Below are 50,714 nucleotides of genomic sequence, written 5' to 3' on the forward strand. Positions count from 1 at the left end.
CGGAGCCTTCGATGGTGATCATGTATTTTTCGTAATTTTTCAGGTCTATTTTGTTGTTGATGACGTCGTTGGCACGGATGATTTCGAATCCGGCCTGATTCATGGCGTCTACCGTGTAGTTGTTGCGGGCGTAACCGATCACTTTTCCGGGGGCTACACAGAAGAAGTTCGCCCCGCTATGCCATTGCTCGCGTTCTTGATTCCAGGTGTCGTCTTCTCCTCCGCAATATACCGGTTCCAGGTCCATGCCCAATTTTTTTAAGGCATGCAGCAAGTTCTTTTCCCGGCGTATGGAGATCAGTTTGCCGTGTTGGATTTTGATGTGTACGGTCTGGTAGTTGCCCGGGCTCATGATGAGGGGCTCGTACGCCATGCATTTATCCCGATCCAGGAAGGTGAATACCATATCGAGATGAATGAAGGATTCCGGGGTGTGCGGGAGTTCCTGCACGAGAATGTGTTGTACCCGTTCTTCCTTGCGGTTGATGAATTCGTTCATCAGCATGTCGATGGCGTGAGTGTTGGTACGGCATCCGTTTCCGATGACTAAGATGTCGTCCCGCGCGATCAGTACGTCGCCACCCTCGATCGTGCATTTGCGACTGGCCGCGTTGCAGGCCGGATCGAGGTTCAGGGTTTTGGTTTTGAATTCCGGGGTGAAGTCGAAAATCGACTGCATGATCACGGATTCGCGATCGCGTACGGCATTGGCCATTTTACCGATCAGTACCTCGTTATACATGCTCATGGAGGCATCTCTCGTGAAAAAGAAGTTGTGTAGCGGACGCAGGTCGTACCAATCCTTGTTCAGGAATTTGGTCAACGTGTCGCGTGTCATCTCCACTCCCTCGATGAGCAGACGGGCCAGGTCTTCCGCATTTTCATCCAATAACCGCTCTTTGATGGAGCCTTTCGGGGTAACATCGGCGATAAAGGGTTCGATTTTTTCGATCCGATCGAGCACGGTTTGCTTGATCTTGTCGTCTTTCAAAATGTTTGTCAACAAGTCTCTTACCTGATAGGTTTTGGTCAGTTTCCCCAAAACCTCACTGAGCTGTTTGTATTCTTTTTTGGCAATGGATAGGTTTAAAATGTCGCTGTAGAGTGCTCTGCCAGCGTTTTCAGGAGTCATGTTTTCCACCTCTTCTCCCGGCGTGTGGAGTATCACTCCGTTTAGTTTACCGATTTCGGATTGAACATTTACCTCAACAATCTTAGACATAATGTATTTTTTTGATTTACACCACAAAAATAGTATATAATGGAGGATAAATCGTATAAATCACCACTATAATTATGCAAAAAGGGAAAATAATTATGCATAAAAAGAGAGAAGGGGTACCTCCGTACCCCCTCTCCTGCTCGGGAGTTTGCACTCGCTCCCGAACGGTTGCATTGGTCTGAAATTTAAAGCTATATCTTCATAACTTTTTTATCCTTTAAGGTGCAGGCACTTCACTTGCCGGTTTGATCGTTACCGGGATCGTGATCGTGCGGTCACCGTATTTCGTCGAGTAGGTCACTACTACATCTACGGTGATTTCAGTGAATCGTGCTTCTTCAACTACCGTCCAGGTCAACAATCCGTTTGCATCGACTGCCACGTTGATTGCAGGGGTTGAAGTACCCTGATTGAAAACCTCGATTTCGGTTGTTCCTTCGAATACGGAAGGAGAGGTCGCATCAATTTTGCCGTTTCCGGCAACAAGTTCGAAACCGTCGATTGCCTTTAAGGACAATTGTTTGGTGATTTCTACCGTGTTGTTTCCGGCTGCATTGTAAGCAATAAATTCGGCACCTGCTATTTTCGTGAAGTTTCCTAACGGATTCACGTATTTTACAACGATATTTTCCTCGTAAATTGCTGCATCCGCGCTGTTCTTAACGATTACCTTCACTTGTACTCCCTGAATGGCACTAAGGTCTCCCTCGTCAAATGCTGTTGATTTCAATTGCAATGTCTTACCGTCCCCGTTCATTTCAGCGTAAGGATTACTCGGGTCAACCATTTCGAAGGCCAACGTCTGAGTACCTGTTACGGTCATGGCTTTCGTCAGGTCGAAACTCATGTCCCAGTTTTGAGGATCACCTCCGGCGGCTTGTTTGCCTTTGATATTCAACGTGGTATTTCCTTCCGTCCAGAATCCGGGTACTTTTTGCAAGGTAGAAGCCTCTTCCGTTACGGTCAGGTTCACTTTAGCCTGTACTTTCGTGTCGGCATCTTTTTGGTAGGTGATCGTGATGGTGTAATCCTCTACTGCTGCCGTTCCCGGGATTGTGATCGTGGGAACACCGTCTACGTTGGTTACACTCCAGTTACTATTAGTTATAGTTCCTGCAGATTCTCCTTCGATCTCCACGGTATATTTTCCGTCTCCGGCCGAGGTATTATAGGTATATCCCTCTAAGGTCGTGGCGGAGATAACCAACTCGTTGGCGATGGCATTGAAATTCCATCCCGTTGCCGTGTTCAGGTTAATAGCATCACCTGTGTTTCTTTGCGCAGACAAGGTCGCCGTGAAGGCCGTCGGGATCGTACCCGGGGTCGGCGGTGTCGTTTCGTCCTGCTCTTTCAGGATGTAAGGGATTTCGACGCTGGAGGTGATGTAGTTCGCACCGTTTTTAGCGTAGAAAATAACGTTACATGTTTTTTCGAGAGCTTCTGCCGGGGTATTGGTTGCTTTGGCTTTAACGGTCAGCGTGGCTTGATCCAACTCGAAATAGGCGTTGCTCGGATCGGACGGATCGGCAAATGCCAATTCGATACCGGTTGTGAAACCTAAATTATTCAATAAAACATCGTCTGCGTCTCTTACAACAGCTAACTGGTAACTGATACCGGTAGTGTTGTTGTATTTCAATTGTCTTTGGGTATTGGCAAGTATGCTACCGACAACACCTTCTCCGTTGATTGTTTTGATATTCACGTCTGCTTTTGCCAGGGGAGCCGCGTTTTCGATCTTGATAAAAGAAGAGGCGATCTCGTCGTTTACCACGACGGAAACGGGATATACCTTACCTTCTTGTAAACCGTTTACGGCAACTGTTACTTTGAACTTACCGGGAGTACCCGTAACGGCTTCGATAACCGGGGTTCCGAAAGCCGGGCCGGCAGCTCTTGCGATAGGAGCTTCGGTATTGAACTTCAATGTTGCTTGTGTCAGGTCGAAGGTGGTCGGATATACCTGGAATAACATTTCCACGTTTTTGTTACCTGCCAAAATCTCTCCGCCGGAAGCAGCTGTCATTTCAGCAATAGTCGCATAGGTATTCAGTGTATTGATCTCCACGTCCGTGTCGCCCAACTTGGTCGGGATAAAAGCGATGCTTCTCAGGGCGGCACCCAGCATTTCCACAGTCGGAAGAGTTACCTGCTCGTACACGATGGTTTCGTTTTCTTGTTTCGGCATGTTGATCGTGATGCTTCCGTTGGCGTTTTTGATCATGTAGATGTTGCTGTTCATCCGGATCTCCGGCTCGATAGCTACTCCGTTTAAGTGAAGCACGTCGTTCACCACGGTCAATTTCACGCTTTGTGCGATTTGACCGACAACGGTTCCGTTCACGGTCCAGTTGCCGTTTCCGTCGGCTCCGAATTGGAACATACCGCTAAGGTCACCTGCTTCAGCAGGTAGTGCCTGCGGGTTGTTGAGGTCTTTGACCATCAGTTTGCCGTCCACGATGGAGAATTCGAATTTCGGGGCTTGTACTTCCGGGGTCGTACCGTCGTTGCCTTTTACCTGGCCAAGGTCGGCTTTATTGCCGTCGGTATAGGTACACCACAGGTGTCCGTCGATGATTTCGAATTTTACCACACCTTTTCCGGCTGGTCCTTCTGGTCCTTGTGGTAAGGTTGCCACTGGGTTACCGTTCAGTAATAATTGGTTGGTCTCTTCGTCGTAGGTGAAAACAAAATCGTCTACGGTTATATTGGGAAGCGTAGCTCCTTCGATTTTTACAGGTTCTTCACCTTCGTATTGATAAGCTAAAGTTCCGTCGATTACGGAGAAGGTCGGTGTTTTACCGTTTGTTCCCGTTGCTCCCGGAAGACCTTGCGGTCCTTCGGCTCCGTCTTCCCCCTTATCACCTTTGGTGATGTGGTGTTTCGTTCCATCGGATAAAGTTAAGAAGATACCTCCTTCATTATCGGTCTCTACTTTCGTCACGACAGCTCCTTTGTCAATCAAGTCTTTGATTTTAGCGAGAGCCTCTTTATTGGCGTCGATTTGTGTTTGCAGGTTTTTGATATCGTCGTCATAGTCTTTACAACCGACGAATGTAGGTCCTGCAAGTCCATAAAGCAGTGCACATAACAATGCGGTTTTTGCAAAATTCCCTTTTTTATTCATACGTATTAAAATTATATTAGTAAATAAAATTTGAAGTCACGCGATAGAAACTTCTTTCATAGTTTCGGATTTAGGTTCTATTCTTTTTCAATGTCTTTTTTATTTTCTACCTCCTTTTTTATGGGTTAATGCCGTTAAAAAATCGTCTCCGGTATATTGTCCTGTTTTTTTTATCGTTTTATCCGTGAAAACCTTATCATAATTTTGTGTGAATATTTCCACATGTTTCATTAAAATGTGATTTTATTTCACAAAAGTATGTTTTGAAATTCACATGTGCAAATATTTTTCAACAAAAATGTAGGATAATATCACAAACATTAAATCTTTTCTCCCGATAAATCTTGTAATTTTGCTTATTATGGAATTGGATATAGGAGAAATAATTAAGAGGGAATTTGAAAAGAGTGGCTTATCAGCCAGCCAATTTGCCCGGATGATCAATAAGGAGAGGAGTCTGGTATATCATCTTTTTAAGCGTCAATCGATAGACACGGATTTGTTGTATAAAATCAGCATGGCCTTGAATATCGATTTGTTCCGTTTGTTTTCGGAGAAGTTGAGAGAGGAGAATGTTGTGGTTGAGGCGTGTAGTCGCAGATCGGAGAATCTTTCTTCCAAAAGGAAGGTTATGGTAGAGATGGAGGTCGAGGACGATGTTTATCGGAAATTAATCACTAAGTTTTTAGAGGAAAAAAAATAGGACAAGCGGGATTTTGATCTCGCTTGTTTTTTTTGAGCTCATGATTCTGTTCGTCTGACAGAAATGGCTGAATTAATTTTGTTTTGAAACTGAATTTGGCCGTATGATCGCTTGAATTCGGCTGTATAACCCAGCTTGTACAAGAAGCGGGTACGACAATCAATGGATACATTAAAGCGGCTTTGGGTGATCGGATAAGGCTAAGTCATTCTTACGGTTTTAACTAATTATAAGTCCAATTTGATTACCGTGATTCCGGCTCCGCCGAGTTGTATTTGCTCGTCGGCAAAATGTCCGACCACAGGGTTGGTCTTTAAGTAATCCCGGATGATTTGCCGGAGAGCCCCAGTACCCGTGCCGTGCAATATTCGTAAATCTTTCATGTTCAGCATGACGGCCTCGTCGATAAATGCGACTACCTTTTGCAGGGCTTCGTCTCCCCGGAGGCCTCGGACGTCTATATCGGGTTTAAAGCTCATCCGTTTTTGACTGATGTTTTCCAAATAGTTGGAATAACCGGTTTGAGGTTTATTTTGTTTTAATTTTTTAGCCTGACTGCCGGAGAGTTTTGTCAAGCGTTCCAGTTTTACCGTGGTCAGCAGAGCTCCTAAGGCGACGACCGCGGTTTTCTCGTTTACTTCGATGATCTCTCCCACGGTATTGTCGTTGATTTTTACCGGATCGCCTTTTTTAAAGACGACGGTTTTTTCCTTTTCGTCTTCTTGGCTCGTTTCTATTTGTCCGGGTTGTTGTTGCCCTTTTGTTCGTCTGTTTTTTTCCCGGTTTTTCAATTTCTCGATCTTTCGTTTCAGGCGTTCTTCCTCTTCCGTATTTTCGTCAAAAAGACGCTCTTTTTCCTGTTCGAAGGCAGTTCTTGCCGTTTTCGTTCGTTCTTTTTCCGCTTGGCTTTCTTTGATTTCCCGGATCGTGTTTTCTATGGTTTTGTTTGCCCCGGCTATAATCTGCCGGGCTTTTTCTTTGGCTTCTTTCAATACTTCTTTCCTGAGTTTGGAGGCTTCATCCAATTCTTTTTGGTATTTGGCGAGAATTTCTTCTAACCGTTTTTCGTTTTGGTGTATCCGTTTACGTTTCTCTTCCCAGTGGCGTTTGTCCCGGATAATCTCTTTCAGGTGTTTGTCGAAGTTGACATGTTCTTCCCCGATCTTCCCGGCAGCCTCATCTAAAATTTCTTTCGGCAATCCGATCTTTTTCGCTATTTCGAAAGCGAAAGAAGAACCTGGTTTGCCGATCTCCAATTCGAACAGGGGAAGCATGTGATGGGTGTCGTAAAGCATAGCCCCGTTTTCTATTCCGGCAACGGAGGAGGCAAAGTGTTTCAGGTTGGTGTAGTGGGTGGTGATCACCCCCCGGACCTGCCGGTCGTTTAAGGCGTTCAGGATCGCTTCGGCAATGGCACCCCCCAGCATGGGTTCCGTTCCGGTACCGAATTCATCGATCAGGATAAGGGTATCGGAAGAGGCGTAGCGCACGAAATTTTTCATGTTCAGGAGGTGTGAACTATAAGTACTCAGGTCGTTATCGATGGATTGTTCGTCGCCGATGTCGATTAATATCTTGTGAAAAATACCGAATTTACTGTTCTCTTCTACCGGGACGGGGAGGCCGCATTGGAACATGTACTGGAGGAGGCCGGCGGTCTGCAAACAGACAGATTTTCCTCCGGCATTGGGACCGGATATCAGAATGATACGTTGTTTTTCGTCGATCTCTAAGTTCAACGGAACAACCTCTTTTCCGCTTGTTTTATAGTTCAGGTAAAGTAAGGGGTGCTTGGCTTTGTACCATAACATGGAAGGGGTGTTCTCGAAAACCGGAACGATAGCGTTCAGGTTTAAGGCGAAGAGCGCTTTTGCCCGGACAAAATCGACAAAAGCCATGAAACCGTAAGCCGGGAGCAGGTCGTCGATATAGGGACGCAGGTCATCGGCGAACCGCTTTAAAATACGGGTGATTTCCCGTTTTTCTTCCAATTGCAATTCCCGTATCTCGTTGTTTGTTTCGATAATCTCCGTCGGTTCGATATAGGAAGTCTTTCCGGTAGCCGACTCGTCATGTACGATACCGTTCAGTTTACGTTTGAATGCCGAGGGAACGGGAATGACCATGCGGCCGTCGCGGATGGATACGGCACTTTCTTTGTCGGCCCAACCCTCTTCCTGGGCTTTTTGTAAGAGTGTCTGCATCCGCCGGGAGATACCCGATTGCTTTTTCATGATGGCGTGTCGGATGGTATTCAGTTCCGGAGAGGCTGAATCTTTGACGGTTCCGTATTTGGAGATTATGTTGTCGAGACGTTGCAGAATGTAGGGAAACATTTGCAGGTTACCTGCCTGTGCCGTTAGGCGGGGGTATTTTTCCTCTTTTCCCCGGAAAAAGCGAATGATGGCGTTTAGTGCTTCTAATGAATTTTTCAGTATCACCAATTCATGAACCTCTAAAAAAAGTCCTTCTACCCGGATTCGAGTCAGAAACGGTCGCGCATCATGATAAAAGGAGACCGGAAAATGGTCTTCTTCCTGACAGATGCGCATCAGTTCCCCGGTCTCTTCCAGGGCGGCCTGAATGGCCGTCGGATCGGTCATAAACGATAGAGCGTCGACCAGTTCTTTGCCCATATCGCTGAGGCAGTAGGCAGAGATCAACTGACGTATTTTGTCGAATTTTATTTTAGATTCAAAGTTTTCGGGATAAATCATAAATGATTAAGTGATTAAATGATTAAATGATTAAGTGATTAAATGATTAAGTGATTAAATGATTAAGTGATTAAGTGATTGGGTGATTAAAAAGATTGAGGATCGTAGATTTAAGGATTGAGCGATTAGGTGATTTAGTGATTAGGTGATTCAAATTTATCTCGTAATCACGAAAGTATTGCATGGCAGAATTCCCCTAAAATACAATCTGAAATTTACAATAAGCGGTGGTGGATTGGTGAATCTGTGATTGAGGGATTCGGTGATACTTTTGACTTTGTATGTTTTATTGATCATTTCGGGATTATTTTTCTATTTTGATAATGAATTTTCCTTGTACTCCTTCACTGGTCGTGATAATAAGCGTGTCGGAAGGGGAAACGTTTCTCATCATATCGTTTTTTAATGTAATGATAATATCTCCTTTTTGTTGTTTTTGAATGATTAAGGGAGAGTAGTCCAATTCGAGATAGGTCGGTTTCTGTATCCGATCTAACGAGATTCTTTTCTTCTCATTTTGAAACATACCGATGATTTGTTTCGGGTGGTGCGCGTCCAAACGGATGGTATCGGTCGTGAAACGCAGAGATCCTATGGCGAAAGGATACTCCTTTTGAATATCGATAGGCTCCTCGACAACTTTCCCGGTAATTTTCAGGAGATGGTTCGGGGGAGTGGCATTCGTGTAGACGACAATCTTTTTTAAAAGATTACCGGGACGTGAGCGGGGATTGAAGGTCACGGTAATCGATCCGGTACCTCCGGGCGGTATGGGACGTTTGTCCCATTTGGGAACGGTGCATCCGCAACTGGCTTCCACGTGACGAATGATAAGAGGAGAATCTCCTTCGTTTTTAAAGGTAAATTCAAAGGATACTTTCCCCCCTTTTTCCTGTATTCGGCCAAAATTATGCTCCTTGGAGTCAAAGGCTATTTTTGCTTTCTGGGCGAACAGCAACGTCGGAAAAAGCAGAAATATGAATATAATGTAGTTTCTGATCATTACTTATTTTATTTGCAAAGATATAAATAATTGATGATTGTAGATTGACGATTTTAAATTGTAAATTAAAAAGGTTGAGCATTTATGTGATTGTGGTAATTGAAATTGTAATCTCTCAATTACTAACTCTTTGTATTCTACAATCGTCAATTTGCAATCTACAATTAAAATGTCTTGTTTTGTATCGTAATAAAGTATATCTTTGCGGCGTTAAAATAAACTTTAAAATTAAAAGACTGAACATCATGTATTTGACATCAGAAAAGAAAGAAGAACTTTTTTCAACGTACGGGAAGTCTAATAAGGATACCGGCTCTGTTGAGTCACAAGTAGCTTTATTTTCCTACCGTATTGCTCATTTGACTGAGCACATGAAAGCAAATCATAAAGATTTTGCAACGCAAAGATCATTGATCAAATTAGTAGGAAAGCGTAGAGCACTGCTTGATTACATGAAGAGAGAAGATATCGAAAGATATCGTACACTTATTAAAGCATTGAATATACGTAAGTAGTTACATAGAGGCAATCCGAGGTACTCCTCGGATTTGCTTTATTTACCCTCCCTCCCTCCTCCTTGTCTAAAAGAATTCCGTTAAAATTATTGATATTTTAACTGTATTATTTATTACTATGAATGTGATTGAAAAGAGTATTACCCTGAAAGATGGTCGGGTAATTACGCTGGAAACCGGGAAGTTGGCCAAGCAGGCTGACGGTGCCGTCATGTTAAAGATGGGCAACACGATGATTCTGGCAACTGTTGTTTCAGCTCAGGAAGCTGGGCCGGACGTGGATTTTATGCCGTTGTCCGTGGATTATAAAGAGAAATTTTCCGCTGTCGGTCGTTTCCCGGGAGGATTTACGCGGAGAGAGGGAAGGGCGTCCGATTACGAGATTTTGGTTTCTCGTTTGATCGACCGGGCTTTGCGTCCGTTGTTTCCGGATGATTATCATGCGGAGACTTTCGTACAGGTGACCTTGTATTCAGCCGACGAAGAGTCAATGCCGGATTCTTTAGCCGGATTAGCCGCTTCGGCTGCTATTGCCGTGAGCGATATCCCTTTTCACGGACCGATTTCAGAGGTGCGCGTGGCCCGTATCAACGGGGAGTTCGTGATTAACCCGACGAAGAGCCAGATGGCAGAGGTCGATTTGGATATTATGGTAGCCGCCACGATGGATAATATCATGATGGTGGAGGGTGAAATGAAAGAGGTATCTGAAAAAGAGATGTTGGATGCCATTAAGTTCGCCCACGAGGCTATCAAGGAACAATGTCAGATCCAGATGGAACTGGCTGCTGCCGTGAACAAGGAGAAGAGAACGTATTGCCACGAGGTGAACGACGAGGAGTTGCGTAAGGATGTATGGGAAAAGTGTTATGACAAAGCCTATGCGGTCGCTCGTCAATGTAATGCCGACAAGCATTTGCGCGAGAAGTTGTTTGCCGAAGTGAGAGAAGGATACCTGGAGACGATTCCGGAAGAGGAGAGGGAAGAGAAAAAAATGATGGTAGGACGTTATTACCACGACGTGGAGAAGGAGGCCGTTCGCCGGATGATTTTGGACGAGGGACTTCGTCTGGACGGTCGTACGACAGAACAAATTCGTCCGATATGGTGTGAAGTGGGTTATTTGCCGGGTCCTCACGGGTCTGCAGTCTTTACCCGGGGCGAAACACAGGCTTTGGCAACGGTAACCTTGGGAACGAAGTTAGACGAGAAGATCGTGGACGAAGCTACCGAACAGGGAAAAGAAAAATTCTTATTGCACTATAATTTCCCGCCCTTCTCTACCGGTGAGGCGAAGCCTTCGAGGGGAGTGGGACGCCGGGAAGTAGGTCACGGGAATTTGGCTCATCGCGCCTTGAAAGTGATGTTGCCTGATAATTATCCGTATACCGTACGTGTGGTTTCCGATATATTGGAATCCAACGGTTCCTCTTCTATGGCTACGGTCTGTGCCGGAACACTGGCGATTATGGATGCCGGAATTCCGATGAAGAAGCCGGTAACGGGTATTGCCATGGGGTTGATTACCGATAAAGGATGCGCCAAGTATGCCGTGTTGTCGGATATCTTAGGTGATGAGGATCATTTGGGCGATATGGACTTTAAGGTGACCGGAACGGTGGATGGTATTACGGCTACCCAGATGGATATAAAAGTGGACGGGCTTCCCTATGAAATTTTGGAGAAAGCCCTGGATCAGGCCAGAAGGGGACGTTTGCATATTATGAATATTATTAAGGAGACTTTACCGGAACCGCGTCCGGATCTGAAACCGCATGCTCCCCGTATGGTTACTTTGACGGTCGATAAGGATCAGATCGGTGCGATCATTGGCCCCGGCGGTAAGATCATACAAGATATTCAGGAGAAATCCGGGGCTGTCGTGGTTATCGAAGAGGTCGGCAATCAAGGTATAGTAGATATTTCCGCCTCTAATGCCGAGTCTATCGCTATTGCCGTGGCACGGATTAAAGCGATTGCCAGCAAGCCGGAGATCGGCGAGGTATACGAGGGTGTGGTAAAGAATATCACGACTTTCGGTGCTTTCGTGGAATTCCTGCCGGGAAAAGACGGATTGCTTCATATTTCCGAAATTGACCACAAGCGCTTGGAGAAAGTAGAAGATGCTTTGAAGGAGGGAGATAAGATCCAAGTGAAATTGATCGATATCGATCCGAAAACCGGTAAGTTTAAACTTTCCAGAAAAGTTTTGCTTCCGAAACCGGAACGTCCGGAGGGAGAGGAGAGAGGAGAACGTCCGAATCGCGGACCTCGCCCCCAAAGACCGGAACGGAAAGAAAATAAACCGGAATAAGATTCGGTAATTAAAAATGGGGTAATTCAGGGATTGGGTGATTATCGAGATTCTGAGATTTCGAGATTCCGTGATTAAGGGACTCCGTGATAGGATGTGATTGGGGGAGAGAGTCACGATTACGGATTGACGATATAGAGTTGAATTATCCGTATTTTTGAAAATATTCAGAAATGGAAGAAACGAGGCGGCCTGCTTTCTTTTTGGGCCGCCTCGTTCTTTTTTAACTGTTTTTTCTTACCTTTGCGAAAATGAAATAATCAGTATTATGGAAAACAGATTAAAAGTAGGGATTACGCAAGGGGATGTGAACGGTATATCTTATGAGTTGATCATAAAATTATTGGCCGAGAATAGAATTTGTGAATTATGTACTCCCGTTCTTTACGGTTCACCCAAGGTTGCTGCTTATTACCGGAAGGCGTTGAATGTGGAGAATTTTAGTCTGAATACGATTCGGGAAGCTTCGGAAGCCAATCCGAAAAGAGGAAATGTAGTTAACTGCGTTGACGATAACGTGAAGGTGGATATCGGTCAGGAGACCTCCGAATCGGATGCCGCATCTATGACAGCTCTCGCTTACGCGTTAGGACAATTGGACAAGGAGGCTGTCGATGTGCTGGTCGTTACTCCGCAGGGAAATTCAAGTTTCGCTTTGGAGGAGGTAGGTTCTTTGACCGAATACCTGTCGAAACGGTACAATAAGCCGGAGGCTATGTCTATTTTGGTGAACGATAATATAAAGATAGGGTTTGTGACGGAGTACGTGAAATTTCGTGATGTTCCCCATCAAATTACGGTAAAAAATATCGAGAGGAAGTTGAATCTGTTGAACGATGCGTTGAAGTTGGATTTTACGATTCAGAAACCTAAAATCGCCGTGTTGGGGTTAAATCCCCAAGTGGATTGCAAACAGTTGACGGAAGAGGAAATTAACGTGATCCATCCGGCTATTGAACGTGCCCGGGAGAAAGGTGTCATTGCCATAGGGCCTTTCGCGGCAGACCGTTTCTTTGCGGAACAGATGTACAAGAAGTTCGATGCGGTTTTGGCCATGTATCATGACCAGGGAGCTGTTCCTTTCAGTACGATCCAGGAAGATAACGGGGCTTTTTATGTGGCGGGAGTACCTGTCGTTTGCACCTCTTCTTTAGACGATGCGGGGTACGATATCGCCGGGCAGGGAGTAGCTGACGAACAGGGATTGAGGAATGCCGTCTATTTGGCTATGGATGTTTTTAATAATCGTCAACAGAATTTATTCCTTCAGGAAAACCCACTGCCTCATTATGATATTGCATCCGGCAGTAACGAAACCGATCTGAACGTGGAGCAGATCGAAGGAGTGAGGGAGGAAATAGACGATTGAAAACGAACAAGCGGTCTAAATTGTAAGGATAAGTGATTGAGGGATTCGGAGATTATGTGATTGAGGGGGAGCGAATAGTTTCGGATGTAATTTTGTAGATTGGAAGATACGGTTAATAAGTGATTAAGTTCTTAATCACTTATTTTTTTATTTAAGATCGTCCCTCTCCAATTGCCGATTATTAATTGTCGGCCACGACTTCCGCTATGTCTTTTACCGGAATGTTCTGGGACGTTTTCATGAGGGTCTTTTTGCAAAGGGGACAGGCAGTAACGATCACATCGGGTTGATAGGCGGCATAGGCTTTCACGGTATCTGTACTGATTTTTGTCTTTTGGTTCGAATCGATGGCCGTGTTGGCTAAGCTGCCCCCGCAACAAAGCGATTTTTTCCCGTCGTAGGCTGTGGCTATTTTACGACTCACCTGTTTTAAGACATTTTCAGGAGCTTCCACGACTCCGCATCCTCTACCCAATTCGCAAGGATTATGGAACACGGTCTTCAGATCGTTGGAGCGGACTTGAAGCTGACCGTTTTCGATCAGAAGGTCGAGGTATTCCGTGTGATGCATAATTTGTAACTTCAGCGTATAATCTTCTTTGAAAGTTTTATAACAGATCGGACAGGAGGTTACTAAAATCTGTGCCCCGGAAGCCTCGATCGCTTCCTGGTTGTGATCCATGATGATTTTTGCGGCATTCCAGTTACCGCTGAGGGCAGACGGACGTCCGCAACAAATACCGGCTTCTTTGTCGATGAAAGTGTAGTCTACGTGGGCCCGTTCGAAAATTTGTCGCATGGATTTTATAATACCCGGAGTCAGGTGGCTCATGCAACCGGCAAAATAAGCTACTTTGGCCGGTTGGATATCCGGTTGGGGGATGTACGCGTAAGTCTCCTTCGTGACTCTGTTTATATCCGGGCGTTTACTGAGCCGAATGGCATTCAGGTTGATGCCGACAGGACAGGATTGTTCGCATCTGCCGCACATCAGACAGTTTTCGGCCTGTTTGTCATACTCTTTTTTATCTCTTAGCCGGCGTAAGAAATAGACCGGTTGTACATCGTTTATTTCACAGGAAGAATTTAGCTGACAAGCATTGATACATATTCCGCATCGGGAACAGGCGTTGACTTGTATTTCACTGAAACCGTTGTATTTCTTCCCTTGTTTTATTCCCCAGTTTTTCAGGAAAATATAGACCATTTCCGTGGGAATGTGCATGTATCTCGAGAACGGGAGAAGCAGAAAAAATAGCCCGAGCAAGGAGGAGTAGGTCCACCACGCCGCATAGGAGAGATGTTCCACCGGAAGATACTGGGCGAAGAAGTTTCCAGCGTTATAAGTAAGGTAACTACCGGCCCCGTTTGTCCCGCTGGTAAAACTTTCCGCTAAAAAGCGAACCGGGAAAATAAGCCATAATACGGTCAGGATGAGCAGGTCGTAAGGTTTCTGATTGGTCGTTTTTTTCATTCCGAATAAGGCGGAATAGAAGCGTTTGGTTACGGCCAGTAGGATTCCGATCAATAAAAACAACAAAATCGTATCCATCAGGAAGGCAAAGGTTTCACTATACGGGAAGGTTTCCTTTGCCGGATGGAAGTAACGGAAAAAGATGGCGAAATAGGGCGGATTGAACGCACTCGTGTGGTAGACCATGGATTCGATCTTTCCGATGACGATCAACAGAAACCAACCGAAAGCAAAGGTCATATGCATATATCCCAACATAGGATTGGTTCTGAATATATTGCGATGTATTAAACTTTCTTGAAAAATTTCTTTCGCGGAACGGATTGTCCGGGTTGAAAACAATCCTTTTCGTATTTTTATCCGGTCTGCTTTCGGAAAACTTTTGATCCATCTGTAGTATTTGAAACACAAATAGATTAGTAATATATTGAGCCCGATAGTAAAGGGTAAAACAAAATGATCGTAATACATAAGCTCTTTATTTCGAGTTGTTTTTAATATAGTTTTCCATTACTAAAATCATTTTCCGGGTTTCCACCCCGCGGGGACATACCAACATGCATTTTCCGCATAACATACATTTATGTAGTTGTTCTCTCGCTTCTTTGTATTCTCCCCGTTTCATCAGCATCTGAATTTTCCGGATATTAAAATCAGTCAGATTGCCCGCCGTACAGCCGGCTGTACAGCCTCCGCATCCGATACAAAGTTTACTGCTGGGCACCTCTTTTGCTACATATTCCATCATGCCCTTGTCGTTTGTATCGTAGTTGATACTTCTGGTCTCCGATATGTTAAATCCCCAAAAATTCATGACAGTCTGCTTTCTTTTATTGTTTCACGTATTCCGAAATATGGGTTGCGGCAGAACGGGCATCGGCTAAGGTGTCGGTTAGGTTCATCGGGGCCCCGCTGCATCCCGCTATAAAAATGCCTTCCTTGTTGGTCAGGTTGTTCCGATAGTGAGGATCTTGCGATTTGATAAAACCGTTCGGAGCCAGCTCCAGTCCCAGTGCTTGCGCCATATAACGATTGCCTTCGGAAGATTCCATGCCGATCAATAAAACCATCATGTCGAGAGTCATTCGCAACGGTTTACCGACTAATGTGTCTTCCACTTTAATGATGATTTGCTTTTCCATGTTTTCAGCGGCTTCCGAAAGTCGTCCCCGAACAAATTTAATGTTATATTTTTCCTGTGCTTCCCGGTACATCTCTTCATACCCCGGTCCGAACATGCGCATATCCATGTAGAAACAGAAAATTTCGGCTTCCGGAAGCAATTCCCGTAACTCAATGGCTTGCTTTACCCCGGTAATACAACATAGTTTGGAGCAATGGTAATTGCATACCTTTTCGTCACGGGAACCGACACAATGAATGACTCCTATCCTTTGGGGTATTTTGCCTTTACGGGTTCGGATGGAGTGATTATAGAACATGTTTTCCAATTCGACGGAGGTGATCACGTTTTCGTATATACCGTAACCGTACTCTTCTTTTCGTCTGGCGTCGAATAATCTGAAACCCGTCGTTATCAACATGGCTTTTCCTTCTATCAGGCTGCCGTCACTCAGTAATACCGAATAGTTTCCTTCTTTCGATTTTTCTGTTTTCCGGGGTTCCATTCCCACGTGTAGGTTGATGTTAGGATGATTCAGGTGCTTTTTCAGTTGGTCGTTAAGGGTTTGGGCATATTTCCGGTCTGGAAATAGCTGGTACCAGTTATTCAGGTTACCTCCCGTTTCATTGTTTTTTTCCACTAATTCCACGCGGATATTTTGGTTGGCCAATTGATAGGCGGCTTCACATCCTGCCGGTCCTGCTCCTATGATGATAACGGTTTCCATCTATCTTGTTTTAATTTGTGATGTTTATTCTCTGATTTTTAGATATGTAGGGCACTTCGGGCGGCCGATATCCTCCCCTTTTTTATTTTTATATTTGGCTTCGGGATCGTAGCGGACCCCCATTTTATCGAGGAGAGGTTCGACGGATACCTGATGCATTTGCAGCCCTATTTCCCAGGGATCGTATCCTAACACCAACGCGGCTAACTCCTCGTAAGTCAGTACGGGGATTCCATAGCCGTCGGGACCGTACGTGATGCCTTCCATTTCGCTGATCGTGTATTGCCATTTATCTAAAAACATGGCACATCCCGGGCAGTTGGCCACGATGAAATCCGGTTCGTAAGGTTGCATGGACTCGAATTTTTTCTTGGAGTTTGCCACGGAATATCCCCGGTTCGCCATGACTAAGTATTGCCGGAATCCGAATCCGCAACAGTGGCGTCGTTCCGGATAGTCGATAACGTCCCCTCCCCAAGCATAGATCATGCCTGAAAGTACTGCCGGAAATTCCGCTCCACCGATGCCTTTGGTGGGAAACATTTTAGAATAGTGACAACCGATATGATCCACTCCCCGGAGCGGTTTGCCGGTGTGTACATCGACGAGTTTGTATTGAGCTTGTTGAAAGATCTCATTCCGGAATTTATACATCACGTCGGAGGTATGAGCTAAGTTCTTCGGTTTGTTGAATTCCCGTTTTGTGGCTTTCCAAAGGTATTCGCGTATTTTTTCCTCTATTTCGGGATGGTGTTCCCAAGTCTCTAAGATTTCCGTATATATACCGAAAGAGGTGATGCAAGAGGGCGTCATATTCTCGTATCCTGCTTCTGTCATTAACGCGAAATGGCGGGCGACGACCGTCATAATGGTTTCGGCAGGGACGATGTCGGAATGGTAGCCTATTCCGGTACACGTTGTATGGCGGGGATCATCCAACAGGTCTTTTCCCAGTTTGTTTTTCATGATATCCACATAAGCCCACTCCGATCCGGGAAAGAAAGTCTGACGGATACAACTCCTCGCGTAGTAGTATTTATCATCGGCAATCTCTTTTTGATAGTCTTTCCATATTTGTTGTTTTCCCTCGAGATTCATACTATGCTATTTACGGTTTATGATTTACGATTTTGAATGACCTTACTGGTGGTTGTTGCTGTTCTCCATATAAGTTTTCAGGAAATAGGATTCTTCCAGGTCGGTACCGGTCTCTTTCGCTTTGTCTCGCGAGCATTGTTCGATGTGGTTCATAAATTCGGTCCCGCCGGTAACGTTGAATATCTCCCGGAGTTCCTGCATGCTTTCCGCGTTGATTTCCCTCATGGCTCCTGCTCCCGGTTTCCGGTAATTGGAATGTAAACGGTCATACACGTCGTCGAGGTGTTCGTATATCCATTCCCATACCGGTCCCTGTTCGGGGTGCATTTCCGGTTTGACCAGGTCGGGAGTCACGCAATATCCCCGTTTTAGTACCGATTCTCCGATGACATGCTTGAGGGCATATTGCTGGCGTCCCTTTTCGGAATAAACGAAATAACCTAATTCCTGGGAGGCCCGACGCAACGCCATGATGATAAGTCCCGGGGTATTACAGCGAGGACAGCGGGTCTTGCAAGACATACATTCTCCGCAATACCAGATGGTATCGCTTTTCAGTAAATTTTCAATTTCTTTTTCGTCACCCCGTTGAACGGTCTCCACGATCATGCGCGGGTCGTAGTTGTAGAATTCGGCAGCAGGACAGATTGCCGTACATACCCCGCAATTCATGCAGCTGTTCATTCCCTCGATGAAATGGATGTCTTCGCGTAATTTTTTTAATATCTCGGACATGTCTTTCGATTTTACCGTTTTATAAAAAATTTCCCATACGATGAGATTTTGCAAAATTAAACCTTATGATCGGTATATTAAAGGAGGCAAATACCTATTACGAATGTGTATTTATACCACCCCTTTACCATCCGTTTGAAACTTAGATTTTTGCTTTCCGTATACAAAAGATATGAATCACTTTAAACAATTATTTTATGGAACAGAAGATTAAAGGGACTTTAACGGAAGCCAATCTTTTAAAATCATTTGCCGGAGAATCACAGGCAAAGAATCGGTATACGTTCTTTTCCGAAGTGGCTAAAAAAGAAGGGTACGAGCAAATTGCGGGGATATTTTACGAGACGGCTCTTCAGGAAGAGATACACGCGAAGCGTTTTTTCAGCGAGTTGCCGGGAGGTATGTTGGAGATAACAGCTTCTTATCCTAACGGAATTATTTCGGATACGGCCAATAATTTGCGAGAGGCGGCAGAGGGGGAATACGATGAATGGCATCATCTTTATCCTGAATTTGCCCGGGTTGCAGAGGAAGAGGGATTTAAAAAAATTGCCACGATGTACCGGATGATTATTGAAGCCGAAAAAAATCACGAGGCCCGTTACCTGAAACTTTTGTCGAATTTAGATGAGGATATCGTATTTAGACGTTCTCAACCGACGAGGTGGTATTGTCGGAGGTGCGGTTATATCCATGAGGGACCGGAAGCTCCTAAAGTTTGTCCGGCTTGTTTGCATCCGCAAGCTTATTTCGAATTATTTAAGGAGAACTACTGATGTGGGTATTCGGTTGAAGCAGGTCTTCTGTTTTAGACGATTTCGGGAAATGTAAAAGATGCTGTCTTTTTTGGGGACGGCATCTTTTGTTTTTGAATTTATGAGGAAGATTCGACTATTCTTGTTATTTTTGCTTGGTTAAAGACAATGGGTATGCAGGAATATCGATTAAGTGGATTCCGAATTCTCGAGTATGACGAATTGGAGTCTACCAATAGTGAAGCCGCTCGTTTGAGGTGGAATGAGTTGGAGGATAGAATGGTGATTCTGACTTACCGGCAGACGCACGGTAAGGGGCAGGTGGGGAACCGTTGGGAGAGCGAACCGGGTAAAAATATCTCCATGACCGTTGTTTTTAAACCGGAGGCTTTACTTGCGGGGGAGCAATTTGCCATGTCGATGGTGATCGCTTTGGGGGCAAGAGATTTCCTTTCCCGTTATGTGGAAGATGTATCCGTGAAGTGGCCGAATGATGTCTACGCGGGCGAACGAAAGATCGCAGGAATATTGATCGAACATACGGTTGTGGGGAAGAAGGTCGCTTTTTCTTTTTGCGGCATCGGGTTGAATGTAAACCAATCCCGTTTTTTATCGGATGCTCCTAATCCGGTCTCCCTCGTGCAATTGACTGGAAAAGAGAAGGATCTGACCGAAGCGTTAGCCGAGTTGTTGTCTGCAATAGGTCGAAGATACGAGCAAGTTTATGATTACGATAAATTAGAAAAGGATTTCGTATCCGGACTTTATCGTCGGGAAGGTATGTTTCGCTGGAGAGACGGGCAAGGGACTTTCGAAGCCTCTGTTCTGGGTATAAATGAATACGGACAGCTCCTGTTGAGAGATACGGAGGGAAAAGAGCGGATTTACGGTTTTAAAGAGGTGGCGTATCTTTAGACGATTTCGGGTAGTGATAGGCGGAAGTATCTGATTTCCGGATAGAATAAACGTCGGACTACGGATTTTCTAATTTTTTCTTATTGATAAATAAAAAGATAAGGCTAAAAAATGCCGGGAAGTGAAGTGCAGGAGAAGGATTGAAAAAAGATATTTATTATTTTTGTGCAAAACGAACATAAAATATGGTAGAGAATTATTCGGAAGAATCTATTCGAACGTTGGACTGGCGGGAACACATACGGCTACGGCCGGGTATGTATATCGGGAAGTTAGGCGACGGGGCGGCAATGGATGACGGAATTTATATTTTGGTGAAAGAGGTGATCGATAACTCCATTGATGAGTTTGCCATGGGGGCGGGGAGTGAGATTGTCATAAAAGTAGAGGAACGGACCGTGTCCGTGCGGGATTTCGGACGAGGCATTCCGTTGGGAAAATTGGTGGATGTCTCCTCTAAGATGAATACCGGGGCGAAATATGATTCCGAAGCCTTTAAAAAATCCGTAGGGTTGAACGGAGTTGGTATTAAGGCTGTCAATGCTCTTTCTGAAAATTTTACCATTCAGTCTTTTCGGGACGGCGAGACAAAATACGTACGTTACAGTAAGGCTGTCGTCGTGGAGGAGAAGGGGATCGAGCCGACGAAAGAGCCTAACGGTACGTTAGTCACCTTTGTTGCAGATAAGGAGTTGTTCGGGAATTATCATTTTATCATGGAGTATTTGGAATCCATGTTTAAGAATTATGTTTTTTTGAATTCCGGGTTAACCATTATTTTTAACGGACAGAAATTTTACTCGAAACGGGGGCTATATGACCTTCTTACGGAGAACATGAACGGGGAGGGACTTTACCCGATTATTCATTTGAAAGGTTGCGATATAGAGATGGCCATGACGCACGGACGTCAATACGGGGAGGAGTATTACTCGTTCGTGAACGGACAGAATACCACGCAAGGAGGAACGCATCTGGTTGCTTTCCGGGAGGCTGTGGTAAAGACAATCCGTGATTTTTACAAAAAGGATTTCGAATTGTCCGATATCCGTACATCGATTATCGCTGCCATCAGCATAAAAGTACAAGAGCCGGTATTCGAGTCGCAGACGAAGACCAAATTGGGTTCTAAAGATATAGCTCCGGGAGGGCCTTCGGTTCGTAATTTTATCATGGATTTCGTGACAAAAGAGTTGGATAATTACCTGCACCGGAATCCGGATACGGCCGAGTTGTTATTGCGTAAGATCATAGAGGCGGAGAAGGAGCGTAAGGCTATGTCCGGAATCCAGAAGATTGCCAGGGAGCGAGCTAAACAGGTAAGTTTACATAACCGGAAGTTACGGGATTGCCGGGTCCACTTTAATTCGAATCACGAGAGAAAGACGGAATCTTCGATCTTTATTACCGAGGGGGATTCTGCCAGCGGTTCTATTACGAAGTCGCGGGATGTGAATACCCAGGCTGTATTCAGTTTGCGCGGTAAACCTTTGAATTCTTACGGATTGACGAAAAAAGTCGTTTACGAGAACGAGGAGTTCAATCTTTTGCAGGCTGCCTTAAACATTGAAAACGGTTTGGAGGATTTACGGTATAATAATGTTATTATCGCCACGGATGCCGATGTGGACGGTATGCATATTCGTTTGCTGCTGTTGACTTTCTTTTTACAATTTTTCCCTGACTTGGTCAGGGCGGGTCATTTGTATATTTTACAGACGCCTCTATTCCGCGTGCGAAACAAGAAAGAGACCCGGTATTGTTATTCTGACGTGGACCGGGAAAAGGCGGTTAAAAGTCTGGGGCCGAAACCCGAGATTACCCGATTCAAGGGTTTAGGCGAGATCTCTCCCGATGAGTTCCGGTATTTTATCGGGAAGGATATTCGTTTGGAACCCGTACGAATGACAAGGCAAGATTCGATAGATGATATACTGGCTTATTATATGGGGAAAAATACCAATGATCGTCAGGATTTCATTATTGAGAATCTTTACGTGGAAAAAGATGAGATTTGAGGTCCGGATGTAAAATCGGACATAATCATAAGTTTTAAATTTGGATTAATACTATGGCGGAAGAAGATCAGGATAAGACGGAAGAAAACGAGCTAAAGAATGATACCGAAAATGCGGAAGTTCAGAAGCGACAGGATGAGAATGGAAAGATCCGTTCCATACGTCATTTGTCGGGAATGTTCGAGACGTGGTTTTTGGATTACGCTTCTTACGTTATACTGGAACGGGCCGTTCCCTACGTGAATGACGGGTTAAAACCCGTACAGCGTCGTATTTTGCACGCAATGAAGCAAATGGATGACGGACGTTACAATAAGGTTGCCAATATTATCGGTAGTACGATGCAGTATCATCCCCACGGAGACGCTTCTATCGGGGATGCTTTGGTACAACTGGGACAGAAAAATTTGTTGGTCGATTGTCAAGGAAACTGGGGAAATATATTGACGGGGGATTCGGCGGCGGCACCCCGTTATATCGAGGCTCGATTATCTAAATTTGCTTTGGAGGTGGCTTTTAATCCCAAAACCACGAACTGGAAATTATCCTATGACGGACGGAATAAGGAGCCTATTACTCTGCCGGTGAAATTTCCCTTGTTGTTGGCTCAGGGAGTTGAAGGTATTGCCGTGGGCTTGGCTTCTAAAATATTGCCGCATAATTTTAACGAGTTATTGGATGCTTGTATCGCGTATTTGAAACGCGAGGATTTTGTTTTGTACCCGGACTTTCCGACCGGAGGCATGGTCGATGTTTCGAAATACAACGACGGTATTCGGGGGGGAAGTGTGAAAATTCGGGCGAAGATCGAGAAGGAGGCAAGTAATAAAATCTTAAAGATCACGGAGATTCCTTACGGTCGTACCACTTCTTCTTTGATAGACAGTATACTTAAAGCGAACGAAAAGGGAAAGATCAAAATCAAGAAAATCGATGATAATACGGCGGCCGACGTGGAAATCTTGGTTCATTTGGCTCCGGGAGTATCTTCGGATAAAACCATCGATGCCTTATACGCCTGTACGGATTGTGAACTTTCTGTTTCTCCCAATTCCTGTGTGATCGAGAACGATAAGCCCGTGTTTATGCCGATAACCGACATATTGAAAAAGTCGGTAGACGATACGGTCGCTTTGCTTTTATTAGAGTTGAAAATCCGTTTGGGAGAGTTGGAGGCGGACTGGCAATATTCCACGTTGGAAAAGATTTTCATCGAAGAACGGATTTATAAAGATAAGGAGTTTGAAGAGAGTGCCACGATAGAGGCGGTTATCGGTCATGTGCGTAAACGTTTAGAGCCTTTCTTGCCGCGATTGTTACGCCCCGTTACGGATGAGGATATAAAACTGTTGTTGGAAATTAAGATGAAGCGCATTCTTAAATTCAACTCGGAACAAGCAGAAAATTATATCAAAGGGTTGGAAGAGGAGATTACGCGGGTGAAATACAACATAGAACATATTATTCCTTACACGATAAAATACTATAAAAACATCAAGGACAAGTACGGAAAAGGGCGGGAACGGCTTACCGAAATCCGGAATTTTGAGAATATCGAAGCGACGAAGGTCGTTGTCGCTAACGAGAAACTTTATATCAACCGGGAGGAAGGTTTTATCGGTACCGCGTTGAAAAAAGATGAGTTCGTGTGTGAGTGTTCCGATATCGATGATGTGATCGTCTTCCGTAAGGACGGTACGTATTACGTGACTAAGGTGGCCGATAAGTTGTTTGTCGGAAAGGATGTATTATACGTGAGCGTATTTAAGAAGAGTGATAAACGGACGATCTATAATGTAGCTTACCGGGATGGAAAAGTCGGGGCTTCGTACGTGAAACGTTTTTTTGTGACGGGAACGACAAGAGATAAGCAATATAATCTGACGAAAGGCACTGCCGGTTCCAGGGTGCTTTATTTTAGTGCTAATCCTAACGGGGAGGCAGAGGTGATTAAGGTTTGTCTGAAACCGAAGCCGGGAATGAAAAAGTTGGTTTTCGAGTATGATTTTGCCAATCTGGCGATCAAAGGTCGCGATTCGCAGGGAAATGTCTTGAGTAAGAACGATATTCACAAAATATCGTTGGTGCAGAAAGGAATCTCGACCTTAGGCGGACGGAAGATCTGGTTTGACGAGGACATCTTGCGGTTGAGCACGGACGAGCGGGGACGCTATTTAGGAGAGTTTCAGGGAGACGATAGAATATTGGTGGTAAATAAAAATGGGACTTATTATACTTCCGACTTTGATTTAAGCAACCATTATGAAGAGGGTTTTCTGAAATTAGAAAAATTTGAACCCGATAAAATATGGTCGGTTGTCTTCTTTGATGCCGAGCAACAATTTTATTATCTGAAGCGGTTCCGTTTTGAAGATAGTGCGAAGTTGTTGTCGTTTATAGGGGATACGGAAGGCTCTCGTTTAGTATGTTTAAGCGGAGAAACCAGACCCCGGTTCGAGATTCTGTTCGGCGGACGCTACGAGAAACGGCCGGGCGAGATCATTGTTGCCGACGAGTTTATTGCCGAAAAGTCTTATAAGGCCCGTGGAAAACGGATGACAACTTATGAGGTGAAGGAAATCCGGGAAATAGAACCTTTGGAGGCGGGAGAGAAGGAGACAACGTCGGAAGAGGAAGAGGGAACCGTCGACTTTGAAATTACCAATCCGGATATGTTGAGCGGTGAATCTCAGATGACCATAGATTTTGAATGATAACGAATGAATAAACTCCAAAAGTTTGATTTATTTTACTTTTGGAGTTTACGCTATAAATTCAGCGGATCAGGGAACGGATGTTTTCGATCAGTAAGCCGAGAGCGACGGAATTGAAACCGCCTTCGGGAATGATGAGATCGGCATATCTTTTGGAGGGTTCGACAAATTCGTCGTGCATAGGTTTTACGGTTCCGAAATATTGGGCCAAAACGGAATCCATACTTCTACCCCGTTCTTGGACGTCCCGGAGCAAGCGGCGTCCTAAGCGGACATCGGCATCGGTATCCACGTATACTTTAACGTCCATGAGATTCCTGAGTTCTTTGTTTTCCAGAATCAGGATACCGTCGAGAATAATTACTTTTGCCGGATAGATTTTAACGGTCTCCGGCAACCGGTTGTGCTCCACGAAAGAGTAGACCGGGCGTTCGACGGGAACACCGGCTTTTAGGGTAAGGATGTGTTCTATCATCATGTCGGTATCGAAGGAGGCCGGGTGGTCGTAATTCAATTTCGTACGTTCCTCGTAGCATAATTCGTCATGTGCCTTATAGTAGTAGTCGTGACATAAGGTAAGTACGTCTTCGCCGATGAAAGCTTCCTGTAATTTTTGCACCAGGGTTGATTTGCCGGAGGCTGTTCCGCCTGCTACTCCTATGATGGTTGTATCTATCATGACCGTCTTGATTGTTTTATGCAAAAATAGTGATTTTTATTATAAGGTCTAAATGAATTTTTTGATTTACGATTCAATTCTGACCTTGCCGTTTTTTATCGTTCATCTGCAATTGCAAAGGGGATAACTCTTCCGTGACTCGCCGTGCTCGGACAGTCCGTCGTCCGGTCGCTTCTAAAAGCTAACACGACGCTCGCCGTCCACTATGTGTGCCCCTCCGTTTTTATCCCCGCTTCTTCAATCCGCAATCGGCAATCACCTAATCACTTAATCTCTGAATCTACAATCTTTTTATTTCCGTTTGCAGATTTCATTGTAGGGGCAATGTTTGCATTTTTCACGTATCGGGGTTTGTTCGAACGGATGATCGGCAGAAAAAAGTTCTTCCAGCAGCCGGACGAGTAAACGGTTGAATTCCGGTTCGTAAGGTTTAAACCGGTAGATCGGTTCGTTGTTGTATTTCAGCAAATAGTCGTAATTGGGGGTAAACAGTAGTTTAGTACTGTATATCCCCGGTTGTATCGGGTCTGCATCGGGATTTCCGTACTCGTACATCATGCAGTAGAGTAAGGTTTGAAAAGCCGCTTTATTCCTTTGTTTATTCGTCATGTCGAATATGGAGGCAAGATCTTTGAATTCGGTTTTGTCCGTTCCCGTTTTATAGTCGATCACCCGAATTCCCCGGGAGGTCTTGTCTACCCGGTCGATATCTCCTTCCACGTAGACGGTTTTAGCACCCTCGGAGGATTGAATACGAACGGAGCTCCGGTAATTTTTTTCCATGGAGATGATCTGAAAAGGACAGAGCGTTTTATCGTATTCCAAGACCTTTTTGATGTATTTTTTTACTACACTTAATACCAAATCGTTGGTCCCGCTTTCCATCATTTGGGATACCGCGGTATCGTACAATTCGGAATAGGCTTGCCGGATGTGTTCTTCGATTAAGGTATCGTTTTGAGAAAGTATTTCTAATTTTTCGAGGGTTATCTCTTCCCGCGAGAGCGTTTGATACAGGGTTTGGGTTGCCTGATGAAAAATAGTACCCAGGAGGCGTTGATCCAATTCTTCGGCTATCTCCTCCTTTTCTTTGATGCGGGCTATGTATTTGAAATAAAACCTCAGATGGCATTCCATATAGGTATTCAACGCCGAAGGTGAGATCCCCTTTTCACCCTGTCGTGTATAACGCTCCAATTGTTGTAGTATGCTTTTGTTTTTAGGAATGGTTAGCGAGGGAATGTTTTGGACGGAGATATCGTTTTGGAAGTTCGTTTCCCGGATCTGTAATCCCGACTCGTATTTTATTTGATAAAGGAAACGACTCATTTCCCCGCCGGAGGTTCCTTTGGTGGTGTTCGCGTATAATAATTCAACTTGTTCCGCTCTTTGAAGCAGCCGATAAAAATAGTAAGCGAACAGTGCATCCTGATGTTCCGGGGTGGGTAAATTGAAACCTATTCGAAGATTATACGGTATGAAAGAGGAACTGTAACTGTTTTGGGGAATAATACCTTCATTGACGGATAGAAGTATCAGTTTTTTGAAGTCCAGCATACGGGTCTCCATCAATCCCATGATCTGCATACCTTCCAAAGGCTCACCCGAGAAGGGGATGGAAAGTTCTTGAAGAATCTTGCCGATCATTCGAATGTAGAAAGGGTCATCCGGGGTAATTTCTTCCTCGTGGAACGTATTTTCGATGCTCTGTATGATCGTGTACAGGGTAAAGATAAATTCTTTTTCAATAGCGGCGTTAGCCTGACTCTCCGTCGGTAGGGATGCGAGTAGTTTTTTTAACACGTTCAACAGATAAGTCGGTAAGCTCTCTTCTTGAGAAGAGAAGATAGTCCGGGTTATTTCGTTGAACTGTAAACTTTTTTCTTTCACGTATACGATATTTCGCGTATTTATATAATCGGTTATTCGGTGGACCTCCCCGGGGCAAGTAGGCTGAATCAGTTCGTGATTCAGCAGGGCGATGACGGGTTTGTAATAGTAATAGGTCATCGTACTTTCTTTCTTGGCATAGTGTTTCAGATCTCCCAACATGGAGATCAGGGCGGCAATGGCCGTATTCCTGGCCGGATACCCCATCGTGATATTGATTTTTTTGACAAAATCCGGAATGGAATGTAAAACCGGCGTCAGTAGCTTTTCGTCACATAAAACAATAGCCGTATCGATAGGGGAAATATTCGAATCCAGGTGGAAAGATTCCAGCAAAGAAGGAATTAATTTGGCCTGTCCGATAACCGAGGGAACCGAGATGTATTCGATGTGTTTATTGTTATAACGGAAATTGTTGAAATGTTCCAAGCCTAAAGCATTGGGGAATAGCTTCATGTTTTCCCGGATGTATCTCCCGGCTTCATGATTTTCGTTTGTCAGGTAATAGAGGTCGTAATCCCAGTAGAATAAAGCTTTTCCATTGTCTCTAAAATGAGAGAATATTTTTTTCTCGCAAAAGTTCAACGCGTTAAATCCGGCGAAGATGATGGATTTATCCGTATGAACGGTATGTATGCTTTCACAGAAAAGCCGTTGTCCCATACCCTCGTAACACAGTTTTTCGGAGAGTAGTTTTTCTTTGAAGCATCGGTAGGTCGGGTATAGTTTTTCCCACACGTGGATAAATTCCAGTTGTTCCTGGCTAAATTTGTCCGGATGGAAACTGCTCCAGAAACTTTGTATGATTTCGGCTTGTTCCGGGGAGAGATAGGGAAAGGATCGTTCTATTTCTTTCAGGGCCGTCAGGTTTGAAAAAAGATCTTTCGCGTTAACGAGGTATTTATCTATGTCGTCAAAATCCCCGAGTAGCATATTGCCCCAATAATAGAAATCATCGAAGCGTTCCGTTGTTCCGGAGACGGATTGGTAGGCTTTATAGAGTTTGATAATGAGGGGAAGGTCGTCTGCTTTTTTTAGTCCGGTATGTTGTTCTATAAATTCGCCCAGCGTAATAATTTCCGGCATCCAGACTGGTTTGTCGATAAAAGTGGCTAATTCTTTTGCAAAAAACAGACCGGCGCGTTTATTGGGAAAAATGATTGACAGGTCATCGAAATGATCACCCTGTCTTTGTATCAGGTCCTTTGCCAATAGATGCAGAAATGAACTCATCGTTTTATTTATTATGGATTGCAAACTGTCGTGCTTGTTACCGATAGCCTGTATATCCGTGGGATTTCGAATTATTATTATTAATTTTGCTTCGAAGCAAATTTACGATTTAAATTTACAATCTAAAATCAGATTTATGTTGAAAGAGTTGTTGTTGAGAAATAGAAGTTATCGTCGCTTTTATCAGGAGGTGAGGATAACGTCCGAAGGGCTGACGGATCTCGTGGGGTTAACCCGTTATTGTGCTTCCGGTAGGAATGCGCAACCCTTGAAATACAGAATGGTTACGGGAGAAGAGGAGTGCGACCGGGTTTTTCATACCTTGTCTTGGGCCGGTTATTTGACTGATTGGGCCGGACCGGATGAGGGAGAACGCCCTTCCGCTTATTTGATACAGTTATTGGACACGGGTATCGTGGAGAATTGTTTGTGTGACGACGGGATACAGGCGCAGACGATTTTGCTCGGGGCAGTAGAAAAAGGGTATGGGGGATGTATTGTAAAGGCTTTTAAAAACGAGTCGTTGAGGACTATCCTGCAATTGCCGGATCATTTGAAGATCACGTACGTGATTGCTTTGGGAAAGCCGAAAGAGACCGTCGTATTGGAAGAGATGCGGGGGAAAGATTATAAATATTGGAGGGAAAACGACGGTTCTCACCATGTTCCTAAACGTCCGGTGCAGGATTTGTTGGTTTAGACGAAAGACGCGTTATTTTATTCATAAATACTGGTGAAATGAAATTGTTGTGTACGGAGTATAATGTTTTCGGAGAACGGACAGGGGTGACTCTCGGAGATAATGCTTTGTTACGGAATAATGAAGACTTTTATCTTCCGGCTTTTGCAACGGAATTGAGTTGTGTCCCGCAATTGGTATTGCGTATTTGCAAGATTGGTAAGTGTGTATCCGAACGCTTTGCTTCCCGGTATTACGAGGAGGTAGGAATAGGTATTCGTTTTTACGCGGATAACCGGGAGAGGGAGTTATTGGAGAAGGGATTATCTCCGGCCGTGGCTTATTCGTTTGACGGGGCGGCTGCCATTTCTTCCTTGTGCAGCCGGGATAAGATAAGGGGAGAGTATATTTTGGAGTTGAACGGGAAAGAGATCTTTCGAGGGAATGTGACGGACTCTTCCGTGACGCCGGAGCAGGTTATAGCCGCAATGTCCGAGTACTATATGTTGAAAATCGGAGATTATATATACTGTGGAAATCCTTTTCGCTATCGCGGGCTTCAGATTGGAGATCATCTTAAAGGATACCTCGACGGGAAGTTACTGTTGGATTTTTGTATTCGTTAAAAAAGTCGAGTGAGAACTCGACCTTTTTAATTTACTTGTTATATAAGAATCTTTTTATCTTATGGGTAGGGGTTTTTTCGAAAGGTTCGTGTTGAGTCATGACCAACTGTAATTTGGAGAAGTTATTGACCCGGGCGTTTACATATTCGCGTAACTCTTTCTTCTGTTCTTCGATATAGTCGCTGATCATTGTCTTGTAATTATCAGCTTGGCTTTTGAGGTTCTTGTAATGCTTTTCTAACTCTTCCATGTTGAAATGAACCATAGCGACTAACTTACCGCTGTTTTCCACGACTAAGGATTCGTTAACAAAACGGAAATTGTTGATGATGGATTCGATCTCTTCCGGATAGATATTTTCTCCCGATGCTCCCAGGATCATGGTTTTAATCCTGCCTCGGATAGATAAGCGATTCTTTTTGTCGAAAGAGCCTAAATCTCCCGTTTTAAACCACCCGTCTTTCGTGAAGACTTCGGCATTTAGTTCGGGGCGTTTGTAATAACCTTTCATCACGTTAGGACCTTTGATCCAGATTTCTCCTTCTCCTTTTTCGTCCGGTTCGTTGATTTTTATAGAAACACCTTCCATCATCGGTCCCACGCCTTGCAAGAATGTTCCTGAAGGGTTGGAGCCGGCGGCCATGGGGGCTGTTTCGGTCAGTCCGTAACCTATGGCGTAAGGGAAGCGTGCTTCTTTCAAAAATTTTTCTACTGTTCCGTCAAGTTTAGAGCCTCCGACACCGAAAAATTTTAATTTTCCCCCGAATGTTTCCATTAATTTCTTACCTGCCATCCGGTGGAAGAATTTACGTGCTACGGAAAAACCGTATAAGGCTCGAATGATTCTGTTACTGTTGAATTTGGGAACGATTTGAGTCTTGTATATCTTCTCGATAATAAGCGGTACGGATAGGATAACCGTAGGATGAATCTTTTGCATGGCCGGAACCAAAAGTTTGGGGGTCGGCACCCGGTCCAGATAGAAAACCTGGGATCCGAACATAAGCGGTAAGAGCAAGCCCAAAGTATTTTCATAGGTATGAGCCATAGGGAGGATACTTAAGAAACGGTCCGATTCGTCTACATGCTGTATCGTACGGCATTGACGGGCATCCCATACTAAATTTTTATGTGTCAATTCTACTCCTTTGGAGAATCCTGTCGTGCCGGAAGTATAAATAATGGATGCCGTATCTTCCTCTTCTACCGTAATATCGGGTAGCGGAGTATAGTCGTTGAGGTCGATATCGGGAGTCAACTTATCTAATTCTTCGGGGGCATAACAGCCTTCCGGGATGGTTGCAAAATTATTGATTAGAATCTTATGTTTTAAGAACGGGGTCTTAACATCTTCTAAACATTTGGCCAAAAGGCGGGATACGAAAATTACTTTTACTTCAGCATGTTCCAGTATATTTTGAAGTTCCGTGGAGCAGAACCCGGGTAAAATCGGAACGGCAATGGCTCCCGTACTTGCTATTGCAAATTGAGTGATTCCCCAGTTGGGCATATTAGCGCTTAAGATGGCTACTTTATCTCCTTTTTTTATATTTAAGCGAATCAGATGATTGGCAACAGCAATGACGTCATTATATAAATCTTGGTAAGTTCTTTTTCCGTTTGCGACAAAATTTAACGAGAGGTTTTTTGCGAACTTAGAACAGCTGTGTTTCAGCAGTTCGGGTAACGTCAATTTTTTTAAAGTCATAGTTAAACATTTGAATTTTCCCAACAAAGATAATACAGAAAATCGTCCCTTATGGTTAAAATAATAAAAAAAAGAGAGGGGATGTTGTTAAATGAAAGGCGGATGCGGGGCGGTTTCGTAAAAGATGCTAACGTTTGCGTTTGGAGATGTCGCGTTCGTGAAAAAGACAGATTTATTTTTTATGTTTTGAATAGCATTCAAAAGACGAAAAATAAATCTGTCTTCAAAGATGTATTATTTTTCAGGAATAGCCTGTAAGGTAGCCTTCAGAAAATCCCAGAATTTAACGATGGATGCGATGTTTACCTTTTCATCCGGAGAGTGCGGAGAGCTGATGGTCGGTCCGAACGAAATCATATCCCAGTTCGGGTACGTGGATCCGAGAATACCGCATTCCAATCCGGCATGGATGGCCATAATAGCCGGTTTTCTACCGTATAATTTCTCGTATACGTTTTCCATCGTTTTACGGATTGCCGAGTCTGGATTGGGTTTCCAGCCCGGGTATTCTCCCACGAAATTGATCTGGTCCGCTTTGGCCAGTTCGAACACAGCCTGAACGGATTGAGCTAATGCCATTTTTGCCGTTTCAACAGAAGAGCGCATCAACATATAAACTTCTACTTTGCCTTCTCCTCCTTTGACGATGGCAAGGTTATTGGATGTCTCCACCGTGTCGGGCATAGAATCGATCATTCTCATGGCTCCATTCGGACAAGCCACGATCGCGTTGATGATATTAGCTTGAATTTGAGCATTCATCACGTTTCCGGGCATGGAAACTTCCTCTGCGAATAGTTGCAATGTCGGTTCTTTTGCACTGAGTTCCGCCTTAAAGATGGTTTCGTATTCTTTGATTCTGTTTTGGAATTTATCAACATGGATCGCGGGAAGGGTTACAATGGCAAATGCCTCGCGCGGAATGGCATTTCTCATGTTTCCTCCTTCTATGGAAGCGATTCTTATATCGAGTTCCTGCGCTACGGCTTTTAAAAAGCGGAAAAATAACTTGTTCGCGTTTCCTCTTCCCAGGTTGATGTCCATACCCGAATGGCCGCCTTTCAATCCTTTTAAGGCCAATTTATAGGCTTTATTTCCGGCCGGCACGGCTTCCGGAGTATAAGTAAATTGAATTTCTCCGTCAATACCACCTGCACATCCGACATATAATTCGCCTTCCGTTTCCGAGTCCAAATTCAAAAGGATATCACCTTTTAACCAATTCGGACGAATGCCGTTGGCTCCGTCCATTCCTGTTTCTTCAGTGGCGGTGATCAACACTTCTAACGGCCCGTGAGGAATATCTTTGGACAGCAGTAAAGCCATGCCGGTGGCGACGCCGATCCCATTATCAGCTCCCAGGGTCGTGCCGTCTGCTGTTACCCATTCTCCGTCGATATAAGCATCGATCGGATCTTTGGTAAAGTCATGTTTTTTATCTTCGTTTTTTTGAGGAACCATATCCAGATGTCCTTGTAAAATAACTCCTTTACGGTTCTCCATTCCCGGTGTTGCGGGTTTGCTCAATAGTATATTATTGGCTTCGTCCATCTCGGCTTTTATTCCGTTTTCTTTTGCCCAATTCATAACGAATTCTCTTGCTTTTTCTTCGTGATTGGAAGGACGGGGAACTTGCGTGAGTTTATAAAAGTTTTCCCAGATAGCCTGAGGTTCCAGCGTGCATATGCATTTGCTCATAATCTTTATTTTTTAAGTTAAACGATTTCTCTTTTGTCGGCATCAAGTGGTATTTGCGAAAAAAAAATTACATACCAATTACTCTCACTTACATTTTCGACCCCTAAAGTTATAAAAAATTAAATTGTTTCGTCAATGAAATTGATTCTAATTATGCAATTTTGTCATTCTCTGTCATAAAACGCATGTAATCAAAAGATATCGAACCGAGATGGAGGTGTCATTTTCTAATGTGTGAAAACCATTTTTCATATTGCTTGTTACAAGATAATTTTTGGGGGATAAAATAAATTCTTTTAAAAAATGTATTTGTGATAATTATTTAATTTTCCAAAGAATCGGTTCTTACCCATTTTACGGCATCTGCAACAATAAACTGTTCCGCTTCTCCTTGGTCGCTGAGCGTCGTGCGGACTTTACCTTTATGAAAATGGTATTTTCCGAGAGAAACCCATGCTGATGTTTTTTTAGGTGTGATTTCTATGGTTTTTTCTTCTTTTCCTGTATAGACAGTATAGTGGTAGGTTAGATTTTTCTTTTCTGGTTGTTGTGTTCCGCCTGAAATAAATGAAGCGGTAACGGGGGAACGATCGTGAACCATAACCATGACTTCATATTCCCCCGGAGTGTTAATGTATGTTTCCCAGATTATTTTGGCAGTACCGTCTCCGCCTGATTTGTACAGATAATTTTTAATATATTTGCCGTAAGCATTTTCTGAAAACGTAGGAGTCCATGATTTTGTCCGTTTATGAAGAGGGTTTAAATCACGATATTTCTTTTTTCGACTTTCCCAAAGTTTTTGAATCAGGTTTTGTTTAAGATCAATTTTAAAACAGGTTGAGTCTTCGTTATCCACGATGATTTCATTTTTAGGAGTATCAAATTCGGATAGGGGAAGATCCAATACATACCATCCCTTTCCCGGTATTGGATCAAGTTTGATAGGTGTTTTATTTGCCATTGTCCATGGATTGGAAATGAGAAAGAGGTTTCCTGGAATATTCTTGGAAAGTGTGTTTATTTTGAAAAAACCAAAAATATCGATTATTCTTACTTCTTTAGCTTCGTTCGGTTGGAGATAAAAATTGTGATTTACAATTGAGTCGCCTCGTGATATTTGACAAGAAATGAGTTCTTCTGCTTTATCGTTATTCGAGATTTTTATTTTCCCCATTCTTAAATCCGAGTTGAATATAGGCAATATTTCTCCGTCTTTTATTTGCACGAGACCATCGTGTTTGCAAGTAGCCCATTTATATACGATTTCTTTTAGGTTAATTCGTAATGAGTCTTCCATAATGTTTGTAAATTGATTAAATGTTATTTGATGCGGATATTGGGTATATATTGAATGGATTAGTCTGAACAGTTTTTGTCTGGAAGTATGTGTTGTCAGGTAATCTAACAAGTGTTCGCTTTTCAATTTTAGAATTTCCCGTAAAAAGAATGAAGGGAGATTTTGTTCTAAAACTTCTTCGATTGTTTTTCCTTGCAAGAAACTGCGGGCTTCCCGTTCGTAAGGAGAAGGAGTTATTGTGACGAATTGGCATAAATTTGATTCTTCTTGTAGAAGAAGTTTGATGATTAGGTCCAAATAGGGATATTTTTCGGAATATAAGGTTGTGTGCGTATCATGTAGCATTGGGAGAATGTTATAGGGATTCGGTTTGTTTTGAAAGTTCTGTTTTTTCCCGAATATTTGATGAATGGCGGTACTGTTTTGTTTACTATCGGACGTAAGAAAGGAGCTGGCCCAAGTTATAAATAAATTTGCTTCCGCTTCGGTCTCGCTCATCCCGTTCCGGAGCATATTTTTGAGAGAAAGGGTATTTCGAAAATGATTTATATCCATGTCGATACCCAATTCCGATAAGAACACGAGACCGGGTTGGATTCTGTTATTGCATTCTATGCTGAACTGCTCTTTTTTTTGAAAGATTGCCGGTATTTCAAGTAATAGTAATTGTTGGTCATATTGTTTGATTCCCTGTAGAAACTCATCAATCCGGTGGGCCGATAACAAATTCTGCTGAATTTCAAATTGTAAATCCTTTCCCGTCGTGTGTCGGAAATAGGTAGAAAAGAAATCATGATTTTTAAAATAGAATAATTCTATTCGTGAGTTTCGGATTTCCATGTATTTTGATTCGTAAGGTCCGCCGCATAAAGAGAGTCCCTTTATTGGGTGTGAGGGATGGAATGATATGGTATCTTTACCGGAATAACTTTTTTTACCCTGAGATATTATGCGTGTTTGTCGAGGATGTAAGACGTAGAGATGAAAGCTTGTGAAGTCGTTATAACTGAAATATGAAACTCCCGGAAGGACTGGAGGAATGCTTGTCGGGTACCATATGCAGTAGGGAGTTAACAAAAGAAAATCGTCGCTGATGAAAGAATTTTTCTGTCCGAAACGGAAAATGAAATAATCAAGAGGAGACTCGTGTATTTTTTGTTTCGGTTGATCTATATTGCAAAAATTTTCGTCAATATATCCTTCATACTCGATTTGTAGATGTACAGAATCTCCTTTATGGAGAAAACGTTGTATGCTTAATGTTTGATTATCCCGTGTGTATATTAAGGGGTGATCTCCTTCCCTTAAACTCGTTATTTTCAATCCCGGGTTCAAAAATAGTATAATTCGAGTGAGAGGTTCCGGATTCAGATTCTTCGCAACTATATCGCTTTTCAAAAATATTTTTTCTTTTTTTTGTTCAAAAATTATCGAGTGTTCTTTTATATGGGCTGAAGCAGTAGCCTCGTAGAAGGAGTAATTCTTTCGGAATTTTTCTCGTGCTTGTTCGTTTTTGCTATAGTTAAATTCTATAATAAAGCCCGAGATTATTCCGATGAATATAAACAGGCAACCCCCGGATGATTGCAAACGGATATGTTTGGGGTTGTTCGGTTTGCGATGTAATAGAACGACGGCCGTGATAATTAATCCGATTCCTATTAGAAGATAGATAGATCGTTGTAGTAAATAAGAGGATAAATTCGGATGGCCGCTTATATCCGAAAACATGTTCGGTAAAGAATGACCCAGAAAGTCGAGTGTCCCGTATGTATTCGGGGTAAAAAATGCCGTCACAATCCATAAGACAAGTAGTATCGTTTGTGCAAAGAAACGTGATCCGGTTATACCTGATAACCATAACCCTAAACCTGTCAAAAAACAGAGTGAGGGTAAAGTCAAGGTGAATAAATAGAATAAGTAATATGGAAAGTAAAAAGGAGCATCGCTTACCAAAAGGTTCAACAAGCAGCAAGTCACAATAGAAAAAATATTTATGATGACGTACAAACAGAGAATTCCCATGACTTTTCCACACAGGTATATATTATTTTCGATAGGGCGAGTATAAATGCAGGCATTCCAAGCTTCTCGTTTTTCTCGCTGGAAAAAATCGGTGATAAAGAAAATGATTAGTAGTGATTGAGCAATATTGAAAAGGTATGCATTTAGGTAAGGCATGTGTGCTGCAGAGGCAATCATTCCCCAGTCGGTATTTGCCCCGATACATTGAAACACCACTTGCAGAGAGACAATTCCACTTAAAGCAATAAAAACAAATACTTGCCATGTCCCGTTACGGGATATTAGCTTTATCTCTTGACGTGCTGTCAATAAAAAATGAGACCATTTCATGTGGTATTGTTAATTCTTTGACTCGGGTTTTATTGTCGTGACATTCTGGGGATTAATTTGCACGATCTTCTTACGTGCAATACAGGATTTTCCCGACTTCTCTTTTTCCGTTAAATGTATTGTTAGAAATATTGCCGTGGATAATGCTTCTTTCTTTTTCTTTTGAACAATTAGTTTCAACCGGAAAGTTTTAAAATTCTCTTTGTGAATTTCTATAATCGAATCATTTTGTGAAACGCATATTTGAAATGAATTTGATTTCGAAAGAGGGCTTTTCTCTTTATTATATTCAAAAATAATATCTTTTAATGCGTTTCCGGCAGAGTCGGACACATTAAAATGAAGTATATTTTGCTCGAATAGAATAATGGTATAGCGTATTTGTCCCCCGTTTCCTTTTTTCTCCTTGTCTTTTTTTTCTTCAGGAATAAACATAAAACTCGTCATGATAATAGTTGAAAGCAGTAAAATAGCTTTAAAGTAGATTTTATCTTTTCCCATGATGATTGTGTGTAATATGTTATTTTTTTCTTTCGGAATAGAATCTTATAGATTTAATGTTTACAACTGATTCATGTCTCGTATCTGTAGATGATTTTGTAATGGGGATAGTCGGTTGTATGACTGCAAGTTCAAAAGCGTATATATTTCCTTTCCCATCGTTCAGTATTACAATTCCTTCGTATTCCGGCCTGACGTTAAAAATCCATGCCGTAGGTCCATTTGCATAAAAATCAAAAACTCGTCGTTCATGGTAGATATGTATATTTCTGGGATTAGGACCAAATAAATATTCGAGGTCTATGCGAAGGTCACTTCCTATAGGAACGCTGTAAGATGGAACATTTCCTTGTGCATGGAGGAAATTTAAGGATATGTTGCTTGATGTGAAAGCAAAGATTAAAAAGAGGCAGCAGATTTTTTTTCCATAATAGTATATCTTTAGATGCTATGGGGTTGTTTTTGTGGCAATATAATATTATTTTTCCAAATAAACTAATTTTTATTCGGAAAAATAAAAAAAAGAGGATAGAAAAATCCCGCTTTTCGAAGTTATGAATAGAAAAGCGGGATTATTTTAAAAGAAAAAATTTATTTCAAATGCTGATTCAGGTAATCCATGAATTTGCCGTACAAATGCAGACGTGTCATGCCTCCGAATATACTGTGGTTGCGGTTGGTATAAATTTGCATGTCGAATGGTTTATTGGCTTGTACCAAAGCTTCCGATAATTCATAAGCATTCTGGATGTGAACATTGTCGTCTGCCGTTCCGTGACAAATTAATAAATGTCCTTTCAGTTTATCTGCCCAGTTGATCGGAGAGTTGTCATCGTAGCCGTTCGGGTTGTCCTGGGGACGACGCATGAAACGTTCAGTGTACACGGAGTCATAGAACCTCCAGTTGGTAACCGGGGCTACCGCTATGGCCGTGGAGAATACATCGTTTCCTTTCATCAGGCAAAGAGAGGACATGAATCCTCCGTAGCTCCACCCCCAGATTCCGACCTTTGCCGGGTCGATATACGGTTTTTCAGCCAACCATTTGGCCGCGGCAATCATATCGTCACTTTCGATTTTACCTAACTGCATGTAAGTACATTTTCGGAATTCTTCTCCTCTTGCACCGGTTCCCCGGGGATCGATACAAGCTACGATATAACCTTCTTGTGCCAAGTATTGCGTCCAGTCGATGGCCCAGGAATTATGTACCTGTTGAGAATTCGGTCCGCTGTATTGAATGATCAATAACGGGTAAGTTTGTTCAGGATCGAAATCGACGGGTTTCATGATCCACGCGTTGAGTTGTGTCGTCCCGTCTGCGGCCGGTATTTGAATGTATTCCCGTTGAGCCACGGAGTAATCTTTTAAGGTCTCCTTTAACGCCGCGTTGTCTTCCAGTATACGGATGTCTTTTCCATTCGCCCCGTAAAGAGTGATGACAGGAGGAGTGTCGGCATTGGAAACCGTGTTTACATAGTATTTGAAAGATTTGCTAAACTCCGCATTATTCCAACCTTGCGTGGGAGTTAGTAATTTTTTTCGTCCTTTTAGATCGATGGAATAGACGTATTTCTCGATAGGAGATACTTCGTGAGAAGAGTAGTAGAATAATCTTTTTTCGGGATCGTAACCGTAAAAATCGACCACGTCGAAATGACCGGAGGTAATGGCTTGTTTTTCCTTTCCGGCCATGTCGAAGAGATAAAGATGGAGATAACCGTCTTTTTCACTGCTGAGTACGAAATGTTGTCCGTCTTCCAGGAAAATAAGGTTATCGAAGTTATTCTCGTCTATGTAGTATTTATTCTCTTCCCTGTACAGCATTGTCGTATTGCCTACCCGGGCGTTTGCCAGCAAAATTTCCAGCTTGTTTTGAAATCTGTTTAATTTCAGTATGGCTAATTTTTTAGGATCGGTGGTCCATTTGATACGCGGGATATAGATGTCGGTTTCGTCCCCGATGTTCATGGAAGTTGTGACGCGATCTTTTATATCGTACACGTGTACGCTGACTTTGGAGTTCGCTTCACCGGCTTTCGGGTATTTATAAGAATAGTTGGAAGGATAGACGGCATTTTCTTTCAGTTCCGGTCTCTCTCCCTTGAACATGTTCATATGGTATATCTTTACATCCGATTCGTCAAATTTCATGAAAGCAATGGCGGATCCGTCGGGGGCCCACTCGAATGCTTTATTGAATTCAAATTCTTCCTCGTAGACCCAATCCGGAGCCCCGTTAATAATTTGATTGAATTTTCCGTCGAAGGTGATCTGTAATTCGGATCCGAAGCGTAAATCCGCGATAAAGAGATTGTTGTCCCGTACGAATGCTATTTTGGTTCCTTCCGGGGAGAAGGTTGCCAAACGTTGAGGTCCACCTGTGGATAACGGTTTCAGTTCCCTGTTTTTAAAATCGAAAACGTAATAGTCAGCCGTGAAAGAACGACGGTAAATCGGTTTTACGTTCGTGCATATCAAAATACGGCTTTCATCGGGACTGAACTCGTAGTCTTGTATCGTTTTTACCTCTTTATATTTGGGATCACTGAGATCTAACAGGGTGTTTACGGCCTTTCCGGTTTTGTAGCTATACATGACTAATTTTTGTCCGTTGGATTCCAAAACCGTATAATGTTCTCCGTCGTTCAGTGAACGAAGTCCCCGAACCCCCGTGGGCATAAATGTATAATTGAGACAGAAATCGGCCAGACTAAATTTTTTATTTTCGCTTTGTGCATATCCGGGTAAAACCAACCCCACCATAAAAAGGAATACAATTAACTTGTAAAACATTCTCATAACCTATAATTTTTTAGCATTTTGAATCAAGTTCCAAAGATTCTATTTTTTTCTTTTATTTGAAAATGATTTGCTGATTTTAAGTTTAAAATAACGATTTAATGGCTTGGATTTTAAATTTTCGGCCTGATTTGAGAGGGAAGGGTACGTTTTTGCGATATTTAGGGGAAAGAGAGACGATTTTAATCTAAAATAATCACTATCTTTGCCGATTCAAAAATGAAAGCGAATGAATTACACCCTTTTAGCGAAAGATAAGCATAGCGAAGCAAGATGTGGCCTGTTAACGACAGACCACGGAACTATTGAAACTCCCATTTTCATGCCGGTGGGGACAGTAGGGACCGTAAAAGCTGTGCATGCCCGGGAGTTGAAAGAGGATATTCAGGCTCAAATTATTTTAGGAAACACGTATCATCTCTACTTGCGACCGGGTACGGATGTGTTGCAAGCCGCGGGAGGTTTACATAAATTTAACGCGTGGGATAGACCGATATTGACCGATAGCGGCGGTTTTCAGGTATTTTCTTTGACCGATAGCCGGAAGATCACGGAAGAAGGGGTTACCTTCCGTTCTCATATTGACGGGTCGAAACATCTTTTTACACCGGAAAACGTAATGGATGTCCAGCGTAGGATAGGGGCCGATATCGTGATGGCTTTCGACGAATGTCCTCCCGGTCAAAGCGATTACGCCTATGCTAAAAAATCTTTGGAGTTGACTCAAAGGTGGTTGGAACGTTGTGTAAAACGTTTTGATGCAACGGAGCCGTTATACGGTTACCGTCAGTCTTTATTTCCGATCGTTCAGGGATGTGTGTATGAAGATCTTCGGGAACGTGCTGCTGAGCATGCGGTGTCATTGGAGCGGGAAGGATATGCTATCGGAGGCTTGGCGGTAGGAGAGCCCGCGGAGTCGATGTACGCGATGATTGAGGTGGTGAACCGGATTTTACCGAAAGATAAACCCCGCTACCTGATGGGTGTCGGTACGCCCGAGAATATTTTAGAGGCCATTGCTTTAGGCGTCGATATGTTCGATTGTGTTATGCCTACCCGGAACGGAAGAAACGGAATGTTGTTTACGACGGAGGGGGTAATTAATATTAAGAACAAAAAGTGGGAAAAGGATTTTTCCCCCATTGATCCTTTAGCTCTCTCTTTCGTGGATAAAGATTATTCAAAAGCCTATTTGCGCCATTTGATTAAGGCAGATGAAATTTTAGGGTTGCAAATTTGTTCGATCCATAATTTGTCCTTTTATTTGTGGTTGGTAAAAGAGGCGCGGAAACATATATTGGAAGGTGATTTCCTTGCATGGAAAGCGAAAACAGTAAAAAAAGTGACAACTCGGCTGTAGATGAAAAAACTGGATATATATATTATACGAAAGTTTCTGGGTACCTTCTTTTTCTCAATGGTACTCATTCTCAGTATCGTTATCGTTTTCGACCTTTCGGAGCGTTTGGAGAAGTTTATAGAGAACAGTGCTCCGGTCAACGCCATTGTTTTTGACTATTACCTCAACTTCGTTCCTTATTTCGCGAATGTGTTTTCTTCTCTGTTTACATTTATTTCTGTTATTTTCTTTACTTCCAAGATGGCTTACAATAGTGAAATCATAGCCATTTTGAGTACGGGAACCAGTTTTCGCCGGATGGTACGTCCCTATATGATTTCGGCGGGTGTTATCGCGACGTTGTCCCTGTTGTTGACTGCTTTTATCATCCCTAATGCCAATAAGAAACGGATAGAGTTTTCGGAGAAATACATTTGGAAAACTTTTCAAAATCGAGAGAAGAATATTCATCGTCAAGTGGCTCCCGGTTCTTATATATATATGTCCTCTTTTTCCGTGGGTCCTAAAATAGGATATGATTTTTCATATGAGAATTTCCGGGGAGATACGTTAATAAATAAATTGAACGCCCGGTTGATCGAATGGGACGAGAAGAAAGGAAAATGGACGATTAAGGATTGGACTTACAGGGAGTTCGACGGAATGAAAGAGACGTATACGACGGGTAGACAGATCGATACCTTATTAAATTTTACTCCGGCGGAATTTTCAGAAGATCCCAAGAAGATAAAGGAACGTTTGACTTTGCCGGAATTAAATGAATACATTGACAGACAAAAGCTGAGGGGAAGTAGTAATGTTGTTGAGTTTCAGATTGAGAAATATAGAATTTTCTCCAATGCTTTTGCCACCTTTATACTGACATTGATAGGGGTGAGTATTGCTTCCCGAAAAATTCGGGGAGGTATGGGATTTCATTTAGGATTAGGGTTGTTGATCAGTTTTTCTTATATTCTATTCATGCAATTTTCGACGGTATTTGCAACCAATGGAAATATGAATCCGTTATTAGCGGTATGGATACCTAATATCTTGTATGCTTTCGTGGCATTTTTTGTTTATCGAACGGCTCCGAAGTAAGTTGAGTCGGGAGTACAATTGAATTAAAAAATAGAGATCAGTTGTCTGAAAATCGAAGAGCATTTAATATACTGTTGATTTATAGTATGCTCAGTTATAATTAATATTTAATTTATTAGAAGTCTGTTATGTACAATCGGGAAGAGAAAAGACCAAGGATTAGTCGAAATGCCGGGCATCGTGACGAGAATCGGCAAAGGAAGCCTGACACCCGTGAGGGAGATGAGAGGGCAAATCGTTTTAACAGGGAGCGGAGAGATGATTTTTTTTCCGGAGAGGGAGAGTCGGATCGTCCGGTCAGAAGGTTTAAACGGGTTGAGATTCGGGATTTGAATCAAGAACGAGAAGGTAAATTTGTTCGTCAAAATCGTTTTGACAGAGGGGAACGTAACGATGAGGGGGAGAGATTCCGTAGAGATCGTTACGAGGGAGATCGTGACGGGGAAAGAAAAGAACGTTCATTCCGTCGCCGGGACGAAAATTATCAGAAACGGGAAGAACAAGGAGAACGGAGGGAAAACCGTTTTCCGAGAAGAGAAAGCCGGGAAGATAGAAACGAAAGGTATACTTCCGACAGGGAGAACCGGAGCGAGGGGGGAGAACGGCGTTTCCAGCAGAGGAATTACCGGGAAGAGTCGGGAAAAAGAAATGAATTCAGGAGAGGAGCACGTTCTGAGCGGGAAGAGTATAACCGGGGAGAACGTGAAGAAAGAAACGACCGTTTCAACCGAGTAGATCGTCCCAATCGTGAACGTAGAAATTTTCCGGAAGCAAGAGAGAGAAAGAGAAGTGTCTATTCTCAGAAGAAACAGTTGGCTCATCGGTTGGAGAACGAAGGCGATGAAACGGAATTGCGGTTGAATCGATATATTGCCAAAGGGGGAATTTGTTCCCGCCGGGATGCAGATGAATTGATTTTAGCCGGACGGGTAAAAGTAAACGGAGAGGTGATACAACAAGTAGGTGTGAAGGTTAAACGGGAAGATAGGGTAGAAGTGGACGATCGTGTTGTTGTGCCGGAACGTAAAGTGTATTTGGTATTGAATAAGCCTAAAGATTACGTGACTACCGTAGATGATCCCATGGAGCGCAAGACGGTTATGTCTCTGATCGAGGGGGCTTGTAAGGAGCGGGTTTATCCGGTCGGACGTTTGGATCGCCAGACGACGGGAGTGCTTTTATTCACGAATGACGGCGATTTGGCTAAAAAATTGACGCATCCGAAGTACAATCAGAAAAAAATATATCACGTTTTTTTGGATAAGGTTGTAAGTATGGGAGATCTTCAGTCCATCCGGGACGGAATTGAGTTGGAAGACGGTTTCGTTCAGGCCGACGATATTCAAATAGCTGCTGATGATCGTACGCAAGTCGGCATCGAAATTCATTCCGGAAAGAATCGTATCGTTCGTCGTATATTCGAACATTTCGGCTATCAGATTCTTCGATTGGATAGGGTTTATTTTGCCGGAATCACGAAAAAGAACTTGCCTCGCGGAAGATGGAGATTCTTGACACCTGAAGAGGTGACTGTGTTAAAAGTTTATTAAATAGGTAGATCTTTGTAGATACTATTGTGTTTTTTTATACTTTAACAACATCTTTCATGGGTCGGTTGCATAGACCCATGAGAGATGTAATATAACGGGAATTTATGGTTGCATTTGTTACAAATGGATTGAATAGGATGAAAGCGCTGCACTCTTTCTCCTATACGCCAAGATGGATCGTTTTTATAATCGACGTGATGTTGAGTTGCGTCGCGGTCGGTGTCACTTATTTGATACTTGGGAATTTTCAGTTAGACCGCATAAACATGTCTCTTGTTTCACGAGGGGCGATTTGTATCGTGGGGGTAAGGATTGTTAGTTTTATTTGGGGAAAAACTTATTCCGGTATTGTTCGATTTACAGGAACAGAAGATGCTTTACGGATTTATTATGTATTAACGGCTGGAGAGTTGGTACTTCTTTTAGGAAGCGGTGCTTATTTTTTGGTGACCGGCCGCCTATTGATCGCTATCTCCGTGCTTTTGACGGAGTACGTGTTGTTAATGAGTATGATGATTGTGAGCCGGTTGATTGTAAAAACTCTTTTTATCCAATATATAGGAGCGGAAAAGGCAAAGAAGAATGTCATTATTTGCGGAAGCGATGAGTATGGGATTATGGCCAAGCACGCGTTGGATAACGCGGAGGACGTGTCTTATAATATCCTTGCGTTTATTGATGTGAATGATAAAAAAGCCGGGAAAGTATTGGAGGGAATTAAGATTTACAAGATGTCTTCTTTGGGGTATCTGTTGAAGCGGAATAAGGTGGATAAAGTTATTATCGCTAAAAAGATGATCGCTTACGATAAAAAGCGAACGATTGTCGAAACCTGTCTGAAATATAATGTCAACGTGTTGGAGGTTCCTCGTTTCGAAAGTTGGATTAACGGGGATCTGAGTATACGGCATATAAAAAATATAAAGATCGAAGATTTGTTGGAGCGGGGGGAGATCAAATTGGATGAGGATAATTTGCGGAAGCAATTACTTAATAAGGTCGTTTTGGTGACCGGTGCGGCCGGATCCATCGGAAGCGAGATCATCCGTCAATTGACTCATTTCAGACCTTCTTTGATTGTGCTTTTTGATCAGGCAGAATCTCCGTTGTATGATATAGAACTGGAATTGAAAGAGGAATTTCATTTTTTTAATTATAAGATTGAAATCGGGGATGTTCGTGATAAAGAGAGGGTGGAAGGTATGTTCAGAATGTATCATCCGGATATCGTTTATCATGCCGCGGCTTATAAACATGTGCCGATGGTTGAGATGCATCCCGTGGAGGGGGTGAAGACCAATGTGTTCGGAACCAAGAATATGGCGGATTGTGCCGTAAAATACGGCTGCAAGCGTTTTGTTATGATCTCCACGGATAAGGCGGTAAATCCGACGAATGTCATGGGAGCCAGTAAGCGTATTGCTGAAATCTACACGCAATCTTTAAACAAGATATCACAAACTAATTTTATAACGACCCGTTTCGGAAATGTATTGGGATCGAACGGATCGGTTATCCCTCGTTTTAAAAAGCAGATCGAAACGGGGGGGCCGGTTACGGTAACTCATCCGGAAATAACCCGTTTCTTCATGACGATTCCGGAAGCCTGTCAACTGGTCTTGCAAGCGGGTGCTTTGGGGCATGGAGGGGAAATTTTCGTGTTTGACATGGGGAAAAGTGTGAAAATCGTAGACTTGGCTCGGAAAATGATCAAATTGTCCGGTTTTGAAGTCGGTAAGGATATTCATATTGTCTTCACCGGGTTGCGTCCCGGCGAGAAGCTATACGAGGAAGTTTTGAATGTAAAGGAGACAACTCTTCCCACCGTTCACGATCGAATAAAGATAGCTAAGGTCAGGGAATACGATTACAGGGGGGTATTGGAAGAGATAAATAGATTGCATTCAGCCTTGGAGACCGCGGATAGTTTTATGGTTGTGAAACAGATGAAAAACATCGTTCCTGAATTCAAGTCTAAAAACTCTGTTTTCGAATCCATCGATTTCCAAATGGAAGAAGAGGGAATGAACAAACAGATGCAAGGCGTACTCGATCGTATGGAAGTATTAGAGAAACAGGAGGTGTCGGGTGATGTTTGAGAAAAATCAATCGCGTTGGTACGCTGTTTACACGGCTTCCCGGGCAGAGAAGAAAGTAAAGGAGCGATTGGATCAGCAGGGGATTGTAAATTATTTGCCGTTGCGTGTCGTAATCAGAAAATGGAGTGACCGTAGCAAAAAGGTGGAGATCCCTTTGATAAACGGATATATATTCGTATACGTGAATTTATTGCAGATGCAAAAGGTTTTGACGACTTTTGGAGTGGTCTCTTTTTTGAAGGAATTCGGGATACCGGCTCCGATACCGGATAAACAGATAAAAGCATTGCGTTTTATGAACGATAACGCGGAAGAGGAGGTGGAAATTTCTACCGTGGATTTGCCTGTCGGTTCTTATGTGCGGGTTGTGTTGGGAAAGCTGGCGGGGTTGGAAGGAGAGTTGGTTGAGGTCAGGGGGAAACATCGAATTATGGTCCGTTTGGAGCATTTGGGGTGTGCTTTGACCACGGTGCCTTTAAGTTGTGTGGAACCTTATTGAAGAGTCGCTTCCGGTACGTAGCTACGGATAGATAATTTTCAGATATGTTTTTTTGATTTTCAATTAAAAACGTATCTTTGCCGTCGCCTGCAAAATAGAGTTGTTTTGGTGGTTTTGCGGTTAAATATTTTAGTGAAAACTTTAAAACGATTAAAATCGATTATATGAGATTCTTGTTGCTTATTGTATTTTTGTTTGGTGCGGTTGTCACTTCTTTTGCCCAGATGACCGATGCGCAGGTCATTCAATTGTTGAAGCAGGCTCAAAAAGACGGAAAAACACAGCAGGAGATGATGCTGATGTTAAAAGACCGTGGAGTGACTCAGGAACAGATGTTACGTCTGAAGGCACAATACGAAAAGATGATGGCAGAGAAGGAGGGGGGAGCAGGTAAAATGACCGATACTAAGTCGGGGGGAAATCGTCTGAGGACCATAAACAAAGAGATGTTGAGTTCGATGGACTCTTTGTTTGTCATGATGGATTCCATTCCGGCCTTTGTTGCCGATCGTTCGAAGGAGGTGTTCGGTAAGGATCTGTTTAATAATAAAAAATTAACTTTTGAGCCGATATTGAATATCCCCACTCCTGAAAATTACAAGTTGGCGGCGGGTGACGAGGTTATCATCGATGTGTGGGGGGATTCGGAACAGACCGTGCGGTCGGTGATATCCCCGGACGGAAGTATTATCGTCGAGAATTTAGGGCCGATCTATTTGAGCGGTCTTTCCGTAAAAGAGGCGAACGGAAAAATCAAAAACGAATTTTCTAAGATTTACTCCGCGATAACGGCCGCGCAACCGACTACTTTTGTTAACCTGACATTGGGACAGATCCGAAGTATTCAGGTGAACGTGATGGGAGAGGTGCTTGTCCCGGGGAGCTATACCTTGCCTTCCTTGGCATCCGTTTTTCATGCGCTTTATTCTGCCGGAGGGGTTAACGATATCGGTACTTTAAGGGAGATTAATATTTTTAGAAAGGGAAATAAGATTGCAACCCTTGATGTATATAAGTATATTCTGGAGGGGGGAAATATCGGGGATATCGTTTTGCAGGACGGGGATAACGTTGTTGTCGGTCCTTATAAAGATTTGGTACAGATAAAAGGAAGGGTGAAAAGACCCATGAAATACGAAATGACTGCGGAAGAGAGCTTACAGAAGTTATTGGACTATGCCGGAGGGTTTACGGGAGATGCATATAAAAAGAATGTACGTTTGATTCGCAAGAGCGGTTCCGAATACCGGATCCACACGGTGAAAAAGGAGGATTTTCCTTCTTTCCTATTGGATGACGGGGATGTGGTCGAGGTCGATTCTATCGTGTCGCGTTTTGAGAATAAGGTTTCTGTACAGGGAGCCGTGTATCGTCCGGGGGATTACTCCTTGGATGAGGATATTCAAACGGTAGCCCAGTTGGTAAAGGTGGCTGAAGGTTTGAAAGGAGATGCTTTTACGGGACGGGTTTTGTTGTACCGGGAAAATCCGGATTTGACGAAGCAGGTTCAGTCTTTGAATTTGCAAGAGATATTGTCCGGAAGGGAAGAGGATATGCTCTTACAAAAGAATGACCTGCTTTATATACCTTCTACTTTGGGATTGCAGGAAAATTATATTGTTACGGTCCGCGGAGAAGTAAAGAAACCGGGTATTTATCCTTATATACAGAATATGTCGTTGGAAGATTTGGTATTGCAGGCAGGAGGACTTTTGGAATCGGCTTCTATGGTAAAAGTGGATGTGGCTCGTCGGGTAAAGAATCCCAAAGCGAAAAAGGAGGCTCTTTTTGAGGCGAAAATATTTAGTTATACGCTAAAAGACGGTTTGATTATCGACGGTCCGAAGGATTTTGTTTTGGAACCTTTCGACGAGATCGAGGTCCGTCGTTCTCCCGGTTATAGTGAACAACAGAATGTGATGGTAAAAGGAGAGGTGATGTATGAGGGTCAATACGCTAAATCGGTAAAAAATGAACGCTTGTCGAGTATTATCAATCGTGCGGGAGGACTAACCACCAAGGCTTATATTAAAGGAGCCCGTTTGGAGAGAAAATTGAACGAAGATGAACGCAGGAGATTGGAATCCAAATTGAAGTTGATGAGTCAGGGGGTCGGAAAGGATTCCATCGACGTTAAAACTTTAGAGTTAGGTGATACCTATTACGTGGGTATCGAATTGGATAAGGCGATGGCTAATCCCGGATCGGATTACGATGTGGTACTTCGGGAAGGAGATCGCATTATCGTTCCGCTTTATGACGGAACGGTGAAAGTAGACGGAGCCGTGATGCGTCCCAATACCACTACCTACAATCCTAAAAAGAAATTGAAAGAGTATATTGCCAGTGCAGGCGGTTTTGCTTTCAGAGCTAAAAAACGGGGGACGTATATTGTTTATATGAATGGAATGGTGGCTAAGAGAAAAGGGAATAGTGCGAAACAGATAGAACCGGGATGTGAGATCATCGTACCGATTAGACCGATAAGGAAGGGAATGAGCTTGGCTGAAATCATGAGTTTAGCTTCTTCTACGACTTCGATGGCGGCCATGATTACAACCATTATGAATAATTCGAAATAAGCGATATGGAACAGAACGAAACAATATCACAACAAAATAAAATACGTCCTGAAGAACAAGAGATCGATTTGGTTGAAGTGGTTCGTAAATTGTGGAAAAACAGGAAATTGATTTTGAAGGTGACCGTTTGTTTTATGGTGATCGGAATTTTGGTAGCCCTTTTTAGCCCTAAAGTATATACGGCCGGTAGTACGATGGTACCCCAGTCGGGAGAGAAGAATATGTCGGGAGGTTTGTCGGGGTTGGCTTCGATGGTGGGTATCAATTTGGGAAGTATGAGTGCGGGAGAGGTCCTTTCGCCTAAAATCTATCCGAAAATTATCGCCAGTGTCCCTTTTCAAAAAGAGTTGATGAATGCTCCTTTGACATTTGGGGGTATTGACCACCCGGTGACGCTTTTCGAGTACTTCACGGAGGATCGATACCAGCAATTTAGTTTGATCGGATTTATTAAAAAGTATACGATCGGTTTACCGGGAGTTATCCTCGGTGCGATTCGGGGAAAAGATACGACTTCTGTTGTTCGGGCAGAGACTAATTCTAAAATTCAGTTTATGACCAAGGATGAACAGGAAGTATCTAAAAAATTGAAAAATATCATAACTCTTAATATCAATGATAAGGATGGATATATTCAGTTATCTGCGGAGTTACCGGAACCGCTTGCCGTAGCGCAGCTGGCCCAGTATGCACAGACTTTACTGCAGCAATATATTACGGAATTTAAGATAGAGAAGGTCGCTTCTAATTTGAAATTTGTCGAGGAGCGTTATAACGAGACTAAGAATGATTTTGAAGAGAAACAGAAAGAGTTGGCCCGTTTTCAGGATCGTAATAAAAATTTCTCCTCGGCCATGGCTAAGATTGAAGAGGAGAGATTGACGGCAGAGTATACTTTGGCTAATAATGTGTACAATGAGTTGGCCAAACAATTGGAACAGGCCAAAATTGCCGTAAAAGAGACGACTCCCATATTGACGGTCGTGGATCCGGTGGTTATTCCCAATGAACGATCCAAACCTAAGCGGGCATTGATTTGTGTATTATTTACTTTTTTGGGAGGATTTGCCGGTATCGGCTTGGTGTTGGGTTTGCCCTTCGTGGCTGAAATCTCCGGAAGTGCGAAATTGAGGCGGATAGTTAAAGAATAAATAAAAAAGCGGGAAATCGATAAGTCTCCCGCTTTTTTATTGTGTTATGGAATGCAATCCGAAATACGTTCTCATAAACCATATGTACCCGAAACTCAAGATCAGGATGATGCTTATAAAGTACCAGGATTTATAAGCTTCACAATAGATGTAGCCTATGCTTATGATGCTTTGGAGTAACATATAAAACCCAGAAACAGCAACGTGTGGAATTTTAAGTTCGTTTGCCATTATTTGGTAGAGGTGTTTTCGATGAGGGAGACTGATGTTTTCGTGTAATAGAAGCCGGTGTATAATCGTGAGTATGCTGTCGACCCCGTATACCGCCAGTAAAATAATATAGCCGAGATCTCGTGTTTGTATAATTAACTTCCCTAACAGGAATAAAATGAT

Annotated in this window: 34 protein-coding genes and 1 pseudogene; 17 read left to right on the plus strand and 18 right to left on the minus strand. The window is 43.1% G+C overall.

Going from position 1 to position 50,714, the window contains the following annotated elements; translation table 11 throughout:
• The 3 genes from PGR74_RS11085 to PGR74_RS11095 form a co-directional block, all read right to left on the minus strand.
• On the minus strand, nt 1–1,222 hold a 1,222-nt coding region (locus PGR74_RS11085), incomplete at its 3' end, for an arginine deiminase (RefSeq protein ID WP_270517160.1).
• A gap of 217 nt (nt 1,223–1,439) precedes the next feature.
• On the minus strand, nt 1,440–4,349 hold the full coding sequence (locus tag PGR74_RS11090) for a PL29 family lyase N-terminal domain-containing protein (RefSeq protein ID WP_270517162.1): 2,910 nt from the start codon (nt 4,347–4,349) through the stop codon (nt 1,440–1,442).
• A 99-nt stretch (nt 4,350–4,448) separates the two neighbouring features.
• The gene (locus PGR74_RS11095) at nt 4,449–4,580 is read right to left on the minus strand and encodes a hypothetical protein (protein ID WP_262509232.1); all 132 of its coding nucleotides are present in this window, start codon (nt 4,578–4,580) and stop codon (nt 4,449–4,451) included.
• A 130-nt stretch (nt 4,581–4,710) separates the two neighbouring features.
• Between PGR74_RS11095 and PGR74_RS11100 the strand changes: the two genes are divergently transcribed.
• Nucleotides 4,711–5,052, plus strand: a complete 342-nt coding sequence (locus PGR74_RS11100; protein WP_070807436.1) for a helix-turn-helix domain-containing protein — start codon at nt 4,711–4,713, stop codon at nt 5,050–5,052.
• A 227-nt stretch (nt 5,053–5,279) separates the two neighbouring features.
• Here PGR74_RS11100 and PGR74_RS11105 read toward each other — a convergent pair whose 3' ends face one another.
• Complete coding sequence (locus PGR74_RS11105; protein WP_270517165.1) at nt 5,280–7,769, minus strand: endonuclease MutS2; 2,490 nt, start codon at nt 7,767–7,769, stop codon at nt 5,280–5,282.
• Between the two features lie 304 nt (nt 7,770–8,073).
• Nucleotides 8,074–8,772 (minus strand): DUF1573 domain-containing protein, encoded by a 699-nt coding sequence (locus PGR74_RS11110; protein WP_082027444.1) that lies wholly within the window; start codon nt 8,770–8,772, stop codon nt 8,074–8,076.
• 245 nt (nt 8,773–9,017) lie between these two features.
• On the opposite strand from PGR74_RS11110, the gene rpsO reads away from it, so the two are divergent.
• The 3 genes from rpsO (at nt 9,018) to PGR74_RS11125 (ending at nt 12,970) form a co-directional block, all read left to right on the plus strand.
• Nucleotides 9,018–9,287 (plus strand): 30S ribosomal protein S15, encoded by a 270-nt coding sequence (rpsO, locus tag PGR74_RS11115; protein ID WP_041502395.1) that lies wholly within the window; start codon nt 9,018–9,020, stop codon nt 9,285–9,287.
• A gap of 118 nt (nt 9,288–9,405) precedes the next feature.
• The gene (gene pnp / locus PGR74_RS11120; RefSeq protein ID WP_041502394.1) at nt 9,406–11,601 is read left to right on the plus strand and encodes a polyribonucleotide nucleotidyltransferase; all 2,196 of its coding nucleotides are present in this window, start codon (nt 9,406–9,408) and stop codon (nt 11,599–11,601) included.
• Nucleotides 11,602–11,869: 268 nt separating this feature from the next.
• On the plus strand, nt 11,870–12,970 hold the full coding sequence (locus PGR74_RS11125) for a PdxA family dehydrogenase (protein WP_041502393.1): 1,101 nt from the start codon (nt 11,870–11,872) through the stop codon (nt 12,968–12,970).
• Between the two features lie 181 nt (nt 12,971–13,151).
• Here PGR74_RS11125 and PGR74_RS11130 read toward each other — a convergent pair whose 3' ends face one another.
• From PGR74_RS11130 to PGR74_RS11150, 5 genes are all read right to left on the minus strand, one after another.
• The gene (locus PGR74_RS11130) at nt 13,152–14,702 is read right to left on the minus strand and encodes a (Fe-S)-binding protein (protein ID WP_235375033.1); all 1,551 of its coding nucleotides are present in this window, start codon (nt 14,700–14,702) and stop codon (nt 13,152–13,154) included.
• Between the two features lie 220 nt (nt 14,703–14,922).
• Nucleotides 14,923–15,192 carry a 4Fe-4S dicluster domain-containing protein gene (locus PGR74_RS11135; protein ID WP_333492324.1) on the minus strand — a complete coding sequence of 90 codons (270 nt, stop codon included), beginning with the start codon at nt 15,190–15,192 and terminating at the stop codon, nt 14,923–14,925.
• An 82-nt stretch (nt 15,193–15,274) separates the two neighbouring features.
• Nucleotides 15,275–16,294 carry an FAD-dependent oxidoreductase gene (locus PGR74_RS11140; RefSeq protein WP_041502390.1) on the minus strand — a complete coding sequence of 340 codons (1,020 nt, stop codon included), beginning with the start codon at nt 16,292–16,294 and terminating at the stop codon, nt 15,275–15,277.
• A gap of 24 nt (nt 16,295–16,318) precedes the next feature.
• The gene (locus PGR74_RS11145; RefSeq protein ID WP_041502389.1) at nt 16,319–17,392 is read right to left on the minus strand and encodes a CoB--CoM heterodisulfide reductase iron-sulfur subunit B family protein; all 1,074 of its coding nucleotides are present in this window, start codon (nt 17,390–17,392) and stop codon (nt 16,319–16,321) included.
• 42 nt (nt 17,393–17,434) lie between these two features.
• Nucleotides 17,435–18,127: a 4Fe-4S dicluster domain-containing protein gene (locus PGR74_RS11150; RefSeq protein ID WP_041502388.1), complete on the minus strand. Its 693-nt coding sequence runs from the start codon at nt 18,125–18,127 to the stop codon at nt 17,435–17,437.
• A gap of 197 nt (nt 18,128–18,324) precedes the next feature.
• Here PGR74_RS11150 and rbr point away from each other — a divergent pair, with 197 nt between their 5' ends.
• The 4 genes from rbr to PGR74_RS11170 all read left to right on the plus strand — a co-directional run bounded on the left by rbr (nt 18,325) and on the right by PGR74_RS11170 (nt 24,529).
• Nucleotides 18,325–18,903 carry a rubrerythrin gene (gene rbr / locus PGR74_RS11155; protein WP_041502387.1) on the plus strand — a complete coding sequence of 193 codons (579 nt, stop codon included), beginning with the start codon at nt 18,325–18,327 and terminating at the stop codon, nt 18,901–18,903.
• A gap of 153 nt (nt 18,904–19,056) precedes the next feature.
• Nucleotides 19,057–19,797 (plus strand): biotin--[acetyl-CoA-carboxylase] ligase, encoded by a 741-nt coding sequence (locus PGR74_RS11160; protein ID WP_041502386.1) that lies wholly within the window; start codon nt 19,057–19,059, stop codon nt 19,795–19,797.
• A gap of 185 nt (nt 19,798–19,982) precedes the next feature.
• A complete protein-coding gene (locus PGR74_RS11165; RefSeq protein ID WP_041502385.1) occupies nt 19,983–21,815 on the plus strand; it encodes a DNA topoisomerase IV subunit B in 1,833 nt (610 codons plus the stop codon).
• A 53-nt stretch (nt 21,816–21,868) separates the two neighbouring features.
• Nucleotides 21,869–24,529, plus strand: coding sequence for a DNA gyrase/topoisomerase IV subunit A (locus PGR74_RS11170; RefSeq protein WP_041502384.1), 2,661 nt, complete (start codon nt 21,869–21,871; stop codon nt 24,527–24,529).
• A gap of 61 nt (nt 24,530–24,590) precedes the next feature.
• Here PGR74_RS11170 and udk read toward each other — a convergent pair whose 3' ends face one another.
• Complete coding sequence (gene udk / locus PGR74_RS11175) at nt 24,591–25,205, minus strand: uridine kinase (RefSeq protein ID WP_181416510.1); 615 nt, start codon at nt 25,203–25,205, stop codon at nt 24,591–24,593.
• A 294-nt stretch (nt 25,206–25,499) separates the two neighbouring features.
• On the minus strand, nt 25,500–28,331 hold the full coding sequence (locus PGR74_RS11180) for a PD-(D/E)XK nuclease family protein (protein ID WP_041502382.1): 2,832 nt from the start codon (nt 28,329–28,331) through the stop codon (nt 25,500–25,502).
• 136 nt (nt 28,332–28,467) lie between these two features.
• Here PGR74_RS11180 and PGR74_RS11185 point away from each other — a divergent pair, with 136 nt between their 5' ends.
• Both PGR74_RS11185 and PGR74_RS11190 read left to right on the plus strand, forming a co-directional pair.
• Nucleotides 28,468–29,031 (plus strand): nitroreductase family protein, encoded by a 564-nt coding sequence (locus tag PGR74_RS11185; RefSeq protein WP_041504839.1) that lies wholly within the window; start codon nt 28,468–28,470, stop codon nt 29,029–29,031.
• 38 nt (nt 29,032–29,069) lie between these two features.
• Complete coding sequence (locus tag PGR74_RS11190) at nt 29,070–29,636, plus strand: fumarylacetoacetate hydrolase family protein (RefSeq protein WP_041502381.1); 567 nt, start codon at nt 29,070–29,072, stop codon at nt 29,634–29,636.
• A gap of 31 nt (nt 29,637–29,667) precedes the next feature.
• Here the strand turns inward: PGR74_RS11190 and PGR74_RS11195 are convergent, their stop codons facing one another.
• The 5 genes from PGR74_RS11195 to PGR74_RS11215 form a co-directional block, all read right to left on the minus strand.
• A complete protein-coding gene (locus tag PGR74_RS11195; protein WP_041504781.1) occupies nt 29,668–31,344 on the minus strand; it encodes an AMP-binding protein in 1,677 nt (558 codons plus the stop codon).
• Between the two features lie 234 nt (nt 31,345–31,578).
• Nucleotides 31,579–33,042, minus strand: coding sequence for an aminoacyl-histidine dipeptidase (locus PGR74_RS11200; protein ID WP_041502378.1), 1,464 nt, complete (start codon nt 33,040–33,042; stop codon nt 31,579–31,581).
• A gap of 322 nt (nt 33,043–33,364) precedes the next feature.
• A complete protein-coding gene (locus PGR74_RS11205) occupies nt 33,365–34,840 on the minus strand; it encodes a golvesin C-terminal-like domain-containing protein (protein WP_270517169.1) in 1,476 nt (491 codons plus the stop codon).
• A 1,866-nt stretch (nt 34,841–36,706) separates the two neighbouring features.
• Entirely contained in the window at nt 36,707–37,198 is a 492-nt protein-coding gene (locus tag PGR74_RS11210; RefSeq protein WP_270517171.1) for a hypothetical protein, read from the minus strand.
• A gap of 591 nt (nt 37,199–37,789) precedes the next feature.
• A complete protein-coding gene (locus PGR74_RS11215; RefSeq protein ID WP_270517172.1) occupies nt 37,790–40,000 on the minus strand; it encodes a S9 family peptidase in 2,211 nt (736 codons plus the stop codon).
• A gap of 229 nt (nt 40,001–40,229) precedes the next feature.
• Here PGR74_RS11215 and tgt point away from each other — a divergent pair, with 229 nt between their 5' ends.
• From tgt to PGR74_RS11250, 7 genes are all read left to right on the plus strand, one after another.
• Nucleotides 40,230–41,360 carry a tRNA guanosine(34) transglycosylase Tgt gene (gene tgt, locus PGR74_RS11220; RefSeq protein ID WP_041502373.1) on the plus strand — a complete coding sequence of 377 codons (1,131 nt, stop codon included), beginning with the start codon at nt 40,230–40,232 and terminating at the stop codon, nt 41,358–41,360.
• Complete coding sequence (locus PGR74_RS11225; RefSeq protein WP_041502372.1) at nt 41,361–42,440, plus strand: LptF/LptG family permease; 1,080 nt, start codon at nt 41,361–41,363, stop codon at nt 42,438–42,440.
• A 128-nt stretch (nt 42,441–42,568) separates the two neighbouring features.
• A complete protein-coding gene (locus tag PGR74_RS11230; protein ID WP_270517174.1) occupies nt 42,569–43,990 on the plus strand; it encodes a pseudouridine synthase in 1,422 nt (473 codons plus the stop codon).
• A gap of 104 nt (nt 43,991–44,094) precedes the next feature.
• Complete coding sequence (locus PGR74_RS11235; protein ID WP_235375031.1) at nt 44,095–46,089, plus strand: polysaccharide biosynthesis protein; 1,995 nt, start codon at nt 44,095–44,097, stop codon at nt 46,087–46,089.
• A complete protein-coding gene (locus PGR74_RS11240) occupies nt 46,082–46,588 on the plus strand; it encodes a UpxY family transcription antiterminator (protein WP_270517176.1) in 507 nt (168 codons plus the stop codon). The genes PGR74_RS11235 and PGR74_RS11240 overlap by 8 nt, the downstream gene beginning before the upstream one ends.
• A gap of 164 nt (nt 46,589–46,752) precedes the next feature.
• On the plus strand, nt 46,753–49,170 hold the full coding sequence (locus PGR74_RS11245; protein WP_041502369.1) for an SLBB domain-containing protein: 2,418 nt from the start codon (nt 46,753–46,755) through the stop codon (nt 49,168–49,170).
• Between the two features lie 5 nt (nt 49,171–49,175).
• On the plus strand, nt 49,176–50,321 hold the full coding sequence (locus tag PGR74_RS11250; RefSeq protein ID WP_041502368.1) for a Wzz/FepE/Etk N-terminal domain-containing protein: 1,146 nt from the start codon (nt 49,176–49,178) through the stop codon (nt 50,319–50,321).
• Nucleotides 50,322–50,357: 36 nt separating this feature from the next.
• Here PGR74_RS11250 and PGR74_RS11255 read toward each other — a convergent pair.
• Nucleotides 50,358–50,714, minus strand: a pseudogene (locus PGR74_RS11255) (UDP-GlcNAc--UDP-phosphate GlcNAc-1-phosphate transferase); the annotation flags it as partial.

The sequence above is a fragment of the Sanguibacteroides sp. AM78-02pH3A genome, assembly GCF_027666085.1.
In the GTDB taxonomy this organism is placed as follows: Bacteria; Bacteroidota; Bacteroidia; order Bacteroidales; family Marinifilaceae; genus Gabonibacter; species Gabonibacter massiliensis.

Bases quoted from the DNA above. Each gene is read 5' to 3' on its own strand.
- PGR74_RS11090 (WP_270517162.1), bottom strand. From the start codon at position 4,349: ATGAATAAAAAAGGGAATTTTGCAAAAACCGCATTGTTATGTGCACTG.
- PGR74_RS11095 (WP_262509232.1), bottom strand. From the start codon at position 4,580: ATGAAACATGTGGAAATATTCACACAAAATTATGATAAGGTTTTCACG.
- PGR74_RS11100 (WP_070807436.1), top strand. From the start codon at position 4,711: ATGGAATTGGATATAGGAGAAATAATTAAGAGGGAATTTGAAAAGAGT.
- PGR74_RS11105 (WP_270517165.1), bottom strand. From the start codon at position 7,769: ATGATTTATCCCGAAAACTTTGAATCTAAAATAAAATTCGACAAAATA.
- PGR74_RS11110 (WP_082027444.1), bottom strand. From the start codon at position 8,772: ATGATCAGAAACTACATTATATTCATATTTCTGCTTTTTCCGACGTTG.
- rpsO (WP_041502395.1), top strand. From the start codon at position 9,018: ATGTATTTGACATCAGAAAAGAAAGAAGAACTTTTTTCAACGTACGGG.
- pnp (WP_041502394.1), top strand. From the start codon at position 9,406: ATGAATGTGATTGAAAAGAGTATTACCCTGAAAGATGGTCGGGTAATT.
- PGR74_RS11125 (WP_041502393.1), top strand. From the start codon at position 11,870: ATGGAAAACAGATTAAAAGTAGGGATTACGCAAGGGGATGTGAACGGT.
- PGR74_RS11130 (WP_235375033.1), bottom strand. From the start codon at position 14,702: ATGTTGGGATATATGCATATGACCTTTGCTTTCGGTTGGTTTCTGTTG.
- PGR74_RS11135 (WP_333492324.1), bottom strand. From the start codon at position 15,192: ATGATGGAATATGTAGCAAAAGAGGTGCCCAGCAGTAAACTTTGTATC.
- PGR74_RS11140 (WP_041502390.1), bottom strand. From the start codon at position 16,294: ATGGAAACCGTTATCATCATAGGAGCAGGACCGGCAGGATGTGAAGCC.
- PGR74_RS11145 (WP_041502389.1), bottom strand. From the start codon at position 17,392: ATGAATCTCGAGGGAAAACAACAAATATGGAAAGACTATCAAAAAGAG.
- PGR74_RS11150 (WP_041502388.1), bottom strand. From the start codon at position 18,127: ATGTCCGAGATATTAAAAAAATTACGCGAAGACATCCATTTCATCGAG.
- rbr (WP_041502387.1), top strand. From the start codon at position 18,325: ATGGAACAGAAGATTAAAGGGACTTTAACGGAAGCCAATCTTTTAAAA.
- PGR74_RS11160 (WP_041502386.1), top strand. From the start codon at position 19,057: ATGCAGGAATATCGATTAAGTGGATTCCGAATTCTCGAGTATGACGAA.
- PGR74_RS11165 (WP_041502385.1), top strand. From the start codon at position 19,983: ATGGTAGAGAATTATTCGGAAGAATCTATTCGAACGTTGGACTGGCGG.
- PGR74_RS11170 (WP_041502384.1), top strand. From the start codon at position 21,869: ATGGCGGAAGAAGATCAGGATAAGACGGAAGAAAACGAGCTAAAGAAT.
- PGR74_RS11180 (WP_041502382.1), bottom strand. From the start codon at position 28,331: ATGAGTTCATTTCTGCATCTATTGGCAAAGGACCTGATACAAAGACAG.
- PGR74_RS11185 (WP_041504839.1), top strand. From the start codon at position 28,468: ATGTTGAAAGAGTTGTTGTTGAGAAATAGAAGTTATCGTCGCTTTTAT.
- PGR74_RS11190 (WP_041502381.1), top strand. From the start codon at position 29,070: ATGAAATTGTTGTGTACGGAGTATAATGTTTTCGGAGAACGGACAGGG.
- PGR74_RS11195 (WP_041504781.1), bottom strand. From the start codon at position 31,344: ATGACTTTAAAAAAATTGACGTTACCCGAACTGCTGAAACACAGCTGT.
- PGR74_RS11200 (WP_041502378.1), bottom strand. From the start codon at position 33,042: ATGAGCAAATGCATATGCACGCTGGAACCTCAGGCTATCTGGGAAAAC.
- PGR74_RS11205 (WP_270517169.1), bottom strand. From the start codon at position 34,840: ATGAGCGAGACCGAAGCGGAAGCAAATTTATTTATAACTTGGGCCAGC.
- PGR74_RS11210 (WP_270517171.1), bottom strand. From the start codon at position 37,198: ATGGGAAAAGATAAAATCTACTTTAAAGCTATTTTACTGCTTTCAACT.
- PGR74_RS11215 (WP_270517172.1), bottom strand. From the start codon at position 40,000: ATGAGAATGTTTTACAAGTTAATTGTATTCCTTTTTATGGTGGGGTTG.
- tgt (WP_041502373.1), top strand. From the start codon at position 40,230: ATGAATTACACCCTTTTAGCGAAAGATAAGCATAGCGAAGCAAGATGT.
- PGR74_RS11225 (WP_041502372.1), top strand. From the start codon at position 41,361: ATGAAAAAACTGGATATATATATTATACGAAAGTTTCTGGGTACCTTC.
- PGR74_RS11230 (WP_270517174.1), top strand. From the start codon at position 42,569: ATGTACAATCGGGAAGAGAAAAGACCAAGGATTAGTCGAAATGCCGGG.
- PGR74_RS11235 (WP_235375031.1), top strand. From the start codon at position 44,095: ATGGTTGCATTTGTTACAAATGGATTGAATAGGATGAAAGCGCTGCAC.
- PGR74_RS11240 (WP_270517176.1), top strand. From the start codon at position 46,082: ATGTTTGAGAAAAATCAATCGCGTTGGTACGCTGTTTACACGGCTTCC.
- PGR74_RS11245 (WP_041502369.1), top strand. From the start codon at position 46,753: ATGAGATTCTTGTTGCTTATTGTATTTTTGTTTGGTGCGGTTGTCACT.
- PGR74_RS11250 (WP_041502368.1), top strand. From the start codon at position 49,176: ATGGAACAGAACGAAACAATATCACAACAAAATAAAATACGTCCTGAA.